This is a genomic window from Arthrobacter sp. SlRoot2-15, assembly GCF_059739345.1.
In genome coordinates, this window is record NZ_AP046058.1 from 1 (window position 1) to 55,489 (window position 55,489).

Sequence of the window (55,489 nt, forward strand, 5' to 3'; positions counted from 1 at the left end):
GGTATGAACGTTTTCAGCAGGGTTCGCCGTGGGGTCTAACGCGGCGCGGATGGCCGGCGAGATCGACCGGCACAGCGGCGTCCCCATCTACGTCCAGCTCCGCGAGATCCTGCGCGCGCACATTGCCAGCTCCTGCCCGCCGGGCTCAGCCCTTCCCTCCGAACGGGACCTCTCCGAACGGTTCGGCCTCGCCCGGATGACGGTGCGCCAGGCGATCGACGCCCTGGTCGGTGAGGAAGTGATTGAACGCGTCGTCGGCCTCGGCACGTTTGTGCGTAAACCGAAACTGGACCTGCAGGTCAAACTCACCTCCTACAGCGAGGAGATGCAGCGCCGCGGCATGGTCCCGGCCGCCAAGGTGCTCAGCTTCGAACAGATCAACGCCAGCGCCTTCCTGGCCCGCGAGCTGCAGCTCGAGGAGGGGACGCCGCTGGTGCGCTTCCGGCGCCTCCTGCTGGCGGACAACGAGCCGATGAGCGTCGACGAGAACTTCATCCCCGCGCACCGTGTGCCGGGCCTGCTCGACGGGGAGCCGCCGACGTCGCTCTACAACGTGCTGAGCGAACGCTACGGGCTGGTGATGGAGTGGGGCGAGGACATGATCGAGGCGACGGCGGCGTCGCCGTCGACGGCCCGGCTGCTCAACGTCGAGGTGGGCTCGCCGCTGCTGAAGATCCAGCGGCACGCCTTCGTCGCCAGGGCCATGGTTGACTACTCGGTCTCCTACTACCGGGCCGACCGGTACAAGCTCTGGGTGCCCCTGCAGCGGCCCGGTGTGCGCCCCACCCGCAACTACGCCACCGGCTACCGCGCCTGACCAGCAACGCCCGGGTCGCTCCGCGCCCATGTTGACCCTCGGGATGGGCGCGGAGTGACCCCGCGTTGCTGTCTGCCGGTGCGCGGGGACACAGAAAGGCCCGGTCCAATTGGACCGGGCCTTTCTGTTGGCTAGCGCCGGAGGCTAGTGGCTGAGGCTCTTCTGCTCCGCAGCCGGGGCAACAGCCTCGTGCTCACCGTGGTGGCCGTGGGCCGCCGCGAGCTCGGCCGGGGTTGCCGGGGCAACCCGGTCCTCGAAGAACCACTTGGAGAGCAGCGCACGGCGCTTCTCTTTACGGTCCACGATGCCGTGGCTGTTCGGCTCCGCCGGGAGCGGCGACGGGGATTCGAAGCCGACCAGCTTGTAGCGCTTGTATTCGTCCAGCGGCGCGTGGACCTCGATGAACTCGCCGTGCGGCAGGCGCACGATGCGGCCGGTTTCGCGGCCGTGGAGAGCGATTTCGCGGTCCTTGCGCTGCAGGGCCAGGGCGACGCGCTTCGTGACGATGAACGCGATGACCGGGCCGATGAAGAACAGTGCGCGCAGCCAGTAGGTGACGTCGTTCAGGGCCACGTGGAAGTGCGTGGCGATGAGGTCGGAACCTGCTGCTGCCCACATCACGCAGTACCAGACGAAGCCGGCCATGCCGATCGCCGTACGGGTCGGCGCGTTGCGGGGACGGTCCAGGACGTGGTGCTCGCGGTCGTCCTTGGTGATCCAGCGTTCGATCCACGGGTAGGTGAACATCACGGTGAACAGGATGCCCGCCGGGACCAGGGCCGGCAGCAGCACGTTGAAGGTGAAGACGTGGCCGAACCAGACCTGCTCGACGTGCCAGTTGCCGAAGGTGCCCGGCATCAGGCGCAGGGCGCCGTCAACAAAGCCGATGTACCAGTCAGGCTGGGTACCTGCGGAGACGGGGGAGGGGTCGTACGGACCGTAGTTCCAGATCGGGTTGATCGTGAAGAAGCCGGCCATCAGGGCGATGACACCGAAGACGATGAAGAAGAAGCCGCCGGCCTTCGCCGCGTAGACCGGGCCGAGGGGGTAGCCGACGACGTTGCCGTCGTTGCGTCCCGGGCCGGGGTACTGGGTGTGCTTGTGCACGACCACCATAAAGAGGTGCACGGCGATCATCAGGAGGATCAGCGCGGGAACCAGCAGGATGTGGAGCATGTACAGGCGGCCGATGATGGCGGTGCCGGGGAATTCTCCGCCGAAGAGGAAGAACGAGATGTACGTGCCGATCACCGGGATGGACTTGATCACGCCGTCGATGATGCGCAGGCCGTTGCCGGAGAGCAGGTCATCGGGGAGCGAGTAGCCGGTGAAGCCGGCGGCCATGGCCAGGATGAGCAGGACGCTGCCCACCACCCAGTTCATTTCGCGGGGCTTGCGGAAGGCGCCGGTGAAGAAAACGCGCAGCATGTGCACGGACACCGAGGCCACGAACAGCAGGGCCGACCAGTGGTGGACCTGGCGCATGAACAGTCCGCCGCGGACATCGAAGGAGATGTTCAGCGAGGAGTTGTAAGCAACCGACATCTCGACGTTCTTCAGCGGCAGGTAGGAACCCTGGTAGTGGGTTTCCGCCATCGACGGGTCGAAGAAGAAGGTCAGGAACGTGCCGGAGAGCAGCAGGATCACGAAGGAGTACAGCGCGACTTCGCCGAACATAAAGGACCAGTGGTCCGGGAAGACCTTGCGGCCGAATTCCCGGAGCATTCCGGAACCGCCCACACGCTGGTCAACAAAATCGGTAATGCGGCCGCCCTTGGTCTTGGCGACAAAGGTGGGGGTGTCAGCTGTTGATGTTGCGCTCATGCTCATCACGCTCCCAGTAGCTAGGTCCGACAGGTTCTTTGAAGTCGCTCGTGGCGTAGAGGTAACCCTCGTCGTCGACGGCGATGGGCAGCTGCGGGAGCGGCCGGCTGGCCGGGCCAAAGATAACCTTGCATTCCTGGGTCAGGTCGAAGGTGGACTGGTGGCACGGGCAGAGCAGGTGGTGGGTCTGCTGCTCGTACAGGGCAACAGGGCAACCAACGTGGGTGCAGATCTTGGAGTACGCAACGATGCCGTTGTAGCTCCAGTCCTCGCGGCCCGGGGAGGGCTTGAGGGATTCCGGGTTGAGGCGCATCAGCAGGACGACGGACTTCGCCTTTTCGTTCAGCTTGCCCTCGTGGAGTTCGTTCAGGCCTTCCGGAATGACGTGGAACGCCGAGCCGATGGTGACGTCCGAGGCCTTGATGGGGGTGCCATCCGGGTCGCGGGTGAGGCGCTTGGTCTTGCCGTCCACTGGGGCCCACATGGTGTGCGCCAGCTTGTTGTCCGGACGCGGACCCAGGTCACCGAAGACGGCCAGGGCCGGCAGCGGAGCCAGCGCGACGGCGCCCAGCAGGGTGTTGCGGATCAGCGGGCGGCGCTTGATGCCGGTCTCCTCGACGATGTCGTCGACGATCCGGACGGCGGCCAGACGGTCTTCTTCGGTGCGGATGGCGTGGCGCTCTTCCGACACTTCGTGGTCCGGCATAAGGGCCTTGGCCCAGTGCACGATGCCGGTGCCGATACCGAGCATGGCAAAGGCGGTGCCGATGCCCAGCAAGGTGTTCTGCAGCCGGATGGTGGCGATCGAGGAGTCAGCTCCAAGATCGATGGCGAAGTACGCCACCAGGAATATCAGGGTGCCAACGACCGAGGCGCCGAACAGGATGGCCACCTGCCGTTCCGCTCGCTTGGCGGCCCTCGGGTCCGTGTCAGCCAGGCGCAAACGATGCGGGGGAATTCCAGGATCCTGGAACTTCTCCACCTCATTCTGACCAGCCGTAGCTACGGTGCCCGAGTGGCTCGGACTGCCGTCACTATGGTTGCCCATAATTCGCCTCATCCTTCTCTCGTCTCGGCCAATGCCGAGTTAGTTTTCAATTCAAACTGCTGAGTGATCAGCAGAAAATTCTTACGGGTGCCGCGGGGCGCCTAGGACGTCCGCGAAGTCAGCCAGATCGTGAAGGCGATGATGACGCCCAGTCCGGCGATCCAAACAAACAGGCCTTCGGAGACCGGGCCGAGTGCGCCCAGGTCATTGCCGCCGGGGGAGCCGTTGGCTTCGATCTGCTTCAGGAAGGTGATGATGTCGCGCTTGCCTTCGGGGGTGACGTTCGCGTCGGAGAAGACGGGCATGTTCTGCGGGCCGGTGACCATGGCCTCGTAGATGTGCTTGCCGGAAACGTCGGCGAGGGCCGGGGCGAACTTGCCCCGGGTCAGCGCGCCGCCGGCGGCAGCAGCGTTGTGGCACATGGCGCAGTTGGTGCGGAACAGCTCGCCGCCCTTGGCGGCGTCGCCCTTCTCGTCGAGCACACCGGCCTCGGGGATCGACGGGCCGGGGCCGAGCGAAGCGACGTAGGCCGCGAGCTGGTGGGTCTGCTCCTCGTTGAACTGGGCGGGCTTCTTGTAAGCCTGCGGGCCGTTCATCTGCATGGGCATACGGCCGGTGCCAACCTGGAAGTCAACGGCGGCAGCGCCGACGCCGACGAGCGACGGTCCGGCCTGCGAGCCACTGGCACCCATGCCGTGGCAGGTGGCGCAGTTGGCGGCGAACAGTTTGCCGCCCTCCTCTGCGTCGCTTGCGCTGAAGCTCGTGGTGTCGGCCTTGGCCTGGTTGACGGTGGTGGCAACGGCGTACAGCCCACCAGTGATGAGGAGGCCCATCAGCAACAGTGCAACTGCTGCCAGTGGGTGACGTCGCTTCTGCGAGAGTGCCTTCACGTGGTGGTTCCTTTATTCGATCCTGCGTTGGCTCCGGGAGCCACTTCTTGAAATTCTATCTCTTGTAGAAAGAGAGACAAGTGGGGCTACTTGAGGACGTAGATGACCAGGAAGAGGCCAATCCACACGACGTCGACGAAGTGCCAGTAGTACGAGGTGACAATCGCGGAGGTTGCCTCGAAGTGCCCAAACTTCTTTGCCGCGAACGAGCGTCCGATGATGAGCAGGAAGGCAATCAGGCCGCCGATAACGTGCAGGCCGTGGAACCCGGTGGTCATGTAGAACGCTGAGCCGTAGGCGTTGGAAGAGAGTGAGACGTGCTCGGAGACGAGCATGGCGTACTCGGTCGCCTGGCCGGCCACGAAGAACGCACCCATGATGAATGTGAGCGTGAACCACTCGTTCATTCCCCAGCGGGTAAAGCTCAGGGGACCGCCGAGCCGGCGCGGCTGGAGCCGTTCGGCGGCGAAGACGCCCATCTGGCAAGTAAAGGAACTGGCCACGAGGACGATCGTGTTTACGAGCGCAAAGGGGAAGTTGAGCTTGGCTGTCTCTTCGGCCCACATCTGTCCGGACGTCGAACGGAGTGTGAAGTACATGGCAAAGAGACCGGCGAAGAACATCAACTCACTGGACAGCCATACAACGGTTCCAACGGAAACCATGTTCGGGCGATTCAGCGTCGGGTGCGCCGGGGTACTGGGGGCATGGGTCGCAGATGTCACATAGACATTATGTCTATAAAAGTCCGTCCTGCCCAACGCAAACCGCGTTTCGGGAGGACTTTTTCTACAAAGCCGCGAAATCGTGCGGAAAAGTTCCCGGCCCCCTTCGCATTGGGCATTGCGGCCCGCGGCTCGATAGCATCAGAACGTGACTTCTCAGGCATCAGCACAGGCGGCAGGCAAGACGTGGCCGCGCCTCATCGGCGCCCTCATCAACGGCAGCAACCTCACGGCCGGGGACACCGAGTGGGCCATGAATTCGATCATGTCCGGCGAAGCGACCCCGGCCCAGGTGGCCGGCTTCCTGGTGGCGCTGCGCGCCAAGGGAGAGACCGTGGAGGAGCTCTCCGGCTTGGTTGAGGCGATGATTGACTCCGCCAATCCGATCGAGATCGCGGGCGAAAAGCTGGACATCGTGGGCACCGGCGGGGACCAGTTGAACACCGTAAACATCTCCACTATGGCGGCCCTCGTCTCGGCCGGGGCAGGCGCCAAGGTGGTCAAGCACGGGGGCCGCGCAGCGTCGTCGACGTCGGGATCCGCGGATGTCCTGGAAGCTCTGGGCGTCCGGCTGGACCTGCCCATTCCGCGGGTAGCCAGGAACGCGGAAGAAGCCGGCATCACGTTCTGCTTTGCCCAGGTGTTCCACCCGTCGATGCGGCACGCCGCCGTCGCCCGCCGTGAGCTGGGCGTCCCGACGGCCTTCAACTTCCTGGGGCCGATGACCAACCCGGCGCACGTCCAGGCGTCCGCCGTCGGCGTCGCGAACGAACGGATGGCGCCGCTGGTGGCCGGGGTGCTCGCGCAGCGCGGCAGCCGCGGACTCGTCTTCCGGGGCGACGACGGGCTGGATGAGCTGACCACCACGGGGCCGTCCCGGATCTGGGAAATCCGCGGTGGGCAGGTGACGGAGGAAGTCTTCGACCCGCGCGAGCTGGGGATCCGGCAGGCGACCGTCGAGGAACTGCGCGGCGGGAACGCTGAGGCCAACGCCGCCGTCGTCCGTTCGGTGCTGGCCGGAGAACCCGGCCCCGCCCGCGACGCCACGCTGCTGAACGCCGCGGCCGGCCTGGTCTCCTTCGACGTGGACGCGACCGCCCCGCTCACCGAACGGATGGCCGCCGCGATGAAGCGGGCCGAGGAATCGGTGGAGTCCGGCGCCGCGGCCGCGGTCCTGGACCGCTGGGTCGCGCTGTCCCGCGACTGACGCGCTTCTTACTGTTCGAAGCCCAGGGCAAACGCCGCGTCGAGGTCGTGCTGTGAGTATGCACGGAACGCGATGTGCGTGGTGGTGTGCACCACCGCAGGGACCTTGGAGAGCTTGTCCGCGATAACGTCGGCGAGCTCCTCATGCTTGGCCACGCGCGCAATCGCGATCAGGTCCCATTCGCCGGTCACCGAATAGACCTCGCTGATGCCGGGAATCGCGGAGATTTTTTCTGCAGTTTCCGGAATGGCGGAAGCGTCAGTCTTGATCAGGACGAAAGCGGTGATCACGTGGGGACCTTTCGGATCTGGTGCGCCGTTGCCGGCGTCATGAGTGGCCCGTGAGGGCAGTGCCGTGTGCTTGCAAGCCTAGTCCATCAGCCCCGCGTGCGGCGTGCCCGGAACCGCCGGGCCGCCGCTGCCAGCAGCCGGTACCCGAGCAGGAAAACCGCCAGGCTGAGCAGTGCCACGATCACAAACGGCAGGACCACGGTCTGCCCGGTGAGCGCCCGGAGCAGCATGCCGACGGCCACCGTTCCGAGCCAGACGGCGACGCCGGCCGGCCACAGTGCGAGCGGCGCGCGCCACAGCCGCAGAGCCAGCCAGGCCGCGGCGGCGCCGGCCAGGAACGGCCACGCGGTCGCCAGGACTCCGGTAATGATCTCGCCGCGCTGGTGGGCGTCCCGTCCGATCGCGGCGAAGAGCAGGATCAGGAGGGCGTCGGCGGCCGCCGCGAGGACCGCTGCGCGGGTGCTCGACGGCGAATGGGGCAGCGGGGGAGTGGTGGCTGGCATGCTTCCAGCCTAGCTTCCGCAAGTCATGGAGCCGGGCAGCATTGCGGACTAGCATGGGGCGCGGAACAGACAAGCAGCTAACCTGAGGAGATGCCCATGACAACGTTGTCCGGTCGACCCAACACCGCCTTGATGGTGATCGATGTGCAAAACGGTGTGGTGGAGGGCGCGCACCGGCGCGACGCCGTGATTGCAAACATCGCGGAACTGGTGGACAAGGCCCGCGACGCCGCGGTGCCGATTGTCTGGGTTCAGCATTCAGACGCCCAGTTGGAACGGGGGAGTGAGGCCTGGGAGTACGTCCCGGAGCTGGCCCGGCAGGAACCGGAGCCGCTGGTGCACAAGTCCTTCGGCGACTCCTTTGAGGACACCGACCTGGAAGAGGTCCTTGCCGCCGCCGGCGTAGGGCGCCTCCTCGTGGCGGGCGCGCAGACGGACGAATGCATCCGGTCCACGATCCACGGCGCGTTCGTGCGTGGCTATGACGTCACCCTCGTTGCCGATGCCCACAGCACTGAGGACCTCTCGGCCTGGGGTGCGCCGCCGCCTGAACTGGTTATTGCGCACACCAACCTCTACTGGGAAAACCAGGCGGCTCCCGGGCGGACCGCGGAGGTCGTCAAGACCTCAGAGGTGGCGTTCGACGGGTAGGAGCAGCGGTGCTAACGCCTCATACGGTCGGGCCGGTGCCGTTGGCCGCCCGCCCGCCGCGGGGAGCCACGCTCATGGCGACCGTCACCGTGTCGCCGTCGCCGAACCGCTCCCGCGTGCGGACGTCCTTCTTGACCGGCAGCACGTATTCACCGTTGCGCGGCAGCAGCGAGGTTTCCCATTCGGTGCCGCCGATGCGTACGGAGACCGGGATGGCGCCCCAGCCGTAGCTGGCCGCCGCGGCCTCGGCCCGGACGTAGTCACCGACGTCCGCGGGCAGCGTCAACCAGTAGAACGGCGCAGGACCACGCCACTCGAACAACTCAGCACTGAAGGTCGTCTCCACGTCACGCAACGCTAGCTGTGGAGCGTCTTGCCTTCAACCATGCGGTCAGCGGCGGTTCGGTCTTTGCCACCGCCGCCGCCCGGGCGATCGACGGGTGGGCTGCGGCGGTGTACCGTCGGGGCATGACGGGGGATCGGAGGCAGCGGCGGGGGAGTAGCGCCGCGGTGTACAGGGCCATGCAGACGCTCCATCTGATGTTTTTCCTGGGCGGCTCCGCCATCGTGATTGCCGGCTCGATCCGCTTTGCCCAAACGGCGGCGACTCTGAGAGCCCACGGGCAAACGATTGACGGGGATGTGCTGCGGGGCCCGTTCATCGGAATCTCGGCCGGCCTGCTCGCCGCCGTCCTTGGCGCCTGCGCTTTCCTGCTGCTCCGCAGGTGGGCGCTGGGCCTGCTGGATCAGCGTCGTGCTCTGGGCTGCACTGTGGTTCCCGGTGGTCGTCAACGTTAGCTCCCTTCTCCCGGGATTTGCCGGGCCCATTCTGGTGACGTTGCTGTGCATCGGCGGTTCGGTCTTTGCCACCGCCGCATATTTCCTCCTGGATCCAGTGAGGTCACGCCCAGCCAGCCCGGAGCGGGACACAACCGTATCGACATTGACCTGACCTTGGTAGGCTCCCCGGCTATGGACATGCTCACGGGCGACCAGATCGCCGAGGCCAAGCTGACCGACTGGCGCAAGTTGGCCCAAGGACTGCATGCCCGGTACCTCGTCGACGACTTCAGCACCGGCGCCCGGTTCGTCATGGCGGTGGGGGAGGCGGGCGATGCGCTCGGACACCACCCACGCGTGTCAATCGGCAATGGGTACGTAGACCTCAAGCTGAGCACGGACGACGCCATTTACCGCGACGCTGCGGGCGCCGAACACGTCGTCGAATGGGTGACCCAGCAGGACGTGGACCTGGCGCGACGGATAACCGAGATCGCCGCCGCCCACAAGGTCGAAGCTGACCCGGCTGCGGTAAGCCACATCGAGTTCGGCCTCGACACGGCGAGTTCCGCGACCATCGCCCCGGTGTGGGCCGTCCTGCTGACCGGGAACGCCGAAGCCCAGGGCCACGGTTCGCCCAGCGACGAAATCCGCGACGCCACGGGACGGGTACCGAACCTGTGGTTCGGGGACGCCCACGGGCACGGGACCTCGAGCCAGCGGTTCCACATCGAGGTCTATGTGGCGCCCGAGGTGGCCGGGCAAAGGATCGCCGCCGCCGTCGCCGCGGGCGGAACAGTCGTTGACGACAGCAACGCGCCATCGCTCACCGTAATCGCCGACCAGGACGGCAACAGGGGGATTCTCTGCGTCGACGTGTCCGCCGCGACGAGGGAGTGAAACGCTCGCAGTAGGGGGTTGGTGTGATCTATCTGAGGGCTCACTCAAAAACGTTACTTGACATAATGTTGATTATCGGCTTTACGCAAGCAGTCCCGGTAGGGCCGGAAACGTCGCCCTGAAACGCGATCATCGTGCGGGTTCCTTAGAACCACAGTCGGAGGCGGAAACGATACTTGTTTCCCAGAACTTCCTCGAGGGCGTCTCGGAGTCGGACGCCCTCCAAGTCAAAATGCTTGCGCAGTTTCTCGCTGCCAAACATTCCTGTTTCTGGATTTGCATGATCGTTGAAGAACTTTGCCCAGGCCCTCAGATCCTCGTTGAGCTGTGCCGGAAGCTCTCGCTCCCAGTGGGGACATCCTTGGGATCCCAAAAGATTGTGGACAGTGGCCACGAATACCCGTAGTCGACGTCGAGAAGAATCTCAGGCCTCGGGTCGTCGTCGCTTTGACTCACACCGACAAGTTCTTGATCTGCGCTGTGATGGCGGACCGGTAGGGATCGTGTGCTGGGCTCAGCGCGGTGGCCGGGTCGGACCAGTTGGCTCCTGGGTACAGCCACACCGGTTTGGTCTGCAATTCGGGTTCTTCCCATTGGTACCGCGGCCAGATATGCGTGTGCAGGAATGGGTCTTTGTTGCCAAGAATTTCGATATTGACCCGAATGAATGCAGGATCCAATTCCGCGCAGGCAATTTCGACAGCTTCGGCCAGAATGTCGACGCTGCTCAAATAGGCCATCCGTTCGGCGCGCGGCAGATCGGTCAGCCGGTCCACGCCGGGCTTGTCTGTGACCAGCACCGAGTAGCCGGGAAGCCACTGGACGTCGCCGATGACCGCGAAACCGCCGTCCAGCCGGGTCATCACGGTGGGATTCTCCCCCGCAATCGCCGAACCCACCCGGTCGGTCTTCCATGACTCCATTGTTGACCTTTCATCAGGATGAATTTGGGCGCCTGCGCACACATGCGCAGTAATCTAAATTTCCTTATTCAATACGGAATATTGTTCAAAACAATACATTACCCATAATTGGTGCTTTTCTTCGCCGCCGGATCATGACGGTCAGGCAGATTGGTAAATCCGGCCCCGGCTGCAGCGAGCCGCCTGCACCGTCACGCCCACACTGACAGTCAGGCTTAGGAGCAGCGCCAGAAAGCCGGCCGCGGCGGCGACGTAATAGCTCGCCGGATCCGGAACCGAATCGACCACCGGTTCCATGTAGAACCACACTGTGGCAGCAGCGCTGATACCCAGTACTGCGATCAGAAAAGTGACGCTCCACGCGACGATCGCGAGAACGAGCATCGCCCGTCCTCCCCCGGGCCCGCCGGCAGGAAAAGTGTTCGGTCCACGGCCTTCACTCCCCCACATAAGCCGCCAGATGTTCCCCGGTCAGCGTGGACCGCGCGGCGACGAGGTCCCCAGGCGTGCCCTCGAAAATGATCCGGCCGCCGTCGTGCCCGGCGCCGGGGCCCAGGTCGATGATCCAGTCGGCGTGCGCCATGACCGCCTGGTGGTGCTCGATGACGATCACCGACTTCCCGGCGTCGACCAACCGGTCCAGCAGCCCGAGCAGGTTCGCGACGTCGGCCAGGTGCAGGCCCGTGGTCGGTTCGTCGAGGACGTAGACGTCCCCCTTCTCGGCCATCTGGGTGGCCAGCTTGAGCCGTTGCCGCTCGCCGCCGGAGAGGGTGGTCAGCGGCTGCCCTAGGCTGAGGTAGCCCAGGCCGACGTCCACCAACCGGTCGAGGATCTTGTGCGCGGCCGGTGTGCGGGCCTCGCCGTCGCCGAAGAACTGCTCAGCCTCGGTCATCGACATCGCCAGGACCTCGGCGATGTTGCGGCCGGCCAGTTTGTACTCCAACACCGACGCCAGGAACCTGCGGCCCTCGCAGTCCTCGCAGGTGGATTCGACGGTGGCCATCACGCCCAGCTCGGTGAAGATGACGCCGGCGCCGTTGCAGGTGGGGCAGGCCCCTTCGGAGTTGGAGCTGAACAGCGCCGGCTTCACGCCGTTGGCTTTCGCGAACGCCTTGCGGATCGGCTCAAGCAGGCCCGTGTACGTGGCCGGGTTGCTGCGCCGTGAACCCTTGATGGCGCCCTGGTCGATCAGCACCACACCGTCCCGGCCGGCCACCGAGCCCTGGATCAGCGAGCTCTTCCCGGATCCGGCCACGCCCGTCAGCACACACAGCACGCCCAGCGGGATATCGACGTCGACGTCCCGGAGGTTGTTGGTCGTCGCACCGCGCACCTCAAGGGCGCCCGACGGCGTGCGCACCGTCTCCTTGACCGCCGCTCGGTCGTCCAGGTGGTGGCCGGTGATGGTGCTGCTGGACCGCAGGCCCGCCACGCTTCCCTCGAAGCAGACACTGCCGCCCGCGCTGCCCGCGCCGGGACCCAGGTCAACAACGTGGTCGGCGATGACAATGGTCTCCGGCTTGTGCTCGACGACGAGCACCGTGTTGCCCTTGTCCCGGAGTTGCAGCAGCAGCTGGTTCATCCGCTCGATGTCGTGGGGGTGCAGGCCAATCGTCGGTTCGTCAAAGACGTAGGTGATGTCGGTCAGGGATGAGCCCAGGTGCCGGATCATCTTGGTGCGCTGCGCCTCTCCCCCGGACAGAGTCCCCGCCGGCCGGTCCAGCGAAAGGTAACCCAGGCCGATCTCGGCGAACGAATCGAGCAGGTGCCGCAGCCCTTTGAGGAGCGGCTCGACTGAGGGCTCGTTGAGCCCGCGGATCCACGCGGCCAGGTCGCTGATCTGCATCTGGCACAGTTCGGCGATGTTCTTTCCCTGAATCTTCGAGGACCGCGCCTCCTTGCTGAGCCTGGTGCCCTCGCACTCGGGGCAGGGCTGGAAGGTGATGGCCCGGTCCACGAAGGCCCGGATGTGGGGCTGCATCGCCTCCACGTCCTTGGAAAGCATTGATTTCTGGATCTTCGGGATCAGGCCCTCATAGGTGAGGTTGATGCCCTCGACCTTGATCTTGGTCGGCTCCTTGTAGAGCAGGTCGTGCATTTCCTTCTTGGTGTACTTCGCGATCGGCTTGTCCATGTCGAAGCCGGCGCCGCTGAAGATGCGCCCGTACCAGCCGTCCATGCTGTAGCCCGGGACCGTCAGGGCACCCCCCGCCAGCGACTTGCTCTCGTCATAGAGCGCCGTGAGGTCGAAGTCGGAGACCGATCCCATTCCCTCGCACCGCGGGCACATTCCGCCAAGGTAGATGGCGTTCTGGACCACGCTCTTCTCCACCCTGCCGCCGGCCTTCTCGGTGCTCATCACGCCGCTGGCCTTCCGGGTGGGGACATTGAAGGAGAAGGCCGTGGGCGGACCCACCTGCGGCGTGCCGAGCCGGCTGAAGAGGATGCGCAGCATGGCGTTGGCGTCGGTGGCGGTGCCGACCGTGGAGCGCGGGTTCGCGCCCATTCGTTCCTGGTCGACGATGATCGCCGTCGTAAGCCCCTCCAGGAGGTCGACGTCGGGACGCGCCAGGTTCGGCATAAAGCCCTGCACAAAGGCGCTGTAGGTTTCGTTGATCATCCGCTGCGACTCGGCCGCGATCGTGGCGAACACCAGCGAGCTCTTCCCCGAGCCGGAAACGCCGGTGAACACCGTCAGCCGGCGCTTCGGAATCTCGATGCTGACGTCCTTGAGGTTGTTTTCCCGCGCTCCCTGCACCCGGATTAGATCGTGGCTGTCGGCGACGTGCAGCGCAGCCGGCTGCGCGTCCGTGCCGGTGCTCGTGGCCGTGCTCATCGTGTCTCCCTCTGTCAGGCGGGCCTTCGCCGCGGTGGCGGCGGCATCGGCTGGCTCAATGGGAACAGCTTAGAACAGTCGGTGGGCTAATCCTCCGGCAGTCCCGCCAGGCGCGGGGACGCCGTCGAAAATCCATTGTCATATCCGGCAGGCTCACTGAGAATGAACCATGACGGTCTACCTGAGGTCCCTGGAAACTGCAGTCCCGCCCACCGTACTGATCCAGTCCGAGGCCCGCGACGTCTTCGCCGCCCAGCCGGGGCTCAGCCGCCTCGGCTCCCGACTGGTCAGCACCTGCTTTGACTCCGCCGCCATCGACACCCGCTACACCGCCGTAGGGGAACTGACCACCGGCAGCCGGGCGGAGGATCCGCAGTTCTTCGACCCCGCCACCGGCCTGCTGCTGAGTCCCAGCACCAAGATCCGGAACGACATCTTCGCCTCCGAGGCGACCAAGCTCTTCATCGAAGCCGCGGAAAAGGCGGTGGACGCCTGCAAGGGCCTAGACCGCGGTGAGATCACGCACCTGGTGACGGTTTCCTGTACCGGCTTCTTCAACCCAGGACCGGACTACAAGATTGTCCGGGCGCTCGGGCTGAACCCTGCGGTCCAGCGCTACCACCTCGGGTTCATGGGCTGCTACGCGGCTTTCCCGGCGCTGCGGGCCGCGAAATCCTTCTGCGACGCGGACCCCGACGCCGTGGTGCTGGTGGTCTGCGCCGAACTCTGTTCCCTCCACGTCCGGACATCCAACGACCCGGACACCATCATGGGATCCGCCCTCTTCGCCGACGGCGCGGCGGCCGCCGTCATCAGCGCCCGCCAGCTGCCGGACCAGCCCGCGCTCATGACCCTGGACCACTTCGAGACGGTCCTGACGCCGGTGGGCGAGGAAGCCATGGCGTGGAACATCGGCGACGAAGGCTTTGAGATGGTCCTGGGCACCTACGTCCCGCACATCATCGACGACCACATCATCGGCGCCCTGGAACCGCTGTTGTCCCGGGATGCGTCCCTGATCGGACTCCCGTACCGCGACATCCGGCACTGGGCCATCCACCCCGGCGGCCGCAGCATCCTGGACAAGGTGCAGTCCCGGCTGGAGCTCAGCGACGAACAGCTGGTGCCGGCACGGGAAACCCTCCGGAACTACGGGAACATGAGCAGCGCCACAGTCCTCTTCGTGATCCGGCACATTCTCGACCTCCCCGCCGCCGACGGCGACTTCAGCGGCGGAACCGCCGGAACGGGCGGTGCCGGCGACGACGACGGTGAACGCATCTGCTCGATGGCGTTCGGACCGGGGCTGACAGTTGAAACGGCACTCTTCACCAAGATCACGGCACCACGGCCGCCGGCGCCCGACGCCGGGCAGGAGCGGCCAGGTGTGCCCCGGGCGGAACAGGCCCTCGCCTGAGTCCCGGAGCCATGGTCCCGCTGCGAACCCGGGCCCTGGACGCCGTCGAGGAGATGGACCGGCCCGACTGTGATCCGATCCGGCTGGAGCGGACCTACGCCCAGTTCGCCCTGGTCAACCGGGCCGTGTCCGGCTGGAGGGGCATCTACCGCCGGGAGCTCCGGCCGCTGCTCTCCAAGGAATCCCTCACTACTCTGCTCGACATCGGCAGCGGCGGCGGCGACGTTCCGATAATGCTCTCGAAGTGGGCGGCCCGGGACGGGCTGCGGCTTCAGATCACGGCGATCGACCCGGACGAGCGCGCCGCCGCGTTCGCCGCGCGCCGGCGGAATCGAGCCGGCGTGACATTCCGGCGCCGGCGGAACACGGCGGAACTGCTCGGCGAAGGTGCGCGCTTCGACGTCGTGGTGTCCAACCATGTGCTGCACCACCTGGCACCGGCGGAACTGGCCGGCTTCCTCGCCGAATCAGCGGCGCTGAGCGCCGGCACGGTCATTCACAACGACCTCCGCCGCAGCGCGGCGGCCTACGCGCTGTTCTGGGCCGCCGCACTGCCGTTCTACGGGTCCTATATCAGGCAGGACGGCCTCACCTCGATCCGGCGCAGCTACACCGGCGCCGAACTGCGCGCCGCCGCTCCCCCGGGCTGGACCGTGCAGCCCCGCTCCCCCTTCCGCAATCTGCTCATCCTGGCTAAGCCACCCGGGCGCCGCGGCGGAGACAGCGCGTGAGCGACGTCGTCATCATCGGCGGTGGCCCGGTGGGCCTCTTTATGGCGGCGCTGCTGCTGCAGCGGGGCCTCACCGTCACGGTGCTCGAACAGCGGACCGGGCCGGAACCGCACTCCCGGGCCATCGGCATCCACCCGCCGGCGCTGGAGGCCCTCGGCCGGATCGGGGTGGACCAGGAACTCGTGCGCCGCGGCGTGCCGATCCGGCGCGGCCTGGCCCTCAGCGGCGGCTCGATCCTGGCCAAAATGTCCTTTGCCGGGGTGTCCGAGCGGTTCCCGTTTGTCCTGTCGCTGCCGCAGAATTCCACCGAGTCCGTCCTCGAGGAACGGGTGCGTGGGCTCGATCCCACGGCTTTGCGCCGCGGCGTACGCGTGACGGGACTGCACGACGACGGCGGCCACGTCACGGTTGCGGCCTGCGCCGCCGGAGAGAACGAGCGGATCGCCGCGTCACTCGTGATCGCCGCCGACGGGGTCCGTTCCGCTTCCCGGGCTGCCCTGGGCGCCCCGCTGCGGCGCCGGGACTACCCGGACCGCTATCTTATGGGCGACTTTGACGACGGCACCGCGTTCGGCCCCGATGCCGCACTCTTCCTGGCCGGCGGCGGCATCGTGGAGTCGTTTCCGCTGCCCGGTCAGCGGCGGCGCTGGGTGGTCCGGCTGGATGCGGACGGTACGGCCGGAGCGGACGACGGCGTGGACGGTGCCAACGCAAATCTCGACGCCGGATGGCTCGCCCGGGAGGTCCGGCGGCGGACCGGCATCGACGTCGACACGGGCAGCAACAGCATGCTCAGCGGCTTCGGCGTCCGCTCCCGACTGGCCCGCCGCATGGTGTACGGCCGCGGCATCCTGGTCGGCGACGCGGCACACGAAATCAGCCCGATCGGGGGCCAGGGAATGAGCCTGGGCTGGCTCGACGCCCTGCTTCTGGCACCCCTGGTGCCGGCCGTCCTGGCCGGAAACCGGACCGGTCTGGCGGCATTCGAACGGAGCCGGATGCGCCAGGCGGCGCGCGCGGTACGGCAGTCGGAGATTAACATGGCGTTGGGCCGGCCGCTGCACGGAGGTCTGCTGGCCGCCCGCAACGCCGCCATTGCGGCCGTGGCCGCGGTCCCGGCCGCGAACCGGCTCGTGGCCCGCCGCTTCACCATGCAGTAGGCGCCGCCGGCGTTGGCGCCACACCCGCTAACGCGGCATGTAGTAGCAGTCGTAGCTCTGCTGGCTGGTGATCCGGCCGTCCCGAACCTCGAACACCGAGGCGGTCCTGGCACGGATTTCATTGCCTCGGTCCCAGTGTGGCAGGTCCATCAGCACGGTCGCGGACCAGTCGGCCTCCACGACCACCCGGCCGCCCGCGCAGGTGCTGCGCCGCACCTCAAAGTGCTGGCCGGAGACGATCTCGCCGCTGTGCTCGGCACCGTCCAGGACCTGGGCACGGGTGCGGGTCGAACCCTCAGGCGCCAGCAGATGGGGCGCCTCGGTCAGGACGTATTCTTCGGCTAGGAACGGAGCAATCGCCTCGGCGCCGCCGCCGGCCTCGATGGCGCGCAACAGGCCCAGCACAACGTCCACGGGTATCGGTGAAGTCATGGACTGAGACTACCCTTCAGGGGGCAGCCGGCCCTCGGGGTCCACGCCGCTGCCCGCCGCCGCGGCACGGCCTAGACTGACCGCATGGTCAGCCTCCCCGCGCAGCTACGGTGGCCCGCCGTCGTGCTGGTCCTGATGGCGGCGGCGTCCTGCAGCACCGGGCCGGGCACAACCGGTCCCGGGGGCGCAACGGCGCCGTCGACGTCCGGGGCCGGGCCGCTGACGGCGGAAATCAGCCAGTTCCGTGACAACTACAGCCGGCAGATTATCGAGATCCAGCTGACCAACACCACCGGCGAGCCGATCACCGTTCTCGCGGCCGGGCTGCGGAGTCAGCTCTTTGCTTCCGCGATTAGCTGGAGCGCGGCGGACGCCGGGACGGAACTGCCGCCGGGCCAGACGAAGAGCCTGCCCGCCCGGCTCCCGGCTGCGTCCTGCCCCGATCAGGCCCCGCAGCCGGACGCCGCAGCAGACCCGCCGGCCGCCGTCGTCGAAGTGCTGCTCGCTCCCGCCGCCGGCGCTCCGGGACGAACGGTCACGACCAAGGCCACCGACCCCTTTGGTGTGCTGCCACGGAACAACAGCGAAATGTGCGTGGCCCAGGCGGCCGCCGAAGTGGCCGAATTCCGGTTCGGTCCCGAGCCGGAACTGTCCCCGGATGCCCGGACCGCCGTGCTGCATCTGGTCATCACCCCGCGTCACCCGGCCGGTGAACCCCCGGACCGGGCACTGACGATCAACAGCATCGGCGGTACCACACTCCTGGAGGAGGACCGCAGCGCGCCGTGGCCCAGCGGGCTGCGGATCGACGCCGCCGGCCCGGTGCGCGAGCTGCGGCTCGGCATCCGTCCGGCCCGGTGCGACCCGCACGCCGTGGCGGAGGACAAGGTGGGCACGCTGATCCCGCTACACGTCACGGTCGCGGGCCGGGAGGGGGTGCTGAAGGTCGACGCGGGTGCGCAACTGCGGGGCCGGATCTACGATTTCGTCACGTCTGCGTGCGGACGCCAGTAGTCTGGTGCCATGTCCGCAGACGCCAGGAACGACGCAAGCTACTCCGCCCCCACCGCCGAAACCAGCGACGAAGCCATCCAGGAGGCAGTCGAGCAGCTCCTGAACGCCGGGGTGCTCCCGCCCATCGTCCAGGTGGGGCACCCGGTCCTCCGCCAGCAGGCCGTTCCGTTCACCGGCCAGCTCGACGACGCCGAGCTTGGCCGGCTGGTCGACCTGATGCGCCGGGTCATGCACAAGGCGCCCGGCGTCGGACTCGCCGCCCCGCAACTGGGAATCCCGCTGCAGTTGGCCGTCCTGGAGGACAGGTTCGACGTCGACCCCGACGTTGCGGAGGCCCGCGGCCGTGAGCCACTGCCGTTCTTCGCCATGCTGAACCCGCGCTACGAGCCACTGGGCACGGCCAAGAAGGCGTTTTACGAGGGTTGCCTGTCCCTGAACGGCCTGCAGGCCGCTGTGCTGCGGCCCGAATCCGTGCGCCTGGACTTCACCGCGTTGGACGGAACAGTGCAGCAGCGGGATTTCACCGGCTGGCAGGCCCGCATTGTGCAACACGAGACCGACCATGTGCACGGCGTCTTGTACCTGGACCGGGCTGAGCTGCGTTCCCTCAGTAACAACGCCGAATATTCCGCCCGCTGGGCCCAGCCGGACATCAGCCACGCCCGGCAGGAACTGGGGTTCCTGCCGGACGACCCCGAAAGCTAGCCGGCGGGAGGTGCCGCGGGTGCCGCGGCCACCGCGCCATCCTGCGGCGCCGGGTTGGCCGCCGTCGGAAGGTGGCGGGACCACCACTGCAGGATCTGGTCGAAGCGCTGCCGGCGGTGGTGCGGGGTTCCGGAGCGGGAAAGTTCATGGTTCTCGCCCGGGAAGACCAGGAACGCGGCCTCCACACCCAGCTGCTTGAGCGCGGTGAAATAGCGCTGGCCCTGTTCCACCGGGCAGCGCAGGTCCTCCTCGCTGTGGATGACCAGGGTGGGCGTTCGGACGTGCTCCACCCGGGCCATCGGGCTTTGCGCTGCCATCTGCTCGGCCGAGCGGCCGGTGTACTCGCCGCCGAAGAACCAGCCGATGTCCGAGGAGCCCGTGAAGCTCACCGGATCCAGGTAGCCGCGCTCCACGATGGCGGCCTTGAAACGGTGGTCGTGGCTGATGGTCCAGGCCGTCAGGTAGCCCCCGTAGGAACCGCCCATGATGCCCAGGGCATCGCCGTCGAGCTCTTCGAACTTTTCCAGTGCCCCGTCCAGGAACGCCAGCACGTCCTGCATGTCCACGGTTCCCATGCGCTCCTTGATGGCGCGGCCGTGGGCCTGTCCGTACCCGGCGGAGCCGCGCGGATTGCACATCAGCACGGCATAACCGGCGGCGGCGTACACCTGGGCCTCGTCGAAGAGCGCCCCGGTGAACTGCGCGAACGGGCCGCCGTGGATGTTGAGCAGCACCGGATGCGGCCCCTCCCCCGCGGGCGCGACGAGCCAGCCGTGCACCGGGTAGCCGTCGGGCGAAGCGAACGTGAGCTCCTGCGGGACCAAGACGCCGGCGTCGGCCCGCAGCGGCGCCGAGAAGTCGGTCAACACCCGGAGCCCGCCTGCGTCGAGGACCGCGACGTCCCCGGCGGTCGCGGCGTCGCTGAAGCTCAGCAGCACCGCTCCGGCGCGTTCGGCCGCGGCCGTGACCACCCGGTCGCCGTCCAGCAGGGTGCTCCGCACCCCCGCGGGGCCGAACTCCAGCAGCTCCATGTTGCCGCGCGCGTTGTTCAGGACGAGGACCCCGTTCGCGCCGGCCGGCTCCAGCCCGCCGGCCAGGTCCATGGTCTCCACGTCGCTGAGCGCGACCGGGTCCCCGCCGCCGGCAGGCATAACGAAGAGCGCCGTGTTGCGGGCCACGAAGTCCTGGCCCGAGGCGCCGAGATCCTGTGCCGTGAAGTAAAGCCACCGGCCGTTCCGGCTCTGGCGGACGGCCGAGACTGACAGCCGGGCCGTACCGGCGAGGGCCACCTCTTCCGGGGCGGCTCCACCGGTTGCCTCAGTTCCGTCCCCAGCGGGCAGCGGCAGCCGGTAGATCCCGCTGACCAGGTCGTTATCGCTGCCCTCGTGCAGGGCGGCGGTGAAGTACACGGCGCCGCCATCGGTGCTGAAGCTGGCGCCGTTGTGGTCGGTCGCTGCCGTGGTCAGCTGGCGTGCCTCCGGAGTTCGCCCGGCCGTTTTGCCGCCGGTCACTTTGCCGCCGTCGGCGGACGCGGCCGCCTTCAGGGCCCGGCCGGCCGGGGCCACGGCGGGTTCCTCGTCCAGGGACGGGACCTCGACGACGAACAGCTGCAGCGGTTTGTCCGCCGTGTAGCCGACGCCGTTCATCCGGTACTGGTAATCCGTGATCAGGCGGGCGTCCTCGCCGCCGGCGGAGACCCCGTCCACCGTGCCGTAGCGGCCGTCCTCGGGCGTCCGGGCGCCGAAGACGATGCTCCGGGAGTCCGGAGACCAGGTGAAGGCGCTCACGCCGAGCGGCGCGTCCGTCACCGTTAGGGGCTCCCCGCCACCGGCCTCGACGACGTGCAGCTGCGGTTTGCCGCCGGGCGCCGCGCGGAGGAACGCCAGTACCTCGCCGTCCGGGGAAAAGTCCGGGGCGGTATCGCGGAAGCCGCGGGTCAGCCGGCGTGGCCGCAATGCCGGATCCACCGGCACGGTCCAGAGCTGGCCCACGTAGGCGTCGGCGTCGAAATCGGGGCGGACCACGGACACAACGGCCCGGGAACCGTCAGGGTGCACGGCCGGCGCCGAAACGGACTTGAGCAGGGGCAGATGTTCGGATTTCACGAGTGCGAGCCTAGCCGCTGCAGCCCGCGACGTGAAATGCCTCACACCGGCGCGGCGCTGCCCGGAGGCCACGGGATGGACCGGGACGGTCCGGGCCTACGATGGACTCTATGCCCGCCGCCTCCCTCGCTGCCCTCGTGTGCCCCGTATGCCGGAGCCCGTTCGCGGCGGGCAGCAGCCAACGCACCCTCGTTTGCCCCGCCGGGCACAGTTTCGACGCCGCCAAACAGGGCTACTTCAACTTCCTGACCGGGAAGGGCACCGTGTTCGAGGCGGACTCCGCGGACATGGTCGCGGCGCGCTTCGACTTCCTCTCGGCCGGGCACTACCGGGGCCTGGCCGACGCCGTCGCCGACCTCGCCGCGCCGTTCCTCGCCGCGCCGTTCCTCGCCGGTGCCGGGGCGACCGTGCTCGACGCCGGCACCGGCACCGGGCACTACCTGCGCGGCCTGCTGGACCGCGTCCCGGCGGCCGCCGTGGGCCTGGACATCTCCAAGTTCGCGCTGCGCCGGGCAGCCCGGCTGAACCCGGAAGCGGTCAACCTCGTCGGCGACGTCTGGCAGCCGCTGCCGCTCGCGGACGACGCCGTCGACGTCGTCACGGTGGTGTTCGCGCCGCGCAACGCGGCCGAATTCGCCCGCGTGCTCCGGCCGGGCGGCCGACTGATCGTGGTCACGCCCAGGCCCGGCCACCTGGCCGAGGTCGCCGGGCAGACCGGCATGCTGGGGATCGAACCCGCCAAGGACGAGCGCCTCGCGGCCTCGCTGGCCGGTGACTTCGCCGCGCGCGGCGGACGAGAGCTGGACCTGGCGTTGAGCCTCTCACCGTCCGATGTGGCCAACCTGGCCCTGATGGGCCCGGCCGGCCACCACCTGGACCGCGGCGCCCTGACCGCCCGCATTGCCGGCCTCCCGCCCCGCACCGCCGTTTCCGCGCGGTTCCGGATCAGCGTCTTCGAACCGCTCAAGTAGGCGGCGACGGACCCGCCAACGTAACGACTTGGCCACGTTCGCCGGCTGATTTCCGCATCCCATGCCGGTCGTTGCCGTCCGGCTTAGGATGGAACCACGCTACGGAGGGCCTGCGCCTGCAGGCGCCCGGACGTATCGGCAAGGGGGAAATGATGTTTGAATGGCTGGCCGAAAACTGGTGGGCGTTGTGGCTCACGATTTTTCTGGTGTTCGCGGTGGTGGAGATGCTCACCCTCGACCTGTTCTTCATCATGCTCGGCGGCGGTGCCCTGGCCGGGCTGATCTCCGCATTCGCTGGCGCCGACCTCTGGCTCCAAATCGTTGTCTTCAGCGTTGTCTCGCTCTTGATGATCGGCTTCGTGCGGCCCGTAGCCCTCAAGCACCTGCGCAGCAGCCCGGCCGACCAGCGCAGCAACATCGAACGCCTGATCGGCGAATCCGCCCTCGTCGTTGAACCCGTAAGCGCCACCGGCGGCCGGGTCAAGATCGGCGGAGACGTCTGGAGCGCCCGCACGGAAACCGGTGAGCTCGCCTCCGGACAGCACGCCGTCGTCAGCGCCATCGACGGGGCCACCGCCGTCGTCGTTCCCGAACCGGGCACGGCCGCGCCGTAACGGCCCCGCCCCGAATGGGGCCCACAAAATCTTCCTGCCGCCGCCACCGGCTGCAGGATCCGCGGCAGCCGGACCGCCGCACAAACAAAACCACATATCTGGGGAAAAGGTGATGTATGGATATCGCAGTCGCAATAGTGCTGCTGGTACTCGTTGCGTTCGTAATAATCGTGCTGGTGCGCTCGGTGCGGATCGTGCCGCAGGCCCGCGCCGGCGTTGTGGAACGCCTTGGCAAGTACCAGCGGACGTTGAACCCGGGCCTGACCATCCTGATCCCTTTCGTTGACCGGCTGCTGCCCCTGCTCGACCTGCGCGAACAGGTGGTCTCCTTCCCGCCGCAGCCGGTGATCACCGAGGACAACCTCGTGGTCTCGATTGACACCGTGGTCTACTTCCAGGTCACCGACGCGCGGGCCGCCACCTACGAGATTGCCAATTACATCCAGGCAGTCGAACAGCTCACGACGACGACGCTGCGTAACGTCGTCGGCGGTCTCAACCTCGAAGAGGCTCTGACCTCGCGCGACCAGATCAACGGCCAACTGCGCGGTGTGCTGGACGAAGCCACCGGCCGCTGGGGCATCCGGGTCTCCCGGGTGGAGCTCAAGGCGATCGACCCGCCCCACTCCATCCAGGATTCGATGGAGAAGCAGATGCGCGCCGAGCGTGACCGCCGCGCCGCGATCCTGACCGCTGAAGGCACCAAGCAGTCCGCCATCCTCACCGCCGAAGGCCAGCGCCAGTCCTCGATCCTGAAGGCCGAGGGTGACGCGCAGGCGGCCATTCTGCGGGCCGACGGCGAGGCGCAGGCCATCCAGAAGGTCTTCGACGCCATCCACAAGGGCAACCCGGACCAGAAGCTGCTGGCCTACCAGTACCTGCAGACGCTCCCGAAGCTCGCCGAAGGCACCTCCAACAAGCTGTGGATCATCCCCAGCGAGGTCGGCGAGGCGCTCAAAGGCATCGGTAACGTCCTGGGCGGCACCAACCCGGACCCGCGCGCGGACGGCAGTTAACGCCTGAGTCACCAGGGAGGCACCCGTTCCGGCGGGTGCCTTTCCCGTCTCACCGGCTTTACCTGCGGCGCCGCACCCGCGTATAGTTGAGTATTTGTCCGGGCGGTTCAGCCTGCCGGAACAATTACGCTTCGCGGCGCGTTATATCTACTGACGATTTCTGCAGTGGGGAACGCCCAACAAATCGCATGCAACAAGTAGTCCGGCGTGGTCCTGGTGGCCCCCGGCTAGCGCAGGGCCCGGCCCTGCGAACCGATCATAAGGGAGAAAAGATGAGCGATCGCAGCCTGCGGGGTATGCGCCTTGGCGCACAGAGCATGGAGACCGAATCCGGCGTGGAACCGGCTCCGCGCCAGCGCGTTGAGTACCGCTGCGAGGACGGCGAGCAGGTGTTTGTGACGTTCTCCTCCGAGGCGGAGATCCCCCCGGTCTGGGTTTCCAAGACCGGCAAGGAAGCCCTGCTGGTCGACGGCGAACGCCCGGTCAACAGCAACGAAAAGGCCGTCCGCACCCACTGGGACATGCTGCTGGAGCGCCGCTCCCTGCCGGAGCTGGAGCAGATCCTCGCAGACAGGCTCACCATCCTGCGTGAACGCCGCGGTGAACGCCGCTCGGCCTAGTCGGCCAGCCACCGAGCAATAAGGCCGGGCCGGCACCTCATTGAGGTGCCGGCCCGGCCTTTTTGTCCCCGGCGCTACTGGCGGCCGAGCTTCCGGCTGAGGGTGTTCCAGCGGGCGGTGAGTCCCCACTTGGTGACATTGATCATGGCTTCGACCACGATGTTGCCGCTCATCTTCGACGCGCCGAGTTCGCGCTCCACGAAGGTGATGGGCCGCTCCACAATGTTCAGGCCCAGCTTGGCGACACGCCAGGCGAGGTCCACCTGGAAGCCGTAGCCCACCGAGTCGACCGAATCCAGATTGAGCTTTTCGAGCGTGCTGCGGCGGAAGGCGCGGAAGCCGCCGGTGACGTCCTTGATCTTGACGCCCAGCATGATCCGCGCGTAGGTGCTGCCGACGCGGGAGATGGCCTGGCGGTACAGCGGCCAGTTCACCACGCTTCCGCCCGGAACCCAGCGCGAACCCATCGCGAGGTCGGCGCCCTGCTCCACGGCCGCGATCAGCTGCGGCAGCTGCTCCGGCTTGTGCGAGCCGTCCGCATCCATCTCAACGAGAATGTCGTAACCGGCGTCGAGGCCCCACTTGAAGCCGGCGATGTACGCCGCGCCGAGACCGGCCTTGCCCTCCCGGTGCAGAACGTGGACCTGGCTATCCTCTGCTGCGATGCGGTCCGCGAGCTGGCCCGTGCCGTCGGGGCTGTTGTCATCGACCACCAGGACGTCGGAGGCTGGCACAGCGGTGCGAAGGCGCCCAATGGTCTTGGGCAACGATTCCAGCTCGTTGTAGGTCGGGATGATCGTGAGGACACGCACAGCGGGGCCTTTCCTTGGAGGGAGCGGTCGAAGGCCGGGACAGCCGGCTTAAGCCGACTGCAGGCACAGCTCCCCATTATAGTCAGTCGTCCGGCCGCCGCCGGGCGCGGACGTTAGCTTCCGAGCGAGCCGGCGGAGAAGAGTTCGACGCCGTCGCGCACAGTCTGCAGGCAGACCGGATCGCTGCCGGTGTCGAGGGCCGGCAGCAGCGGCGTCCGCGCCCGCGGGTCCGTGCTCCAGGACTGGACCCTGCCGTCGGCGACCTGGACCATTAGCTCTTCGACTTCCCAGACCGCGAAGCTCGCCGGGGCGCCCGGCACAAGCTGGCCCGCCATCGGGTTCCGGTACCGCGCGGCCCGCCAGCCCGCCCTGGTGTGCCCCAGGAAAGCGGCCCGTGCGGAGATCCGCTCGTCCGCGTTGTGGTGCTCCAGGCAGGCGCGGACGCTGGACCAGGGCCGCAGCGGCGTAACCGGGCTGTCGCTGCCGAAGCAGACCGGCACACCGGCGGAGTAGAAGGAACCGAAGGGGTTCATGGCCGTGTGCCGGGCGCCGAGCCGCTGGGCGTAGAGTCTCCCCTCCCCGCCCCAGAGTGCGTCGAAGACAGGCTGGGCGCTGACCGTCACCGAGTACTGGGCCAGCCGGGCGATGGCGTCCGCGTCGGCGATTTCGACGTGTTCCAGCCGGTGGCCGGCAGCGCGGACGCGCTGTTCGCCGACGTCGGCGGCGGCGCGGTCCAGGGCCTGAAGCGCGGCGTCGAGCCCGGCGTCGCCGATCACGTGGAAACCGGCCTGGATGCCGAGCACCGAGCACGCCGCAATGTGGGCGGCCGCCTCGTCGACGGAGAGGTACTGGCTGCCCCGCTCCCCCGCCGCGTCGCTGTAGTCGCTGCGCAGGGCGGCGGTGCGTGAACCGATGGAGCCGTCCATGTTCAGGTCCCCGGCCAGGCCAAGTACCGGGACGCCCAGGCTTTCGAGGATGGCCCGCGCATGCTCCGCCGAAGAAGCCAGCTGGCCCCAGTACGGCAGGATCTCCGGCACGGCCTCGCCGGTCCGGCCGCGGGTGTTCCAGCCGGCCGCGAGTTGCAGGTCTTCGATGCTGGTGATGTGCGGGGCCGCCATCTCGGCCAGCGCCACGTAGCCGTTGGCGGCCGCCTCGGCCAGGGCAGCCTGCTGGTAACTGCGCCGGGCGTCGGCCGGGAGTTTCCGGGCGGCGAGCCGGGCGGCCGTGTGGGCGGCCCGTTTGACCTGCCCGTCGGAGGCCCCGTCGGAGGCGCCGTCGAGGCCCTCAAGCCCTGACGCCGCGGCCAGCGACGCGGAGACCAAGGCCGAGTGCACGTCCACCCGGGAGAGGTAGACGGCCCGGCCGCCGGCAGCCCGGTCCAGCTCCTCCCGGGTCGGCAGTGCGGGGTCAGCCCAGAGCGTCTCGTCCCAGCCGTGCCCCAGCACCGGCCCCGCCCCTCCCGAACCGGCGGAGTGGGCGACGGCGTCGAGCAGTTCGGCCGCGGAACGGACTCCGCCGAGCTGCAGCGAATCCAGCGCGATCCCCGTTTCCGTCAGGTGCACGTGCGAGTCCACGAAGCCGGGGGCCAGCAGCCCGCCCTGCAGGTCAATGACCTCCATCGAGGAGTCGGCGATGGACGTGGCCGCCTGTTCGGAACCTACCCAGGCCACCGTGTCGCCGTCGACCAGCATGGCCGTCGCGAAGGGGTCCGCCGCGGTGTAAACGGAGCCGTTGCGGTACAGCGTCACCTTGCGCGGTGGCTGCGGTGCCTTCGGTGCCTCGGACGGTGAAGCGGTCATGGTGCGGATCTCCTTGTTGCAGGTCGCCGGCGGCGGGGCCGGGCAGGGTGAAGAAAAGGCGGCGGGGGCCGCTAGGGAAGGCTCATGCGACGGCCGAGTAGGCGACGACGCCGCGCTTGACCAGCGTGATCGCTTCGGCGCAAAGCCGTGCCACACGCGGTTCGAGTCCGGGGATTTTGGCCAGCTGGTCCAGCAGGTCGATGACCTGCTTGACCCAGCGGACAAAGTCGCCGGCGGCCAGGTCCGTGCCGCTGAGCACCTCCTGGAGGTGGCGGCCCTTGGCCCATTTGAAGATGGGCCAGACCAGCCCCAGTTCGGGCTCCCCGGTGAGGGGCAGTTTGTTGGCTTCCTCGACATCCTCGAGGGCCGACCATTCGCGCACCACGGTGTCGACGGCGGACTCCAGCGAGACGCTCGGCATCTTCGGCCGGAGGCCGCGGTCCTCGCGCTTGGCCTGGTAGACCAGGACGCTGGCCAGCGCCGCGATTTCGGCGGCATCGAGGTCACTGAAGGCGCCCATCCGCAGCGACTGCGAAATGAGCAGGTCCTTTTCACCGTAGATCCGGCGGAGCCGCTGGCCGTCCGGGCTGATCGAGAGGGTCCCCGCGTCCGAGGTTTCGAGGTAGCCGTAGCTGGAGAGCACGCCGCAGACCCGGTCGAAGGTCTTGGCGATGGTGTTGGTTCGGCCCTGGATCTGGCGGATCAGGCCGTCGGTCTCCTGGCGCAGCTTCCACCAGCGCTCGGACCAACGGGCGTGGTCCTCGCGGTCGCTGCAGCCGTGGCAGGGGTGGGCCCGCAGTTCGCGGCGCAGCTCGGCGATTTTCTTCTCCATGTTCGGCAGCGCGGCGGCTCGGCCGAAGTCCTCGTTCCGGTTCGGCGGTGCCGGCGGGCGGCTCTCCCGGATCGCGTTGCGGACCGAGGAGGCGAGGTCGCGCCGGGACTTGGGCACCTTGGCGTTGAAGGACTTGGGGATCCTGACCCGGGTGATCGGCGCGAGCGGGCCTTCGACGTCGTGCAGGCCGATCCGGCGCAGTTGGTTGTCCAGGGTCATCACGGCCGGGCGCGGCTCTCGGGAGTGGTGGTCCGAACTCAGCACCACGGCGAGGCCGGGCGCCCGGCCCGAGGGTACGTCCACGACGTCCCCGGGCAGCAGCCGGCTCAGGGAGTCCTCGGTGAGCGACTTCCGGGCCCGCGAGGTGCCCTTCGCCGCGTTGTTCTCGGCGTCGGAGAGCGCCCGGCGCAGCCGGGCGTACTCGGTGAAGTCGCCAAGGTGGCATTCCATCGACCTGCTGAAGCCGGCGAGGGATTCCTCCCGGCTGCGGACCTGCTTGGCCAGCCCGACGACGGAGCGGTCCGCCTGGAACTGGGCGAAGGAGGACTCGAGGATTTCTCGGGCGCGCGGCCGGCCGAACTGCGCCACGAGGTTGATCGACATGTTGTAGGTGGGCCGGAAGCTGGAGTTCAACGGGTACGTCCGCCGGGACGCGAGGCCGGCCACGGCTGCCGGATCGGTCCCCGGCTGCCAGAGCACGACGGCGTGGCCCTCCACGTCGATCCCGCGCCGGCCCGCCCTGCCGGTGAGCTGGGTGTACTCCCCCGCGGTGATGTTGACGTGCGCCTCGCCGTTAAACTTGTCCAGCTTCTCCAGCACCACACAGCGGGCCGGCATGTTGACGCCCAGCGCGAGGGTTTCAGTGGCGAACACGGCCTTGACCAGGCCGTCTACAAAAAGCTTCTCCACCACTTCTTTGAACGTCGGCAGCATGCCGGCGTGGTGCGCGGCGAGGCCGCGGAGCAGCCCGTCCCGCCAGCTCCAGAAGCCCAGCACGTCCAGGTCGTCGGACGGGATGTCCTGCGCGGCCTCGTCGACGCGCCGGGCGATGACGGCCTGTTCCTGCTCGGTGGTGAGCCACAGCCCGGCGGAAACGCACTGTGCCACCGCGGCGTCACAGCCCGCGCGCGAGAAAATGAAGGTGATGGCCGGCAGCAGGTCCATCCGGTCCAGGCTGGCGATGACCTGCGGGCGGCTTGCCTTCCGGACCGGGCTGCGGGCGCCCTGCGGGGCCTCGGCCCGCTGGCTGCGCTGGTTCCGTTGGCGCTGGTTGCGGCCGCCGTGGCCGAAGCGCCCGCGGAAGTTCATCTGGCTCTCGGCACGCGCCATGGACAGCAGTTCCGGGTTGACCTCGAAGCCGGCCTGTTCGGTGATCACGCTGCCGGCGGTCTCCGCGGTGGCGGACACGGCGGCGACGGCGGCCTCCCCCGCCGGCGCGATCTCGTCGAAGCTGGTGTCGCCGGCAAACAGGTCCACGATCTTGCGCCCCACCATCACGTGCTGCCAGAGCGGGACAGGACGGTGCTCGGAGACGATCACGTCGGTCTGGCCGCGGACCGTGTCCAGCCAGGCACCGAATTCCTCGGCGTTGGAGACTGTGGCGCTCAGCGACGCGACCTGCACCTCGCTGGGGAGGTGGATGATGACCTCTTCCCAGACGGCGCCGCGGAAGCGGTCGGCGAGGTAGTGCACCTCGTCCATCACCACAAAGCCCAGGTCGTCCAAGGTCTCCGAGTCCGCGTAGAGCATGTTGCGGAGCACCTCGGTGGTCATCACCACCACGGGAGCCTCGCCGTTGATGCTGGTGTCACCGGTAAGCAGGCCCACCTGGTCGGCGCCGTACTTCTCCGCGAGCTCGGTGTACTTCTGGTTGCTCAAAGCCTTGATCGGCGTCGTGTAGAAAGCCTTCAGGCCGCGCTGGAGCGCCAAGTAGATGGCGAACTCGCCGACGATGGTCTTGCCGGCCCCGGTCGGGGCCGCGACCAGCACCCCACGGCCTGCCTGAAGCGACAGGCACGCCTCGCGCTGGAACGGATCGAGGTCGAACGCGAGCGAGCGGGTAAAGCCGCCCAGGTAGGTCTTGGCTTCTGCGGCCCGCTCGGCGCTGGCGCGGTAGCGCTCGGACGGCGACTCCGGCCCGGGTAGTGAGGACATGCTTCCAGCCTAGTGCGCCAACGGCTAGAGATTCTCCAGCTCGGAGCTCGGCGTCGCCTGGTCGGCGGTGGCTTCGGTCTCGGCGGCCACCTTGGCGGCACGCTTCTCGCGCCGGCGGTCGTTGAGCAGGCACAGCCCGATCGCTGCGAAGAACAGCACCAGCATGGGCACGGCGAGGTAGAACATGCTCATCGCGTCCGCGCCGGGGGCGGCCATGGCGGAGAAGAGGCAGACCAGGAACACAGTGATCCGCCAGCTCTTGACCAACTGCTGGCCCTTGACGAGCCCGGCCAGGTTCAGCCCGAAGAGCACCACCGGCAGCAGGAATGCGATGCCGAACGCCAGCAACAGCCGCAGCACAAAGGACAGGTACACCTGGGCGCTGATGAAGTTGGAGCCGCCCGAGGGGGTGAAATCGGTCAGCACGCGCACGGCGTTCGGCAGCACCAGCCAGGCCAGCAGGACACCACCGACGAACAACGGTACGGCGGCCGCCACGAAGGAGAGCGCCAGCCGCCGTTCCTTCTTGTGCAGCCCCGGGACGATGAAGGCCCAGAGCTGGTAGAGCCACACCGGGCTCGCGACGATCAGGCCCAGGAAGACGGACACCTGGATCATCAGGTCAAAGGAGCTCGCCACGCCGTCGAAGTTCAGCGACGCCTGCCGGCCCTCGTGCTCGTTCAGGTCGCGGATCGGTTTGATCAGCGCGGCCAGCATGGGCTGGTAGACGAGGAACCCTACGACGGTCCCGAGGACGACGGCGATGGCCGCCTTAAACAGCCGGTTCCGCAGCTCCTTGAGGTGGTCCAGCAGGGCCATCCGGCCCTCGGGGTTCGATCGGCGGCTCATGGTTACTGCCATGTGGTTCTAGGCGCGGGTCGACGGCGGAACGTCGGTTCCCTCGCCGGGGCGGCTTTCGGTGCCGTTGGACCGGGGGTGGTTCACGACTTTGCCTTCGACGGCGTCGGAATCGGCCGCCGCCTCGGGGTTGCCGTCCTTCTTCATTTCACGGACCTCGGATTTGAAAATCCGCATCGACTGCCCCAGGCTGCGGGCCATTCCGGGCAGCTTCGGTGCAGCGAAAAGCACCAGTGCCAGGACGATGATGATAATGAGATGCCAGCCTTCAAGCCTCATGCCGGGTGGTCCTTTCGTTTGAATCCATCGTATGTCTAACGGAGATTGATGTCGCGCAGCGCTTGGGGCTGGCTACGCTCCGCCTTGCGCCGGATCCGGCGCAAGCGCCGGGCTTCCTGCCGGGCAACTTTCGATGCATGGTAATCATGTCGCATCGACGCGGGCGGGGCAAAAACGGCCGAACCGGGCGCGGCCCGCAGGCCGGATCCGGTGCCCTCCCCGTCGCCGTTAGAGCCTACGGCGTCCACATGAACAGCAGCTGAACCGGAGGTAAGCGGCGCGGAGGCGAAGTTGGAGAAGCGGTCCCCCGCCTCCCCGAGCTCCTTGACCGTGGCCATGAACTGCCGGAACAGCCGGACGCCTAGCACGCCGTAGAAGAGCAGTGACAGCGAAATGAGCGCTATCCAGATCACGATCCAGGTCCACCAAGGCATGCTGATCAGTCTAGCTGGCGTGCCGCGTGCTCCTCGTACCCGGCGAGGGCGGCGCCCAGCCACTCCCGGACCGCTGCGGCCAGGGCCGGGGGCTGCAGGATCCGGACGGCCCCGCCGTGCTGGGCAGCGAGCATGGGCAGCCAGTCCGCGCTGCCGAAGCGGATTTCCGCCAGCATGTTCCCGTCCGGAAGCGCCGCGGTCCGCTCGGCGTAGTAGTCGTCAGCGAGCCCGGCACCCTGTCGGGTCAGCTCCAGTACCACCACGGCGTCGTCGTCGTTGGGGGTGAACAGCTTCACCGGAAAGCCGCCGGCCGGGTTGGCGGCCGAGGACGCCGGACGGCCGGTGGGCGCCAGTTCCTGGATCCGGTCCAGCCGGAAGTTCCGCAGGCCGTCCGCGGTGTGGCAGTACGCCTCGAGGTACCAGGTGCTGTCCAGGGAGTAGAGCCGGTGCGGGTCGACGTCGCGCTCGGAGACGGTGTCTCGCTGCGGGGCGAGGTACTTGAGCCGCAGCTGCGCGCCGGTCCGGATCGCCTCGCGCGCCGTTGCCAGGGTGGCGGAATCCGCCGGGGCCACCTCGGGGCCGGAGACGGCCGCGGCCTTGAGGCCCTCCTCGCCCGCGGCGGCCATGAGCTTGAGCGTGACGGATTCGAGGGCGCCGCCTTCGTCGAGACCCGGCAGGCCGTTGAGCGCCTCCAGACCCGTCAGCAGCGCGCAGGCCTCGTCGACGCTGAACCGGACCGGCCGCTTGAGATCCAGGTCCTCGAAGATGTAGACGTGGTCGTCGTCCCACCGGATATCCAGCAGATCGTCCGGGTAGCCCTCCGGCAGGCCCGAGCAGATCAGGATGCGCAGGTCATCTTCGAGTTCCTTGCGGGTGACGCCGAAACGGTCGGCGACCTCGCTGATATGCAGGCCCTGGTTGTGGACCAGGAACGGGACCAGCTGCAGCATCCGCTTGAGCTGGTCCTCAGAGGTGCGCTTCCGGATCCGTTTGGGCTGTTCCGAGCGCGGGAAGTCGACCGGCGGCTCCGGTGCCGCGGCGAAGGCGGCGGCGGCTTCCAGCCTCCTCCGCACGGCCGCGTGCAGCCCGTGCGGGGCGACGACGACGGCCCTCGGGCCGTGGGAGGCGAGTTCTGCGGCGAGGGTTTCCGCGTCCCGGTACGGCACGCTGAGCCGGTCAAAGCCGGAACGCGGCGGGAGTTCGGAGGCCTCGGCGGAGGTTTCCGCGTCCGGTCCGGCGGCGGATTCTGCGCCATCGGCGCCGGTGCCGCCGTCGAAGGACTCGGAGTGCTTGCGCAGCCCCAGCAGCGCACCGGCGGCGACGTCGACGACGGCGTGTCGCACGGGCAGTTCTGGCAGGGCGGCCAGCTGTTCGCGGACGTTGAACGACGGCGGCGGGGTGAAAGTCTCCTCCAGCACGGTGACGGCGGAGGTGAAACGCGAGAGCCGGAAGAACCGCTTGTCGCCGCGCGCGCGGTCGTGGCCCACGAGGTACCACTGGCCGAAGCGGCTGCCCAGGCCCCAGGGCTCGACGGTGCGGGTTTCCTCCTGCCCGGTGCTGCCGGCCAGGTAGCGGAAGCTCACAGGGTGCTGGGCGTGGATGGCCGTGACGAGGTCCTCGAAGGCCTGGCCGGCCGGCCGGATGCGGGGCTGGACCCCGGCGGGAAGTTCGGCGTCCAACAGGCCGCCGGAGGCCTGGAGCTTGCGCACGGCATTCCGGGCTGCTGAGCCGAGGGCGGCCTGTTCCCAGAGCTGCGCGGCCAGAATCAGGACCGTGCATTCCGCAGGGGTGAGGCTGACATCCGGGAGGCGGTTGGATTCCTTGCCGATCCGGTACCGGGTGGTCGCGGGATCGTCCGATCCCCAGCCCGTATCGGTCACCGTCTCCACTTCAAAGCCGAAGTGGCGCAGTTCGCCCTTATCCCGCTCGAACATCCGCCCGAAGGCGGCCTCGGTGCTGGTGCTGTCGTGGTAGACCTTCTCGCGCAGTTCGCTGCGGCGCAGGCCGTACCTGGTGTTGAGCAGCGCGATGAGAAGGTTCAGGAGTCGTTCGGTACGTGAGGCGGACACTCCGCAAGGTTACTAAAGTCCCCGCGCTTAAAAGGCGAAAGCGCGGCAACAGCCGGAAGAACTTTCCGATTGTTACCGCACTTTCGCAGGCGGGCGCTGGGCCGGGCGGGGTGGGCCCTTAGCGGACGGCGACGAGGTCGACGACGAAGATCAGCGCCTCGTTGGGGCCGATCGCTCCGCCGGCGCCCCGGGAGCCGTAGGCCAGCTCGGAGGGGATCTCCAGCCGGCGGCGGCCGCCGACCTTCATGCCCAGCAGGCCCTGGTCCCAGCCCTGGATGACTTGGCCGACGCCGACGCGGAAGTCCAGCGGCGCGCCCCGGCCCCAGGACGCGTCGAACTCTTCGCCGGTGGACCAGGCGACGCCAACGTAGTGAGTGGAAACGGTGTCGCCGGCCTTGGCCTCGGGGCCGTCGCCCTCGATCAGGTCGGTGATGACGAGCTCGGTGGGTACGTCGCCCTCGGGGAAATCAATTTCCGGCTTCTGGCGGTCGAGGTTGCGCTGTCCAAATGACATGGTTGCTCCTTCTGGGTGGCTGAATGGGTGGTGCGGGTCTACTTGACGCCGAGGATGTCGACGACGAACACGAGGTCGCCCTTGGCATCGCCCTGGCCCTGGTCGCCGTAAGCGAGGTCCTTCGGGATGACCAGCAGGACACGGGAGCCGACGGTCTTGCCGGCGAGGCCCTGGGTCCAGCCCTTGATCACGCCGTTGAGCGGGAACGTGGCTTTCTTGCCGCTGTCGAAGCTGGAGTCGAAGACCTTGCCCCCGGCCAGCGCCACACCGACGTAGTTGACGGTGATGGTGTCGGTTTCCTTGACCGCCTGGCCCTTGCCCTTGATCAGGTCCTGGGAGATCAGCGCGGTGGGTGCGGGAACGCCGTCGACGGAGATGACCGGAACGCCCTTGTCGTTTTCCTTCACGGTGGGCAGGCCGGCCGGCGGGGTCACGGCGTCGCCCTCGGGCTTGTCCAGGACCTTGGGTGCGTCCTTGACCGCGAGGATCTTGACCACCAGCAACTGCGAGGGCTGGGCTGCGCCGCCTTCGGCGCTGGCGGCCTTGCCGGGCACTGCCAGGGCCAGGTGGGAGCCGACCTTGGCGCCGACGAAGGCGTTGTAGATGAAGGCGCTGCCGGACTTGAGATCGTCGTTCAGCTCGAGCTTCTCGGGATCCTTGGCGAAGGTGTCCTCGAGGGTTGAGCCGTCCTTGCCGTTGAATGCGACGATCGAGATGTCCGCGACCTGGTTGGCCTTGACGCGGTCGCCGTCGCCTTCCTTGACCACCTTGATGGTGGGGTCCTTGACCTCGAGCGGCTTGGTGAACTCGACGCCGGGGGCCTTCTTCTCACCGTTGTCCGTCAGTTTCAGGGAGTCGAGCTTTGCGGTCTCACCGGCGGACTGGCTGGTGGGCTCGGGGGCGGCTGGTTCGCCGCCGCCACAGGCGGTGAGCAGCAGCAGTCCGGGGATGAGAATTGCTAATAGTCGGCGCACGTAAGAACTTTCGTCGGGGCAGGATGGACGCTTCGCCGGCCGGGTGCCAGCGGCAAAGCATGCGGTAGCCGTGAAACGGCACCTTCCCCAGAATAACGCGGAAAGCTGGGTATCAGCCCATAGAGTCCAGCAGGGCGTCCACCCGGTCGTCCACACTGCGGAACGGATCCTTGCACAGAATGGTCTGGTGGGCGCGGTCGTTGAGCTTCAAATGGACCCAGTCCACGGTGTAGTCGCGGCCCAGTTCCTGGGCCCGGCGGACGAAGTCGCCGCGCAGTTTCGCCCGGGTGGTCTGCGGCGGGGCGTCGACGGCGTCCTTCACCGCGGTGTCGTCCACCACGCGCCGGGCCGCGCCGCGGGACTGGAGCAAATAGAAGAGCCCGCGGCTGCGTGAAATGTCGTGGTAGGTGAGGTCAAGCTGCGCGATCCGGGGCGCGTCCAGCTCGAGGCCGTGCCGTTCCCGGTAGTTGTCCATGAGCTTCTTCTTGATCGCCCAGTCCACCTCGGTGTCGATGGCGCTCGTGTTCTCGCTCTCGATCGCGTCCAGGGTGCGCTCCCACAGGTCCAGGATCAGCGGGACGTGGGCGTTGTGGGCCCCCCGGTCCGCCACGAACTCGGTCACCTTGGCCAGGTATTCGCGCTGGATTTCCAGGGCGGTCAGCTGCCGGCCGTTGGCGAGGCGCACCACCGCGCGCCCGCTCAGATCGTGGGAGATCTCCCGGATGCTGCGGATGGGGTTCTCCATCCGCATGTCCCGCATGATGACACCGGCCTCGATCATCCGGAGGATCAGGTCCACGGTGCCGACCTTGAGCAGGGCCGTGGTCTCGGACATGTTCGAGTCCCCGACGATCACGTGCAGCCGCCGGTAGAACTCGGCGTCGGCGTGCGGCTCGTCGCGGGTGTTGATGATGGGCCGCGAGCGGGTCGTGGCCGAGGAGACGCCCTCCCAGATGTGGTCCGCACGCTGGGAGAACGCGAAGGTGGCCCCATGCGGGGTCTTCAGGATCTTGCCCGCGCCGGCGATCAGTTGGCGGGTCACGAGGAAGGGGATCAGGATTTCGGCCAGCCGGGAGAATTCGCCTCGGCGCGGGATCAGGTAGTTTTCGTGGCTGCCGTAGGAGTTACCGGCCGAGTCGGTGTTGTTCTTGAACAGGTACACCGTGCCGTTGAATCCTTCGGCCGCGAGGCGTTCCTGCGCCTCGTCCACGAGGTCGTCCAGGATCAGCTCGCCGGCCCGGTCATGGGCGATCAGCTGGGCGAGGTCGTCGCATTCGGCGGTGGCGTATTCGGGGTGCGAGCCGACGTCGAGGTACAGCCGGGATCCGTTGGTCAGGAACACGTTGGAGGACCGTCCCCAGCTGACCACCTTGCGGAAGAGGTAGCGGGCCACTTCTTCCGGCGCCAGCGGGCGGGACTCGGGGCTCGAGTAGGAGATTCCGAATTCGGTTTCGATCCCGAAAATGCGCTTGTCCATTTCAGTTCTCCTCAGCCAGCAGTGCCACCACGTCGGCGTCGTCGAGGCGGCGGAACGCCCGCCGGGTGCCCCGGCTGCTTTCCGAGCCGCGGTCCAGCACGGCGACCTCCACGGCCGATGCCGGCAGCGCGTCGGCCTCCTTGTCCGCGACCAGTCCGGCCAGGGCCAGCCGGATCGCCCCGGCGAAGTCGAGCTCTCCGCGCCAGCCGGCGGCGACGGCCTCGGAGACCTTGTCGGCCTGGCCGCCCATCACGATGAACCCCTGCTCGTCCGCGATGGAGCCGTCGAAGGTCAGCCGGTAGAGGTGGTCGGCTTCCGGGCTTGCCCCGACCTCGGCCACGGCCAGTTCCACCTCAAAGGGTTTCTGTTCGGCCGTGAACACCGCGCCGAGGCTTTGCGCGTAGACGCTGGCGAGCCCTCGGGCAGTAACGTCCTCGCGGTCGTAGGAGTAGCCGCGGACGTCCGCGTACCGGACCCCGGCCTGGCGCAGGCTCTCGAACTCGTTGTACTTGCCGACGGCGGCGAAAGCGATCTTGTCGTAGATCTCACCGATTTTATGCAGCGACGGTGAGGGGTTCTCCGCCACGAGGGCAATCCCGTCCCGGCAGCTGATGACCACCACTGACCGTCCCCGGGCTATGCCTTTCCGGGCGAAGTCCGCCCGGTCCTTCATCAGCTGTTCGGGTGAGACATAGAACTGCTGGGTCATCTCAGGCCTCCCGCTGGGCAACGGCCCGTGATTCGATGATGGTCCCGGCCACCGCCGCGAGCTGGCGCTCGGGGACGCGGACGGCGCCGGAGCGGCTGACGGTGTAGACCACGGGCCAGAGCTGCCGGACAGGGTCCGGGCCGCCGGTGGCGGAGTCGTCGTCGGCCGCGTCGTAGAGCGCTTCGACGGCCACCTGGACGGCATCCGCTTCCGGGAGGCCGGGCCGCCAGAGTTTCTTCAACGCCCCGCGGGCGAACATGGAGCCCGAGCCGACGGTGTGGTGTTCCTGCTCCTCGTAGCGGCCGCCGGTGACGTCATAGGAGAACAGGCGGCCGACGCCAGCGGGCCGGTCAAAGCCGGCGAACAGCGGGACGACGGCGAGGCCCTGCATCGCCATCGGCAGGTTGCCGCGGATCATCGCGCCGAGCCGGTTGGCCTTGCCGTCCAGGCTCAGCTGCGTGCCTTCGATTTTTTCGTAGTGCTCCAGCTCAACCTGGAACAGTCGGGTGATGTCCAGGGCGATGCCGGCGGTTCCGGCGATGCCGAGCACGGAGTACTGGTCCGCGGGAAACACCTTCTCGATGTGCCGGCTGGCGATCACGTTGCCCATGGTCGCCCGGCGGTCCCCGGCCATCAGCACTCCCCCGGCGTAGGTCATGGCGACGATCGTGGTGGCGTGCGGGGTCTGCAGCGGCGCGGCGGCCGTTCCGGCCGGGATGCCGTGCTGCAGGGCGTTATACGGCAACAGTTCGGGCCGTGAGCGCTGCAGGTGCTCGGTGAATGAGGACGTCGCGCCGGCTGCTACCTGGTTGGCTGATGTTTCCTGCACTGGTGCACTCCCTCAACGTAGTGGATCAACGACTTCCGGCCCTCAGCCCTGTGTCTCCTCAGTTCCGGTTCCCTCCAGTAGTGCCCCGCCCGGCCGGTGGCCCTACTGGCCGCCCTTCTGGACGAAGGCCCGGACAAACTCCTCGGCGTTGGACTCCAGGACGCCGTCGATTTCGTCCAGGAGGTCATCCACGCCCTGGGTCGCGGCGGAGGCCTGGGCCTCGGGCGCCGCCGGCGGTGCCGGGATCTCCTCCTCGACCTCGGTGTCGCGGGACTGCGGCTGCTGCTGCTCCTGGCCTGCCATCGTTTTCTCCTATCGGTCTTCGCCGTGCGCTGTCGTCGCACTGCGTTGTCCCCCGGAAGTACCCGCGTGCACGGGACGTCCTGTAAGCAATATTGCCACGCCCGGGCCCCGCGCGGGGGCCTTTGCGGTTACGAACCGGGGGTCAGTCCCAGGAGCTCGGCCAGGAACGGCCCTGCCTCGCGGTGCCGGGCAAACAGGCCGCCGGTCAGGGCCTCGGTGCCGCGCAGCGGTTCGCGGGTGGGGACCCGCTGGAGCTTGCCGCGGCCGGGCAGGTCAAAGATCACCGAGTCCCAGCTCGCGCCCACCAGATCCTTGCCGAAACGGCTGACGCAGCGCCCGCGGAAGAAGGCCCGGGTGTCCGACGGCGGCTCCGTCACAGCCCGTGTGATCGCCCCGTCCTCGACGATCCGTTGCATCCGCTCGCGGGCCAGCAGCCTGTAGTAGAGGCCCTTCTCGGGGCGGATGTCCGCCCACTGCAGGTCCACCAGGCCCAGCCGGGCGTCCGACCATTCCAGCCCGTCGCGCTGGCGGTAGCCCTCCAGCAGGGACAGCTTGGCCAGCCATTCCACCGTCGACGCGGCGGCCGCCCGGTCGCTGTCCAGCGCGGTGAGCGTCGAGGACCAGCGCTCAAGCACCTCATGGGTATGGCCGTCGCCGTCGACGGCGTCCGCAACACCGGTGTCCTGCGCCAGTTTCGCGGCCGCCTCGAAGTACATCCACTGCAGGTCCAGCGCGGTGACGCGGCGCCCGTCGAGCAGCCGCAGCGTCGCCGTCAGCGAGGTGTCGTGGCTGACCGCCTGCAGGGCCGCCACCGGCTCGTGAACTTCGATCCGCGGCGCCAGGCCTGCCTCGATCAGGCTCAGGACCATGGCGGTGCTGCCGAACTTGAGGAAATTGGAGCCCTGGCTGAGGTTCGCATCGCCGATGATGACATGCAGCCGCCGGTACTTGTCCGCGGTGGCGTGCGGTTCGTCCCGGGTGTTGATGATCGGGCGGCGGATCGTCGTCTCGAGCCCGACCTCGGTTTCGAAGAAGTCGGCCCGCTGGCTGATCTGGTAGCCGGGCCGGGAGCTGTCCTGGCCCAGCCCCACCCGGCCGGCGCCGCAGATGATCTGGCGGGTGACGAAAAACGGCGTCAGCCCGCGCACGATCTCCCCGAAAGGGACCGAGCGGGGCATCAGGTAGTTCTCGTGCGAACCGTAGGAGACGGACTTGTTGTCCGTGTTGTTCTTGTACAGGTTGATCGGCGGCAGGTCCGGATCCGCGGCCAGCCGGCGGACGGCTGCGAGGGCCACCAGGTCCCCGGCGGCATCCCAGACCACCGCGTCACGCGGACTGGTGACTTCCGGGCTGGAGTATTCCGGGTGGGCGTGGTCCACGTAGAGCCGCGCGCCGTTGCCCAGCACCATGTTCATCAGAAGCGAGCCGGACTCATCCTCGCCGTCGTGGTCCAGCTCGGCGCGGCCGTACGCCAGGGCGATCGCCTCCGCGTCCAGGGCCGGCGGCCGGTCGGTGAGCTGTTCGGGCTCGGCCGCGCTCCGCTCCAGGGTCCAGCCCCGGGCATCGTGAAGAGGCTCCTCGTCGGTGTAGTCCCACCGCGTCTCGGCGCCGCCGGCCGCGCGCTGCCGCGTGACCTGGGCGTAGGCCTGGATGACGCGGGCGGACATCATGGTGGCGTTGGCGCCCGGCGCGGACGGCGCGTGGATGCCGTACTCGGTTTCCGAGCCCATCACGCGCATGGCGCCACCGACGGGCAGGCCTCCGGAAACCGCTGAAGGACCCGCCGTCACAGGTACTGGCCCGTGCTGGGCATCGTCTCGATGGACTTCCCGGGTTCCTGGCCGGCCTTGCCTTGGACGATGGTGCGGATGTAGGTGATGCGTTCGCCCTTTTTGCCGGAAATCCGTGCCCAGTCATCCGGGTTCGTGGTGTTGGGCATGTCCTCGTGCTCACGGAACTCGTCGATGACGGCGCGGAGCAGGTGGTCGATGCGCAAACCCTTCTGGCCGCTGGTGAGCAGGTCCTTGATGGCGGACTTCTTGGCCCGGTCCACCACGTTCTGCACCACGGCGCCGGAGTTGAAGTCCTTGAAGTAGAGCATTTCGGTATCACCGTTGGCGTAGGTCACCTCGAGGTACTCGTTGGACTTCTCGGTGGAGTACATGGCCTCCACGGTGCGCTGGATCATGGCGTCCACCGTGGCCTGGATGTCGCCGTTGTGCTCGGCCAGGTCCTGCTCGTGGAAGGGCAGGTCCGTGGTGATGTACTTGTTGAAGATGTCCGCCGCGGCCTCGGCATCGGGGCGCTGGATCTTGACCTTGACGTCCAGCCGGCCCGGGCGCAGGATGGCCGGATCGATCATGTCTTCCCGGTTGGACGCGCCGATCACGATCACGTTGTCCAGCCGCTCCACGCCGTCGATCTCGCTGAGGAGCTGCGGCACGATGGTCGTCTCGACGTCCGAGGAGATGCCGGTGCCGCGGGTGCGGAACAGCGAGTCCATCTCGTCGAAGAACACCACCACCGGGCTGCCCTCGGACGCCTTCTCCCGGGCGCGGGCGAAGATCAGCCGGATGTGCCGTTCGGTCTCGCCGACGTACTTGTCCAGCAGTTCGGGTCCCTTGATGTTCAGGAAGTAGCTCTTCATGTCCGTCTTGCCGGCGCGCTCGGCGGCCCGGGCGGCCAGCGAGTTGGCCACGGCCTTGGCGATCAGGGTTTTGCCGCAGCCCGGCGGGCCGTAGAGCAGGATGCCCTTGGGTGCCTTGAGTCCGTGCTCCCTGTACAGGTCCGGGTGCAGGAACGGCAGTTCGACGGCGTCGCGGATCTGTTCGATCTGCGGGCCGAGGCCGCCGATGTCCTGGTAGGTGATGTCCGGGACTTCCTCGAGGACCAGGTTTTCCACCTCGGAGCGCGGAATCTTCTCCAGTGCGTAGCCGGTGCGGGTGTCGATCGAAAGGGCGTCGCCCACCCGCAGCTTCTGCGCCAGCAGGGCGCCGGAGAGCCGGATGACGCGCTCCTCGTCGGCGCGGCCCACCACCAGGGCGCGGTCGGAGCCCAGCAGCTCCTTGAGTGTGACCAGGTCGCCGGCCCGCTCGTAGCCGAGCCCGGCGACCACCAGCAGGGCCTCGTTGAGCAGCACTTCCTGGCCGACGGCGAGCTGGTTGATGTTCACCAGCGGGCTGATGCCGACCCGCATTTTGCGGCCGGCGTTGAAGATGTCCACGGATTCTTCGGTGGCGGCCTGCCCGCTGCTGCCCGGGGCGGGGTGCCGCTTCGGGTTCAGCTGCAGGATGGTGCCGAAGCTGTACGGCGGCTGCCCTTCCTGGTCCAGGGCGTTTTTTAGCCGCAGGATCTCCGCTTTGGCCGTCTCCAGCATGCCAACGAGCTTGGAGTTGTTTTGCGTGGCGGCCGCGAGCTGACGGTCGATGTGGCGCAGTTTGTCGCGCAGGATGTTGACCTGGCGCTCGGCGACGGACAGCTCGGCGGCAGCGTAACGGTCGACGTCGGCTGCCGCCGCCGGCTCAGACCCGCCGGCGGCCGCAGCCGCCAGGGCCTCGTCCTGTGCCGGCGTGCGGCCGGTCTCGTTGTTCGGAGTCTCCATCGTGCATCAGCCCCTTCAGTACTTCTGTTAAGACCATAGCCCCAAGACGGCGGGTGCTGCTGAAGACTTCCGAAATGCGGACTAGTTCGTAACCCCGGGGGTGTCCTTGACGTTGGTGCCGGCGATCGCGTCGCGGGCCGCGCGTCGCAGCTTCTTGTCCGAGACGGCCCGTTCGCCGACGGCGCCGGGGGTCCAGGCGTTGACATCCTCGGCGTCGAACTCGGTCTTGGACGGCCGCCGCTTCACGGAGATGCCGGTGACACCGTCGGCCAGCCGGCGGGTAACCAGCAGGAACCCGGTGTGGGCCACCATCCGGTGGTCCGGGCGCACGGCAAGGCCCTCAAGGTGCCAGCCGCGGACCATGGACTCCCAGGCGTCCGGCTCGGTGAAACGCCCGTCCGCGCGGATGGCCTCGGCGGTCCGGGACAGCTGCGTAACAGTCGCGACATAGTTGATCCAGACGCCACCCGGAGCGAGGACGGTGGCGACGGCGTCGAGGCATTCCCAGGGGGCGAGCATGTCCAGGACCACGCGGTCCACGGAGCCGGGCGCCTCGGTCCGGACGACTTCCTCCTGGAAGTCGCCGAGGCTGATCTGCCAGGCCGGGTGGGGGCCGCCGAAAATCGTCTCGACGTTGCCGCGGGCGATGTCGGCGAACTCTTCACGCCGTTCGAAGGAGTGCAGGTAGCCGTTGTCCCCCACCGCGCGCAGCAGCGAGATGGACAGTGCGCCGGAGCCGACGCCGGCCTCGACCACGCGGGCGCCCGGGAAGATGTCCGCCATGGTGACGATCTGGCCGGCGTCCTTGGGGTACACCACGGCCGCGCCGCGCGGCATCGAGAGGACAAAGTCGGAGAGCAGCGGGCGCAGCGTCTGGTACTGCTGGCCGACGTTGTTCACGACGACGGATCCGTCCGGCTTGCCGATGATCTCGTCGTGGTTGAGGAAGCCGCGGTGCGTGTGGAACGCGCCGCCGGCCTCGAGGCTGATGGTGTTCATGCGGCCGCGTTCGTCGGTGAGCTGCACCCGCTCCCCCTCGCGGAACGGCCCGCGGCGCCGGTTGGCCCCCACAGGGGCAGTAGCTGTTTCCGTGGCCGGCGCCAGCGGGCTCTCGACGGCGGTGCGCTCCCCGCTGGGGGTGGCATTGGCGGCAGTGTCGCTGCTCATGGAATGTTTCCTCGCTCCTGTAAAGCTTTGGTGGCCGCGGCTGTGGCGGCTGGCACCGGCCCGTGGTTCTTGGGCCGGATAATTCACGACCGGCAGGTAACTCTACCGGTTCCCTTCCTGATTGCGGCCCTCGCCCACGGCCGGGGTGCCCACCGTGCCCCGTGGCTGCTTGCCGGTGAGGGCATTGAGCACAGTCAGTTGCCGCAGCAGTCCCGTGACGGTGCCGGCGTCGTCGACCACCGCGTAGTCCGATCCCTCCAGCTGCGCCAGGTACGCCAGCAGTTCGGCGCCCCGGTCGGTTTCCTTCACGTAGGCGCCGGCAGTGAGCGGGTACGCGACAGCGGTAGCAGGTGTGGCGGCGGCCAGCGACGCGGGTACGTCCGCGGCGGCGGTTTCGTCAACGACGGCGGCGGGCCGCGCATCGGCACCGTAGAGCACGACGGCGGGCGCCCCGGCCGGCGAGTGCCGCAGCACGTCCGCGACGGTGGCGGTGTCCGGCAGGCCAATAGCCGGCTCAGCGAGGGCGGCGGCGTCGACCAGGTGCAGCCTGCTGCGGTAGCGGGCCTGCTGGATCGAGGCGGTGGCGCCGAGCCAGAGGAAGCTGCCCACCAGGACGGTGATGAGTATCAGGGAGGTGTCCGGGCGGTTGCCGCTGAGCAGCGGCAACGCCACGAACCAGACCGCGAGTCCAATCACGATGATCCTGCCCGCCCAGCCGGCCGCGATGGTTCCCTTCTCGTGGCTGCCGGTGGCCTTCCAGACCGCGGATTCCACCAGCCGGCCCCCATCCAGGGGCAGGCCTGGCAGCACATTGAAGATGCCGATCAGCAGGTTGGCCCACACGAAGATGTTCGCCAAGGGGTCCGCGAGGCCCGGAAGCGGGCCGGGGGCGACCACAAGCCAGCCCGCGCCGGCCAGGACGAGGTTCGCGGCCGGGCCGGCCATGGCCACCAGCACGGACTTCCCGGGCGAGGCGGTGAAGTTCTCAAACTGGGTGTGGCCGCCCCAGAGGTTCAGGACAATTTTGCTGGTCGGCCAGCGGTACATCCGGGCCGTCAGGGCGTGCGCCAGCTCGTGGACCAGCACCGAGAGCAGCAGCAGCACGGCGTACGCGAACGCGGCGAGGTAGGCGGTGGCCCCGGTTCCCGGGAAGTTATGAGCCAGGACCGGGCCGTAGGCGATCACGGTGAATGCCGCGATGACGAACCATGAGTAAGCCAGGATGACGGGGATGCCGGCGATCCGGCCGAGCGGAATGCCGCCGCGCAGGGAGAACGGCCGCTCCTCGGCGTTTCCCGGCGGTTTCTGCGGCGACGGCTCAGTCAAGCTGGCCACCGCTGCCCGCGCGCTCCAGCGCGACATCGCCGGCTGCGGCTTCATGCCGCAGCGTGACGAGTTCCTCGAGGTCGGCGACGGTGCGCCCGGCCAGGGTGTCCCAAATGGTGCGGCGCGGATCGTGCGGGAGCGGAACGATGTGCGGAATGGCCACCGTGACGACGCCGGAGGCCACGGCCGCGGCAACTCCGGGAACGGAATCCTCCAGGGCCACGCAGTGCTCGTGGTCCAGTTCGGGATCCTCTTGCTGCAGGAGTTCAACGGCCTTCAGGTACGCCTCGGGGTGCGGCTTGCCCTGCGTGACGGTGTCTCCGGTGACGAGGAATTCAAAATACGGTTTGGGCAGGCTGGCAATGATCTCGCGGGCCAGGGGCGCCTCGGACATGGTAACCAGGGCGCAACGGATGCCGGCCGTGTGCAGTTCGTCGAGCAGCTCTCGCGCTCCTGGCCGCCACGGGACCGACTCCCGGACCAGGCTGACGACATGCCCGGTGAGGGTGTCTATGATTTCGCGCTCTTCGAGTTCCACACCGGCTTCCTGCAGGATGCCGGCCGAGAACACCAACGACTGGCCCACGAGCAGCATGGCCTTCTCGTGCGACCATTCTCCGCCGTGGGCCGCGACCAGGGCGTGCTCAGCCTCGATCCAGTAAGGTTCGGTGTCCACGATCGTGCCGTCCATGTCCCATAACGCGGCTTTGAGCAGGGGCTGGGAGGCTGGGGATCGCATGCCCTCCAGTCTACGGTGTAGCCCCGGCCCGGTGCCCGGGGCTACGCCGTCGGCGAATTTCCGCGGACTTGCAGTGCCCGCCTGCCTGCGCTCCCCCGCAAGTTGGACGTAGGGTGAACACATGAATAGCTTCGAGCCAGACACCACCGAAACGGGCGTCACGCCCGAGCCGGAGCGGCTGCTGCTGCCCGTACCCGAGGGCCAGCGCATCACGGTGATGCTCGCGGCGTTTGAAGGATGGAACGACGCCGGCGAAGCCGCAAGTGATGCGCTGCGCTACCTGAACAAGCTCTGGGGCGGCAAAAAGGTCGGCTCTATCGACGCGGACGAATACTACGACTTCCAGTTCACCCGCCCGACGATCCGGCGCACCGCCTCCGGGGAACGGAAGATCAAGTGGCCGTCCACCCGGATCTTCAAGGCCAGCGTCCCGGGCTCCAACGTCGACGTTATCTTCGTCCAGGGCAATGAGCCCTCGTACAAGTGGCGCGCCTATACGGCCGAGCTGCTGGTGCACGCCGAGGCGCTGAAGGTGGACTACGTCATCCTGGTCGGCGCCCTGCTGGCGGATGTGCCGCACAGCCGGCCCATCCCGGTCAGCGCCTCGACCGACGACGCCGCATTGCGTGAGCGGATGGATCTGGAGGCCTCCCAGTACGAGGGCCCCGTCGGGATCGTCGGCGTGCTCGCCGAGGTAGCACTGCTGGCCGGACTGCCCACGGTCTCCCTCTGGGCCGCGGTGCCGCACTATGTGGCCCAGGCGCCCTCGCCGAAGGCGCAACTGGCCCTGCTGCACCGGATCGAGGAACTGCTGCAGGTCCCGCTGGACACGCAGGAGCTGGTCGAGGACGCCGACGCCTGGGAGCGCGGCGTCGACGAACTAGCCACCGAGGACCCGGAGATCGCGGCCTATGTCCGCCAGCTCGAAGAGGCCAAGGACACCGCGGACCTGCCGGAGGCCAGCGGCGAGTCGATTGCGCGGGAATTTGAGCGCTACCTCAAGCGCCGCGGCAAGGAAAAACCCTAAGGACGCGCAGGGCCCCTGGCGCTACGCAAAAGCGCTGGCGACACCAGAATTCGGGTGTCGCCAGCGCTTTTTCGCTTCGCCGGCCTTTAGCGCGCGGCGCGCCGCGCGCCGCGCCTAGAGTTCGACGCCGAGTAAGGCGTTGACGGCGTCGGCCACCAGTGCCGCATCAGCGGCGGAACCCGTGGCGGCACCCGACGGGCCTTCGGAACCGGACGCCTGCGCGGCGGCGGCCCAGGCATCCACGGCGGAGAGGGCACGCGGGGCGTCCAGGTCGTCAGAGAGCGCGGCCCGGAGTTCCTCGATGAGCGGACCGGCGGAACCAGCCGGAGCAATGGCCACGGCGGCCCGCCAACTGGCGAGCCGGTCCTTGGCCTGGGCAAAGCCGTCCTCGGTCCAGGACCAGTCACTGCGGTAGTGGTGGGCCAGGATCGCGAGCCGGATGGCGCCCGGCTCCTCGCCGGCGGCCCGCAGCTTGGACACCAGCACGAGGTTGCCCTTGGACTTGCTCATCTTTTCGCCGTCGAGTCCCACCATCCCGGCGTGCGCGAAGTGCTTGGCCAACGGCACCCCGGCCAGGGAGTAGGCATGGCCGGCGCCCATTTCGTGGTGCGGGAAAACGAGGTCGGATCCGCCGCCCTGCACCGTGAACGGCGCGGGCAGGTATTTCTGGGCGATGACAGTGCACTCGATGTGCCAGCCGGGACGCCCCTCCCCCAGTTCGCCGCCGGGCCAGCTCGGCTCGCCCTCGCGGGCCACCCGCCACAGCAGCGGGTCCAGGGCCTGGCGTTTCCCGGCGCGGCCGGGGTCGCCGCCGCGTTCGGCGAACAGCTCCAGCATTTCGGCGTCACCCAGACCGGAAATGGATCCCAGCGTCCAGGCATCGCGCGCCTCCGCGGAGTGCTTCCCGGCCGCTTCGACGTCGTAGTAGACATCGCCGTCGGGCTCCCCGGCGGTGCCGGCCACCCGGTAGGCCAGTCCGCGCCGCACGAGGGACTCGATGGCCGGAACGATCAGCGGGATGGCTTCGACGGCGCCCACATAGTTGTCCGGGGCTAGGACGTTCAGGGCTGCCATGTCGGTCTGGAACAGTTCGATCTGGCTGGCGGCGAGTTCACGCCAGTCCACGCCGGTCGCCGTCGCGCGCTCCAGCAGGGGGTCGTCGACGTCGGTGACGTTCTGGACGTAGGCAACCTGCTGGCGGCCGTCGCGCCACGCACGGTTGAGCAGGTCGAAGGCGACGTAGCTGGCGGCGTGGCCCATGTGCGTGGCGTCGTACGGGGTGATGCCGCATACGTACATGGACTGCTCCCCCGTCGCTTCAAGGGTGACGAGGCCACCCTTGGCGGTATCGAAAAGTCGCAGCGCGGGCATGCTGCCCGGCAGCTGGGGAACGGGGCGGGAAGTCCAGGATTTCACAATCCAAGCCTAGTGCTAGGCGCTGATGACATTGAAACCGAGCAGCAAGTACAGCGCGAGGCCCAGACCTATCCGGTACCAGACGAATAGCCGGTAACTGCGGGTGGAAACGTACTTGAGGAACCACCCGATGATGACGTAGCCCACCACGAAGGCGATCACGGTGGCAAGGCCTGTTTCGGGCAGCCCGTACGGGCCGGTGATGCCCTCTTTCGTGACCACCTTGTACAGCTGGTACAGGCCGCTGCCGAAGACCGCCGGGATGGCCAGCAGGAAGGAATAGCGGGCAGCGGCTTCGCGGGTGTAGCCCATCAGCAGGCCCGCGGTGATGGTGCCACCGGAACGCGAGACGCCGGGGATCAAGGCCATCGCCTGCGCGAGGCCGTAGAAAATGCCGTGCTTGTAGGTGAGCTGGGTCAGGTCACGTTCCTGGCGGCCGACGGCGTCCGCTACGGCCAGGATCATGCCGAACACGATCAGCGTGGTGGCGACGATCCAGAGGTTGCGGAGCACCGATTCGATCTGGTCCTGGAACAGCAGGCCCAGGACGATGATCGGAAGGCTGCCCAGGATCACGAGCCAGCCCATCCGGGCGTCCGGGTCCTGCCGGGACACCCGCCCGGCGAGCGAGCCGAACCAGGCCTTCACGATCCGCACGATGTCGCGCCAGAAGTAGACGATCACCGCGGTCTCGGTACCCAGCTGGGTGATGGCGGTAAAGGCCGCCCCAGGGTCGGCGGCATCCGGCAGGAACGCCCCCACAATCCGCAGGTGGGCGCTCGAGGAAATCGGGAGGAATTCTGTCAGGCCCTGCACCAGGCCCAGAAAGGCTGCTTCTAACCAGTTCACGTTTATAGACCCTACGTTATGAACGTTCAGGAGCATCGTAAGCTTGCAGGCATGCAGCAGCGTTATGTCGGCAACAGTGGGTTGCGTGTCTCGTCCCTCTCCCTTGGCACCATGTCGTGGGCCGGTGAGACCGATGAGCAGGATGCCTCAGGCCTGCTGCGCACCTTTGTCGACGGGGGCGGCACGCTGATCGACACCGCGGCGTCCTACGCCGGTGGCCGCGCCGAGGCGATGCTCGGCAGCATGCTGGGTGACGTCGTCGCGCGCTCCGAAGTAGTGATTTCCACCAAAGCCGGGCTGACGACGTCCGGCGGTCGCCACAGCGTCGACACCTCCCGCAACGGAATGCTGTCCGGCCTGGACGCCAGCCTGGCACGGCTCGGCACCGACTACGTTGACCTCTGGTTCGCCCAGGCCTGGGATCCCAATGTGCCGTTGGAGGAAACCCTTTCCGCCCTGGAATTCGCCGTGCGCTCCGGCCGGGCACGCTACGCGGGCGTCTCCAACTTCACCGGCTGGCAGACCGCCAAGGCCGCCGCCGTGGCCGGGTTCCCGCTGGTCGCCTGCCAGTCCGAGTACTCACTGCTGCAGCGCAAGCCCGAGGCCGAGTTGATTCCCGCCATTGAAGACGCCGGGCTCGGCCTGATGGCCTGGGGTCCGCTGGGCCGCGGCGTGCTGACCGGCAAGTACCGTGGCCATATTCCTGTCGACTCCCGCGCCGCGCATCAGAAACTGGCAGGCTACGTTGAGCCGTACCTCGAAGGAACCGCCTCCAGCGTCGTTGAGGCGGTGGCCATGGCGGCCAAGGGTCTGGGCCGGACCGCCCTGGACGTATCGCTGAGCTGGCTGCTTTCCCAGCACGGGGTGGCCACCGCGGTGGTGGGACCCCGGACTGCCGTCCAGCTCAAGGAGATCCTGGACTCCTCGCTGGCGCCGCTGCCGCCGGAGATTGCCGTCGCCCTGGAGGACGTCTCCGCCGGAGCTTAGGGGCCTCCCGGGAGGCTGCCGGCACGATTGATCCCCGGCTCTCTCCCCCTGCGTTCACGGTCGTATCCCAGCGGCAGGTGGCACCATTGGGAGATGACTCCTGCGAACGGCTTTTCCGGATTCTTTCGGCGTCCCCAGCCCATCAAGCCCAAGGCCGGGCAGGAATCTGTGTGGGACTACCCGCGGCCGCCGCGCGTCGAGCACCGGTCCGATCGGGTGGTCGTGCGGCTTGGCGGGCAGGTGATTGCCGACACCACCGACTCGGTCCGTGTCCTGGAGACTAGCCATCCCCCTGTCTACTACCTGCCCTTCGAAGCATTCCCTGCCGGGGTCCTTGTCCCGGCCCAGGGCACCAGCTTCTGCGAATTCAAGGGAGAGGCACACTACTTAGACGTTGTTGCTGGTGGTGTTGTTGTCCCCCGGGGCGGCTGGACCTACCCGGAACCCACACGTGGATTCGAGGCGCTCAGCACCCGGGTGGCCCTCTACCCGGCCCATATGGACTCCTGCGCGGTCGACGGGGAACGGGTCACCTCGCAGGAGGGTGACTTCTACGGCGGCTGGATCACCTCGCAGATCGTCGGCCCGTTCAAGGGCGGCCCGGGCACAGCCGGATGGTGAACGACTCCGACGCGGCGACCCGACCAGCCTTCACGATCTGAAGTAGTGGTTGCGTCTCGGTTGCTGGTGGGGGTCGAGGTGGGGTGGCGGGATGAACCATGGGATGCCGTCGCGGGGCTGGATGGTCCATTGTTCCTTGTGGATCAGGTGGTGATGGTGTGAACAGAGGAGTGTTCCATTGTCGGTGCTCGTGGAGCCTTCGCGGGACCAGTAGGTGATGTGGTGGGCTTCGCACCAGGGGGCGGGGATGGTGCAGCCGGGGAACGCGCAGCCCTGGTCGCGGGCGGTGATGGCTTTGCGGATGTGGGGCGGGAAGACGCGGGTGGTGCGGCCGATGTCCAGGACGCGGCCCTTGGATCCGAGGAGGACGGGGATGATGTCGGCGTCGCAGGCGATTTTGCGGATGGTCGCGGCGGTGACGGGCCCGGTGAACGCCATGGTCCCGGTGCCGGTGAAACCGAATGGGCCGGCGCCGGTGCCGGTGCGAGGGTTGAGTCCGCTGGCGTCTCCAGTCCGGCCGGACTTTCCGGAGTGCACGGCCTCTCCCAGCTTCCAAGCTTCCCCGGTGTCGGTCAGGCGGTGGAGGCGTTCGAGGAGGTCGCGGTAGTCGATGGTGACCATGACCTGGGGCCGGAAGCCTCCCGTCGCGGGCAGCCCGCCGGAGGCCATGGCGACCTTGCAGCCGCCGACGAGCCCGTCGAGGTGTTTCTGCGGCCGCGACCGCCGGTCCAGCTGGTTCGGAACAAAGGCATCCGCCGTCTCACTGCCATCCGCGCCTGTCCCGCCACCCGCTCCGTCGGCGTCACTGCCGTCCGCTCCGTGACCGGTGCGGGGGTTGGTGGCGGTGTTCATCACGGTCAGCAGGTGCTCGAACTGTTCGGTGGTGGCGAAGATTTCCAGGTGCTGCAGCCCGTGGCGGGGTTTGCGGATGAAGGCGCCCTGGAGCTGGCGGAGGACTTCCTCGCTCGGTTCGGCGCCGTCCTGGTCGATCGCGTCCACCCAGCGGCGGGTGATCCGGGTCAGGAAGTCCGGGTCGTGCTCGATTGCGGTGCGCGTCAGGGCATGTTCCATCCGGGCGGCCGTCTCCGCGTCGCAGTGCGGCCGGACCCGGCCCAGGGCGAGGGTGATGATGGTCGCGGAGCGGGACGGGACGGTCCCGGCGGCCACGGCCGCGCCGAGTTCCTCGCGCAGAGGCGGCAGCGGCTGGCCGGTGATCCCGGTGCGGGGCAGTACGTCCTGGGCCAGGGTGAGCCGGCGGTGGGCCTCGGTGGCGCTGATCTGCAACCGGTCACGGAGGAACTCGGAGGTTTTGCGGTAGCCGTCGTCGAGTGCCGGGGCGCCGTCGGCGGCGGCTTCCTTACGGGTGCGTTCCACCGCCCCGGCGGCAACGAGCTGCAGGTATTCGGCGGCCCGGGAGATCTCCTCGACCCGGCCGGCGAACTCCGCCGCCTCGCCAAAGTCCATCAGGGCCGCGTCCGCGACCGCCGTCGCGGCGAATCCGCGTAGCTGGCCGAGAACGCTATCCAACGGCGGAACCCGTCGCCCCTCATCGCCCGGCCTGCCGGCCGGATGAACGATGAGAGCTGCACCGATTCCCATGACTCAATCCTGCCGGGGACCTACGACAATAAGGGCTGGCGCTCCACAGCCCGGAACGCGATCGGCGTGGGCGGCCGGGACACGGGGGAAATCATCCGGCCTGCCAGCCGGACGGGCGATGAGCGCTGCACCGATTCCCATGGATCTATTCAAGCGGTTAGGTCAGACACTATTGGCCGCTCCGACGGTACGTCGCGTCGTGGCCTGCTGCGGGCTTTAGAGTGCAATGGACTTGAGTGGCGATTCAGGAGGATGACGGTGCGGGCGGTTCTGTTGGGAGGAACGGGAGCCATTGGAGGAATGACGGCTTTGCGGCTCGCTAAAGCTGGCTGGAACGTGGACGTGACCGGCCGCAGTAGTTCACGTATGCCCGTCGAGCTCGTCGACGCAGGGGTACGCTTCCACCCGCTCGAGCGAAGCGATACCAAGAGAACCAAGGAGCTGGTGGGCGACGGCGCCGATCTCCTGGTCGACCTCGTCGCCTACACGGCAGCGGATGTTCAGGCCATCCTTCCCGCCATGGCCTCCGTGACATGCCCGGTGCTGGTGTCGAGCCGCGCGGTCTACACCGACGCCGCGGGCAGGCATGTCAACGGCGACGAGCCTCCTGAGTTTAACGGGCCCATCCCCGAGGATGCTCCCACGCTTCCGCCCGCCGGGGATGACATGAACCCTTACAGTCGTGAAGGCTACGCGCCTTGCAAGGTTGCCGCCGAGCGTACGGCACTCGACTCGGGCTTGCCGGTGACCGTCATCCGCCCCTCGAAGATTCACGGTCCGTGGGCCCGGCAGGCCCGCACCCAAAGCATCGTTGAGCACATGCTCCGCGGAGAGTCAGCAATTGAGCTGGCCAGCCCGGATACCGTCGACCATCTCAGCGCCGCCGCCAATGCCGCCGCCCTCATCGAGATTCTGGTAACGCAGCCGGGGCCCCGCGTTCTCAACGCCGCCGACCCGGACACGCCTGCAGCACTCCACATTGTGCAGGCCATTGCCGCACACCTCGGATGGAACGGCGACATTGATCTGATCCCTAACACGGTGAACCGAGGGAACCATCCGTGGCGGACGCCCATGACCCTCGACACCACCGCGTCCCGGGAGCTGGGCTACCAGCCGGTCGGTACTGCCCTCGAGTTGCTCGCCGATGAAGTGACCTGGGTTCAGACCCAGATCAGCGCCGGGCGGCCCTAGTCCTGGATCAGTTCGAGGTCTTCCTCGTCGTCGACGTCTTCGTTTTCCTCGTCGTCATCTTCTTCGTCAATGACCTCAAGGGGCGTCACTTCGCCATACGCTTCGTAGAGGGAGTCGTCGTAGACTTCAAAGGCATCGGCGACGGCGAAAAACGCCGCTTCGACCGCGGGATCCCCGTCTCCCCGCCGCGCCGCTGCAGCGGCCAGATGCTCCTCGAGGGCGGCGGTCAGGGACTGAAGCGCGACACGCGGATCGATGCTCATGACTTCACGTTAGCCCGAAAAAGACGAAAATGGAGAGCAATGAAGGAACATTTTCTGAGCAGCTCGGTCCGTCGGGAGCGGGACTATGCGCGTCAGTACGAGTACCTCGTGCTGACGGTCAGCCCTGAGGATTCCCTGCCGGAGGCGCGCCGCCTCCTCGCCGCCCATTCCGAGTACGGCAAGTGGGAACTTGAGCGTAGCGTCCTCTACGTCGGCGGCGGACGCCGCTTCTGGTTGCGCCGGAAAGTGATCCAGGTCCAGCGGACCGTCTAGGGCCCCCGCGGACCGTCCAGGGCCGTCCCAGCCTCGCTGCGCTTAGCCCTCCAGCGGGCCCAGCCAGGCGTTGGCCACCGTATTGTGCGCCGATTCGTCGTCGGAGGGGTGGAACATCCCGGCCAGGACATCCCGGTAGAGCCGCTCGAGCTCGGACCCGCGGAAGTAGCTTGAACCGCCGGAAACCCTGATCGCCAGGTCGACGACGGTTCGTGCCGTTTCGGTGGCGCGTACCTTGACCCCGACGAGTTTCGGGAACCACTGCCCGCCGTGATCGGTGAGGGCATCGACGGCGGCCGCCACCGCGGCGAGCTGCGGATACAGCCCATCCATCGCCATGGCAGCTTCGGCGACCTTCCAGCGGATATCCGGCTCCTGTGCGTAGCTGCGGCCGCCATTCTTGAACGAGGTGCGGCGCTTGACCGCTTCCACCCCCAGATGCAGCGCGCGTTCCCCGATCCCCGTGTACACCGCCGCCAGCAGCGTCTCGAAGCACGCGAAGATGGCGAAGATCAGCGGATCAGCGTTCGGGCCGACGGGGAGCTTTCGGAAGATTCGTTCCGGCGGCACCACGGCGCCTTCCAGAACCGTGGTGTTGGACTGGCTGGCCCGCATGCCCAGGGTGTCCCAGTCGGAGAGGATCTGGTAGCCGGGCGTCTCCCGGTCGATGAAGCCGTGGACCAGTTCGCCTTCGCCGCCGCGCGCAGTGGCGTCCTTGCCGAAAATGCCGAGCCGGGTCCAGGCCGGCGAGAGGCTCGTGAAGATCTTCCGCCCGGTGAATCCGTAGCTTCCGTCCGGCAACGGAGTGGCCTCGGTCCGTGAGTCGAAGAGCACGGAGTCGTTGCCGGCCTCGGAGTTGCCGAACGCAAAGATCTCACCCTGCGCGGCCTCCTTTAGCACGAAGTCCAGCGAGGAATCACCCCGGGCTGCCAGCACGTGCGCGACGCCGGTCCAGACCAGGTGCATGTTGATCGCCAGGGCGGTGGCCGGCGCTGCGGTGGCCAGCCTCCGCTGCAGTTGCGCCGCCCCGGCGAGACCGAGGCCCAGGCCGCCGTCGGACGCCGGGACGAAGATCTTCAGGTACCCGGCGTCGGCGAGGTCCCGGAGGTCCTCCGTGAAGAAAGCATTGTCCCGGTCATAACCGGCCGCGCGGGCGCGGATCCGTTCCAGCAGTCCTTCGGGCAGGATGTCTCCGGGTGTCATCTCTGTGGGAGCCATTCTTAGTACGTTCCGCTCAGTAGTTGGTCAGCAAGGTGTTCAGCACCCGGGAGCCGAACTTCAGCGAGTCGGCCGGGACCCGTTCGTCGACGCCGTGGAACATGCCGGTGAAGTCCAGGTCGTCCGGAAGCATCAGCGGTGCGAAGCCGTAACCGGTGATGCCCAGCCGGCTCAAGGCCTTGTTGTCAGTGCCGCCGGAGAGCGTGTACGGAAGGACCTTGGCGCCGGGATCCTCGGAGTGCAGCGCGTCGATCATGGAGTCCACCAGGTTGCCGGCGAACGGGACTTCGAGCGAGACGTCCTGGTGGACGTAGCTGACGTCCACGCCGGTGCCGGCAAGTTCGCGGACGATCTCGAGGACCTGTTCCTGCTGGCCGGGCAGCGTCCGGCAGTCCACCAGGGCCTCGGCCGACTCCGGGATGACGTTGTGCTTATAGCCGCCCTTAAGCAGGGTGGGGTTGGTGGTGTTCTGCAGCGTAGCGCCGACAAACCGCGCCACCGTGCCGAGTTCCTTGAGGATCTTCTCCGGGTCGTCCGGGTCGAATTCGACGCCGGTGAGTTCCGTTACGCCGTCCAGGAATTGCCGCGTCGTGGGGGTCAGTTCCACCGGCCACCGGTATTCTCCGATCCGCGAGACGGCGCTGGCGAGCCGGGTGACGGCATTGTCCGTGTTGATCTGGGAGCCGTGGCCGGCGCGGCCGTGGGCGACCAGCCGCAGCCAGGACAGACCCTTCTCCGCGGTCTGCAGCAGGTAGGTGCGCTGGCCGCCGATAGTGGCGGAGAAACCGCCGACTTCGGAGATCGCTTCGGTGGCGCCCTCAAACAATTCGGGACGGTGTTCGACGGCGTAGCCGGCGCCGTACTTGCCGCCCGCCTCCTCATCCGCAAAGAACGCGAAGATCAGGTCGCGCTTGGGTTTGCGGCCGGTCCGGGCGAAATCCCGCAGCACGGAAAGGATCATGGCGTCCATGTCCTTCATGTCCACGG

Annotated in this window: 55 protein-coding genes (1 of these 55 cut by a window edge); 19 read left to right on the plus strand and 36 right to left on the minus strand. The window is 67.8% G+C overall.

The window, feature by feature from the left end:
- The first annotated feature begins 49 nt into the window (after positions 1-49).
- Positions 50-817, plus strand: coding sequence for a GntR family transcriptional regulator (locus AC6I9V_RS00005; RefSeq protein ID WP_349414299.1), 768 nt, complete (start codon positions 50-52; stop codon positions 815-817).
- A 144-nt stretch (positions 818-961) separates the two neighbouring features.
- Here the strand turns inward: AC6I9V_RS00005 and qcrB are convergent, their stop codons facing one another.
- From qcrB to ctaE, 4 genes are all read right to left on the minus strand, one after another.
- Complete coding sequence (gene qcrB / locus AC6I9V_RS00010; RefSeq protein ID WP_497897872.1) at positions 962-2,641, minus strand: cytochrome bc1 complex cytochrome b subunit; 1,680 nt, start codon at positions 2,639-2,641, stop codon at positions 962-964.
- Positions 2,619-3,689 carry a cytochrome bc1 complex Rieske iron-sulfur subunit gene (gene qcrA / locus AC6I9V_RS00015; RefSeq protein ID WP_349414254.1) on the minus strand — a complete coding sequence of 357 codons (1,071 nt, stop codon included), beginning with the start codon at positions 3,687-3,689 and terminating at the stop codon, positions 2,619-2,621. The genes qcrB and qcrA overlap by 23 nt, the downstream gene beginning before the upstream one ends.
- Before the next feature lie 101 nt (positions 3,690-3,790).
- Complete coding sequence (gene qcrC / locus AC6I9V_RS00020; protein WP_146337530.1) at positions 3,791-4,579, minus strand: cytochrome bc1 complex diheme cytochrome c subunit; 789 nt, start codon at positions 4,577-4,579, stop codon at positions 3,791-3,793.
- An 86-nt stretch (positions 4,580-4,665) separates the two neighbouring features.
- Positions 4,666-5,340, minus strand: coding sequence for an aa3-type cytochrome oxidase subunit III (ctaE, locus tag AC6I9V_RS00025; RefSeq protein ID WP_217500973.1), 675 nt, complete (start codon positions 5,338-5,340; stop codon positions 4,666-4,668).
- Between the two features lie 112 nt (positions 5,341-5,452).
- On the opposite strand from ctaE, the gene trpD reads away from it, so the two are divergent.
- Complete coding sequence (trpD, locus tag AC6I9V_RS00030) at positions 5,453-6,511, plus strand: anthranilate phosphoribosyltransferase (RefSeq protein WP_497897873.1); 1,059 nt, start codon at positions 5,453-5,455, stop codon at positions 6,509-6,511.
- A gap of 8 nt (positions 6,512-6,519) precedes the next feature.
- Here the strand turns inward: trpD and AC6I9V_RS00035 are convergent, their stop codons facing one another.
- The gene (locus AC6I9V_RS00035) at positions 6,520-6,801 is read right to left on the minus strand and encodes an Lrp/AsnC family transcriptional regulator (RefSeq protein ID WP_146337532.1); all 282 of its coding nucleotides are present in this window, start codon (positions 6,799-6,801) and stop codon (positions 6,520-6,522) included.
- An 86-nt stretch (positions 6,802-6,887) separates the two neighbouring features.
- Positions 6,888-7,304: a DUF3054 domain-containing protein gene (locus AC6I9V_RS00040; RefSeq protein WP_497897874.1), complete on the minus strand. Its 417-nt coding sequence runs from the start codon at positions 7,302-7,304 to the stop codon at positions 6,888-6,890.
- A 96-nt stretch (positions 7,305-7,400) separates the two neighbouring features.
- Here AC6I9V_RS00040 and AC6I9V_RS00045 point away from each other — a divergent pair, with 96 nt between their 5' ends.
- Complete coding sequence (locus AC6I9V_RS00045) at positions 7,401-7,955, plus strand: cysteine hydrolase family protein (protein ID WP_497897875.1); 555 nt, start codon at positions 7,401-7,403, stop codon at positions 7,953-7,955.
- A 19-nt stretch (positions 7,956-7,974) separates the two neighbouring features.
- Here AC6I9V_RS00045 and AC6I9V_RS00050 read toward each other — a convergent pair whose 3' ends face one another.
- Positions 7,975-8,301: a DUF1905 domain-containing protein gene (locus AC6I9V_RS00050; RefSeq protein ID WP_497897876.1), complete on the minus strand. Its 327-nt coding sequence runs from the start codon at positions 8,299-8,301 to the stop codon at positions 7,975-7,977.
- 17 nt (positions 8,302-8,318) lie between these two features.
- Here AC6I9V_RS00050 and AC6I9V_RS00055 point away from each other — a divergent pair, with 17 nt between their 5' ends.
- Together AC6I9V_RS00055 and AC6I9V_RS00060 are read left to right on the plus strand one after the other, a co-directional pair.
- On the plus strand, positions 8,319-8,753 hold the full coding sequence (locus AC6I9V_RS00055) for a hypothetical protein (RefSeq protein ID WP_497897877.1): 435 nt from the start codon (positions 8,319-8,321) through the stop codon (positions 8,751-8,753).
- A gap of 174 nt (positions 8,754-8,927) precedes the next feature.
- Positions 8,928-9,635: a 4a-hydroxytetrahydrobiopterin dehydratase gene (locus tag AC6I9V_RS00060; protein ID WP_497897878.1), complete on the plus strand. Its 708-nt coding sequence runs from the start codon at positions 8,928-8,930 to the stop codon at positions 9,633-9,635.
- Positions 9,636-10,087: 452 nt separating this feature from the next.
- Here the strand turns inward: AC6I9V_RS00060 and AC6I9V_RS00065 are convergent, their stop codons facing one another.
- The 3 genes from AC6I9V_RS00065 to AC6I9V_RS00075 form a co-directional block, all read right to left on the minus strand.
- Entirely contained in the window at positions 10,088-10,558 is a 471-nt protein-coding gene (locus AC6I9V_RS00065; protein WP_497897879.1) for an HIT family protein, read from the minus strand.
- 141 nt (positions 10,559-10,699) lie between these two features.
- Positions 10,700-10,942, minus strand: a complete 243-nt coding sequence (locus AC6I9V_RS00070) for a hypothetical protein (RefSeq protein ID WP_497897880.1) — start codon at positions 10,940-10,942, stop codon at positions 10,700-10,702.
- Between the two features lie 52 nt (positions 10,943-10,994).
- Positions 10,995-13,394 (minus strand): ATP-binding cassette domain-containing protein, encoded by a 2,400-nt coding sequence (locus tag AC6I9V_RS00075; RefSeq protein ID WP_497897881.1) that lies wholly within the window; start codon positions 13,392-13,394, stop codon positions 10,995-10,997.
- A 169-nt stretch (positions 13,395-13,563) separates the two neighbouring features.
- Between AC6I9V_RS00075 and AC6I9V_RS00080 the strand changes: the two genes are divergently transcribed.
- From AC6I9V_RS00080 to AC6I9V_RS00090, 3 genes are read left to right on the plus strand one after another with little or no spacing between them, the layout of a single operon-like run.
- Positions 13,564-14,811 carry a type III polyketide synthase gene (locus AC6I9V_RS00080; protein WP_497897882.1) on the plus strand — a complete coding sequence of 416 codons (1,248 nt, stop codon included), beginning with the start codon at positions 13,564-13,566 and terminating at the stop codon, positions 14,809-14,811.
- Positions 14,812-14,822: 11 nt separating this feature from the next.
- A complete protein-coding gene (locus tag AC6I9V_RS00085) occupies positions 14,823-15,542 on the plus strand; it encodes a methyltransferase domain-containing protein (RefSeq protein WP_497897883.1) in 720 nt (239 codons plus the stop codon).
- Positions 15,539-16,702 carry an FAD-dependent oxidoreductase gene (locus AC6I9V_RS00090; RefSeq protein WP_497897884.1) on the plus strand — a complete coding sequence of 388 codons (1,164 nt, stop codon included), beginning with the start codon at positions 15,539-15,541 and terminating at the stop codon, positions 16,700-16,702. The genes AC6I9V_RS00085 and AC6I9V_RS00090 overlap by 4 nt, the downstream gene beginning before the upstream one ends.
- Before the next feature lie 27 nt (positions 16,703-16,729).
- Here the strand turns inward: AC6I9V_RS00090 and AC6I9V_RS00095 are convergent, their stop codons facing one another.
- The gene (locus AC6I9V_RS00095) at positions 16,730-17,134 is read right to left on the minus strand and encodes a nuclear transport factor 2 family protein (protein WP_497897885.1); all 405 of its coding nucleotides are present in this window, start codon (positions 17,132-17,134) and stop codon (positions 16,730-16,732) included.
- An 84-nt stretch (positions 17,135-17,218) separates the two neighbouring features.
- On the opposite strand from AC6I9V_RS00095, the gene AC6I9V_RS00100 reads away from it, so the two are divergent.
- Positions 17,219-18,148: a hypothetical protein gene (locus tag AC6I9V_RS00100; protein WP_497897886.1), complete on the plus strand. Its 930-nt coding sequence runs from the start codon at positions 17,219-17,221 to the stop codon at positions 18,146-18,148.
- Between the two features lie 9 nt (positions 18,149-18,157).
- Positions 18,158-18,853 carry a peptide deformylase gene (locus AC6I9V_RS00105; protein WP_497897887.1) on the plus strand — a complete coding sequence of 232 codons (696 nt, stop codon included), beginning with the start codon at positions 18,158-18,160 and terminating at the stop codon, positions 18,851-18,853.
- Here the strand turns inward: AC6I9V_RS00105 and AC6I9V_RS00110 are convergent.
- Positions 18,850-20,958: a S9 family peptidase gene (locus AC6I9V_RS00110; RefSeq protein ID WP_497897888.1), complete on the minus strand. Its 2,109-nt coding sequence runs from the start codon at positions 20,956-20,958 to the stop codon at positions 18,850-18,852. The genes AC6I9V_RS00105 and AC6I9V_RS00110 overlap by 4 nt on opposite strands.
- A gap of 110 nt (positions 20,959-21,068) precedes the next feature.
- On the opposite strand from AC6I9V_RS00110, the gene AC6I9V_RS00115 reads away from it, so the two are divergent.
- The 4 genes from AC6I9V_RS00115 (at position 21,069) to AC6I9V_RS00130 (ending at position 24,179) form a co-directional block, all read left to right on the plus strand.
- Positions 21,069-21,929 carry a methyltransferase domain-containing protein gene (locus tag AC6I9V_RS00115; protein ID WP_497897889.1) on the plus strand — a complete coding sequence of 287 codons (861 nt, stop codon included), beginning with the start codon at positions 21,069-21,071 and terminating at the stop codon, positions 21,927-21,929.
- A gap of 152 nt (positions 21,930-22,081) precedes the next feature.
- Positions 22,082-22,543 (plus strand): NfeD family protein, encoded by a 462-nt coding sequence (locus tag AC6I9V_RS00120; protein WP_497897890.1) that lies wholly within the window; start codon positions 22,082-22,084, stop codon positions 22,541-22,543.
- A gap of 116 nt (positions 22,544-22,659) precedes the next feature.
- A complete protein-coding gene (locus tag AC6I9V_RS00125) occupies positions 22,660-23,559 on the plus strand; it encodes an SPFH domain-containing protein (RefSeq protein WP_146337544.1) in 900 nt (299 codons plus the stop codon).
- Positions 23,560-23,831: 272 nt separating this feature from the next.
- Positions 23,832-24,179, plus strand: coding sequence for an RNA polymerase-binding protein RbpA (locus tag AC6I9V_RS00130; RefSeq protein ID WP_497897891.1), 348 nt, complete (start codon positions 23,832-23,834; stop codon positions 24,177-24,179).
- 74 nt (positions 24,180-24,253) lie between these two features.
- Here the strand turns inward: AC6I9V_RS00130 and AC6I9V_RS00135 are convergent, their stop codons facing one another.
- The 18 genes from AC6I9V_RS00135 to AC6I9V_RS00220 form a co-directional block, all read right to left on the minus strand.
- Entirely contained in the window at positions 24,254-24,991 is a 738-nt protein-coding gene (locus AC6I9V_RS00135; RefSeq protein ID WP_497897892.1) for a polyprenol monophosphomannose synthase, read from the minus strand.
- A 113-nt stretch (positions 24,992-25,104) separates the two neighbouring features.
- Positions 25,105-26,790 carry an amidohydrolase gene (locus AC6I9V_RS00140; RefSeq protein ID WP_497897893.1) on the minus strand — a complete coding sequence of 562 codons (1,686 nt, stop codon included), beginning with the start codon at positions 26,788-26,790 and terminating at the stop codon, positions 25,105-25,107.
- 82 nt (positions 26,791-26,872) lie between these two features.
- Positions 26,873-29,776, minus strand: a complete 2,904-nt coding sequence (locus AC6I9V_RS00145) for a DEAD/DEAH box helicase (RefSeq protein ID WP_497897894.1) — start codon at positions 29,774-29,776, stop codon at positions 26,873-26,875.
- 24 nt (positions 29,777-29,800) lie between these two features.
- Positions 29,801-30,595: a twin-arginine translocase subunit TatC gene (gene tatC / locus AC6I9V_RS00150; RefSeq protein WP_349414302.1), complete on the minus strand. Its 795-nt coding sequence runs from the start codon at positions 30,593-30,595 to the stop codon at positions 29,801-29,803.
- Positions 30,596-30,643: 48 nt separating this feature from the next.
- Positions 30,644-30,913: a Sec-independent protein translocase subunit TatA gene (gene tatA, locus AC6I9V_RS00155; RefSeq protein WP_497897895.1), complete on the minus strand. Its 270-nt coding sequence runs from the start codon at positions 30,911-30,913 to the stop codon at positions 30,644-30,646.
- A 35-nt stretch (positions 30,914-30,948) separates the two neighbouring features.
- Positions 30,949-31,347 carry a hypothetical protein gene (locus AC6I9V_RS00160; RefSeq protein ID WP_497897896.1) on the minus strand — a complete coding sequence of 133 codons (399 nt, stop codon included), beginning with the start codon at positions 31,345-31,347 and terminating at the stop codon, positions 30,949-30,951.
- Positions 31,348-31,352: 5 nt separating this feature from the next.
- Positions 31,353-33,416: a helix-turn-helix transcriptional regulator gene (locus AC6I9V_RS00165; RefSeq protein ID WP_497897897.1), complete on the minus strand. Its 2,064-nt coding sequence runs from the start codon at positions 33,414-33,416 to the stop codon at positions 31,353-31,355.
- Between the two features lie 118 nt (positions 33,417-33,534).
- Positions 33,535-33,930, minus strand: a complete 396-nt coding sequence (locus AC6I9V_RS00170) for an FKBP-type peptidyl-prolyl cis-trans isomerase (RefSeq protein WP_497897898.1) — start codon at positions 33,928-33,930, stop codon at positions 33,535-33,537.
- Positions 33,931-33,968: 38 nt separating this feature from the next.
- Positions 33,969-34,904 (minus strand): FKBP-type peptidyl-prolyl cis-trans isomerase, encoded by a 936-nt coding sequence (locus AC6I9V_RS00175; RefSeq protein WP_497897899.1) that lies wholly within the window; start codon positions 34,902-34,904, stop codon positions 33,969-33,971.
- Between the two features lie 112 nt (positions 34,905-35,016).
- Positions 35,017-36,381 carry a Pup--protein ligase gene (gene pafA / locus AC6I9V_RS00180; RefSeq protein ID WP_146337554.1) on the minus strand — a complete coding sequence of 455 codons (1,365 nt, stop codon included), beginning with the start codon at positions 36,379-36,381 and terminating at the stop codon, positions 35,017-35,019.
- Position 36,382: 1 nt separating this feature from the next.
- Entirely contained in the window at positions 36,383-37,090 is a 708-nt protein-coding gene (gene prcA, locus AC6I9V_RS00185) for a proteasome subunit alpha (protein ID WP_349414286.1), read from the minus strand.
- A 1-nt stretch (position 37,091) separates the two neighbouring features.
- Positions 37,092-37,919, minus strand: coding sequence for a proteasome subunit beta (gene prcB, locus AC6I9V_RS00190; protein WP_497897900.1), 828 nt, complete (start codon positions 37,917-37,919; stop codon positions 37,092-37,094).
- Between the two features lie 102 nt (positions 37,920-38,021).
- A complete protein-coding gene (locus AC6I9V_RS00195) occupies positions 38,022-38,222 on the minus strand; it encodes a ubiquitin-like protein Pup (protein WP_497897901.1) in 201 nt (66 codons plus the stop codon).
- Positions 38,223-38,350: 128 nt separating this feature from the next.
- Entirely contained in the window at positions 38,351-39,961 is a 1,611-nt protein-coding gene (gene dop / locus AC6I9V_RS00200; RefSeq protein ID WP_497897902.1) for a depupylase/deamidase Dop, read from the minus strand.
- Positions 39,962-40,008: 47 nt separating this feature from the next.
- Positions 40,009-41,823: a proteasome ATPase gene (arc, locus tag AC6I9V_RS00205; RefSeq protein ID WP_497897903.1), complete on the minus strand. Its 1,815-nt coding sequence runs from the start codon at positions 41,821-41,823 to the stop codon at positions 40,009-40,011.
- Between the two features lie 81 nt (positions 41,824-41,904).
- Positions 41,905-42,990 (minus strand): tRNA (adenine-N1)-methyltransferase, encoded by a 1,086-nt coding sequence (locus AC6I9V_RS00210; RefSeq protein ID WP_497897904.1) that lies wholly within the window; start codon positions 42,988-42,990, stop codon positions 41,905-41,907.
- A 102-nt stretch (positions 42,991-43,092) separates the two neighbouring features.
- Positions 43,093-44,316, minus strand: coding sequence for a site-2 protease family protein (locus tag AC6I9V_RS00215; RefSeq protein WP_497897905.1), 1,224 nt, complete (start codon positions 44,314-44,316; stop codon positions 43,093-43,095).
- Positions 44,309-45,055, minus strand: coding sequence for an HAD family hydrolase (locus AC6I9V_RS00220; RefSeq protein WP_497897906.1), 747 nt, complete (start codon positions 45,053-45,055; stop codon positions 44,309-44,311). Before AC6I9V_RS00220 ends, AC6I9V_RS00215 begins: the two co-directional genes overlap by 8 nt.
- 121 nt (positions 45,056-45,176) lie before the next feature.
- Between AC6I9V_RS00220 and AC6I9V_RS00225 the strand changes: the two genes are divergently transcribed.
- Positions 45,177-46,082 (plus strand): PAC2 family protein, encoded by a 906-nt coding sequence (locus AC6I9V_RS00225; RefSeq protein WP_497897907.1) that lies wholly within the window; start codon positions 45,177-45,179, stop codon positions 46,080-46,082.
- Between the two features lie 114 nt (positions 46,083-46,196).
- Here the strand turns inward: AC6I9V_RS00225 and mshC are convergent, their stop codons facing one another.
- Both mshC and AC6I9V_RS00235 read right to left on the minus strand, forming a co-directional pair.
- Positions 46,197-47,498, minus strand: coding sequence for a cysteine--1-D-myo-inosityl 2-amino-2-deoxy-alpha-D-glucopyranoside ligase (gene mshC, locus AC6I9V_RS00230; RefSeq protein WP_497897908.1), 1,302 nt, complete (start codon positions 47,496-47,498; stop codon positions 46,197-46,199).
- A 15-nt stretch (positions 47,499-47,513) separates the two neighbouring features.
- The gene (locus tag AC6I9V_RS00235) at positions 47,514-48,347 is read right to left on the minus strand and encodes an undecaprenyl-diphosphate phosphatase (protein WP_349414295.1); all 834 of its coding nucleotides are present in this window, start codon (positions 48,345-48,347) and stop codon (positions 47,514-47,516) included.
- A 51-nt stretch (positions 48,348-48,398) separates the two neighbouring features.
- Here AC6I9V_RS00235 and AC6I9V_RS00240 point away from each other — a divergent pair, with 51 nt between their 5' ends.
- Positions 48,399-49,334 (plus strand): aldo/keto reductase, encoded by a 936-nt coding sequence (locus tag AC6I9V_RS00240; RefSeq protein WP_497897909.1) that lies wholly within the window; start codon positions 48,399-48,401, stop codon positions 49,332-49,334.
- Between the two features lie 93 nt (positions 49,335-49,427).
- Positions 49,428-49,955: a DUF427 domain-containing protein gene (locus tag AC6I9V_RS00245; protein ID WP_497897910.1), complete on the plus strand. Its 528-nt coding sequence runs from the start codon at positions 49,428-49,430 to the stop codon at positions 49,953-49,955.
- A 30-nt stretch (positions 49,956-49,985) separates the two neighbouring features.
- Here AC6I9V_RS00245 and AC6I9V_RS00250 read toward each other — a convergent pair whose 3' ends face one another.
- The gene (locus tag AC6I9V_RS00250; RefSeq protein WP_497897911.1) at positions 49,986-51,554 is read right to left on the minus strand and encodes an HNH endonuclease signature motif containing protein; all 1,569 of its coding nucleotides are present in this window, start codon (positions 51,552-51,554) and stop codon (positions 49,986-49,988) included.
- A gap of 252 nt (positions 51,555-51,806) precedes the next feature.
- Here AC6I9V_RS00250 and AC6I9V_RS00255 point away from each other — a divergent pair, with 252 nt between their 5' ends.
- Positions 51,807-52,748 carry an NAD-dependent epimerase/dehydratase family protein gene (locus tag AC6I9V_RS00255; RefSeq protein ID WP_497897912.1) on the plus strand — a complete coding sequence of 314 codons (942 nt, stop codon included), beginning with the start codon at positions 51,807-51,809 and terminating at the stop codon, positions 52,746-52,748.
- Here the strand turns inward: AC6I9V_RS00255 and AC6I9V_RS00260 are convergent.
- Positions 52,745-53,011: a hypothetical protein gene (locus tag AC6I9V_RS00260; RefSeq protein WP_146337568.1), complete on the minus strand. Its 267-nt coding sequence runs from the start codon at positions 53,009-53,011 to the stop codon at positions 52,745-52,747. The two genes, AC6I9V_RS00255 and AC6I9V_RS00260, sit on opposite strands and share 4 nt — an antisense overlap.
- Positions 53,012-53,050: 39 nt before the next feature.
- Between AC6I9V_RS00260 and AC6I9V_RS00265 the strand changes: the two genes are divergently transcribed.
- Positions 53,051-53,284 carry a DUF5703 family protein gene (locus tag AC6I9V_RS00265; protein ID WP_138769332.1) on the plus strand — a complete coding sequence of 78 codons (234 nt, stop codon included), beginning with the start codon at positions 53,051-53,053 and terminating at the stop codon, positions 53,282-53,284.
- 42 nt (positions 53,285-53,326) lie between these two features.
- Here AC6I9V_RS00265 and AC6I9V_RS00270 read toward each other — a convergent pair whose 3' ends face one another.
- Both AC6I9V_RS00270 and AC6I9V_RS00275 read right to left on the minus strand, forming a co-directional pair.
- Positions 53,327-54,487, minus strand: coding sequence for an acyl-CoA dehydrogenase family protein (locus AC6I9V_RS00270; RefSeq protein ID WP_497900214.1), 1,161 nt, complete (start codon positions 54,485-54,487; stop codon positions 53,327-53,329).
- Positions 54,488-54,518: 31 nt separating this feature from the next.
- Positions 54,519-55,489: the 3' portion of a M20/M25/M40 family metallo-hydrolase gene (locus AC6I9V_RS00275; protein WP_497897913.1), read on the minus strand. 334 nt of this gene lie beyond the right edge of the window; only the last 971 of its 1,305 coding nucleotides appear in the window; its start codon lies off the right edge, out of view — the gene reads right to left on this strand; its stop codon occupies positions 54,519-54,521.

Coding starts and splice junctions, on each gene's coding strand:
- AC6I9V_RS00005 (WP_349414299.1), top strand. CDS start 50: ATGGCCGGCGAGATCGACCGGCACAGCGGCGTCCCCATCTACGTCCAG.
- qcrB (WP_497897872.1), bottom strand. CDS start 2,641: ATGAGCGCAACATCAACAGCTGACACCCCCACCTTTGTCGCCAAGACC.
- qcrA (WP_349414254.1), bottom strand. CDS start 3,689: ATGGGCAACCATAGTGACGGCAGTCCGAGCCACTCGGGCACCGTAGCT.
- AC6I9V_RS00040 (WP_497897874.1), bottom strand. CDS start 7,304: ATGCCAGCCACCACTCCCCCGCTGCCCCATTCGCCGTCGAGCACCCGC.
- AC6I9V_RS00045 (WP_497897875.1), top strand. CDS start 7,401: ATGACAACGTTGTCCGGTCGACCCAACACCGCCTTGATGGTGATCGAT.
- AC6I9V_RS00060 (WP_497897878.1), top strand. CDS start 8,928: ATGGACATGCTCACGGGCGACCAGATCGCCGAGGCCAAGCTGACCGAC.
- AC6I9V_RS00065 (WP_497897879.1), bottom strand. CDS start 10,558: ATGGAGTCATGGAAGACCGACCGGGTGGGTTCGGCGATTGCGGGGGAG.
- AC6I9V_RS00070 (WP_497897880.1), bottom strand. CDS start 10,942: ATGCTCGTTCTCGCGATCGTCGCGTGGAGCGTCACTTTTCTGATCGCA.
- AC6I9V_RS00075 (WP_497897881.1), bottom strand. CDS start 13,394: ATGAGCACGGCCACGAGCACCGGCACGGACGCGCAGCCGGCTGCGCTG.
- AC6I9V_RS00080 (WP_497897882.1), top strand. CDS start 13,564: ATGACGGTCTACCTGAGGTCCCTGGAAACTGCAGTCCCGCCCACCGTA.
- AC6I9V_RS00085 (WP_497897883.1), top strand. CDS start 14,823: ATGGTCCCGCTGCGAACCCGGGCCCTGGACGCCGTCGAGGAGATGGAC.
- AC6I9V_RS00095 (WP_497897885.1), bottom strand. CDS start 17,134: ATGACTTCACCGATACCCGTGGACGTTGTGCTGGGCCTGTTGCGCGCC.
- AC6I9V_RS00100 (WP_497897886.1), top strand. CDS start 17,219: ATGGTCAGCCTCCCCGCGCAGCTACGGTGGCCCGCCGTCGTGCTGGTC.
- AC6I9V_RS00105 (WP_497897887.1), top strand. CDS start 18,158: ATGTCCGCAGACGCCAGGAACGACGCAAGCTACTCCGCCCCCACCGCC.
- AC6I9V_RS00115 (WP_497897889.1), top strand. CDS start 21,069: ATGCCCGCCGCCTCCCTCGCTGCCCTCGTGTGCCCCGTATGCCGGAGC.
- AC6I9V_RS00120 (WP_497897890.1), top strand. CDS start 22,082: ATGTTTGAATGGCTGGCCGAAAACTGGTGGGCGTTGTGGCTCACGATT.
- AC6I9V_RS00125 (WP_146337544.1), top strand. CDS start 22,660: ATGGATATCGCAGTCGCAATAGTGCTGCTGGTACTCGTTGCGTTCGTA.
- AC6I9V_RS00130 (WP_497897891.1), top strand. CDS start 23,832: ATGAGCGATCGCAGCCTGCGGGGTATGCGCCTTGGCGCACAGAGCATG.
- AC6I9V_RS00140 (WP_497897893.1), bottom strand. CDS start 26,790: ATGACCGCTTCACCGTCCGAGGCACCGAAGGCACCGCAGCCACCGCGC.
- AC6I9V_RS00145 (WP_497897894.1), bottom strand. CDS start 29,776: ATGTCCTCACTACCCGGGCCGGAGTCGCCGTCCGAGCGCTACCGCGCC.
- tatC (WP_349414302.1), bottom strand. CDS start 30,595: ATGGCCCTGCTGGACCACCTCAAGGAGCTGCGGAACCGGCTGTTTAAG.
- tatA (WP_497897895.1), bottom strand. CDS start 30,913: ATGAGGCTTGAAGGCTGGCATCTCATTATCATCATCGTCCTGGCACTG.
- AC6I9V_RS00160 (WP_497897896.1), bottom strand. CDS start 31,347: ATGCCTTGGTGGACCTGGATCGTGATCTGGATAGCGCTCATTTCGCTG.
- AC6I9V_RS00170 (WP_497897898.1), bottom strand. CDS start 33,930: ATGTCATTTGGACAGCGCAACCTCGACCGCCAGAAGCCGGAAATTGAT.
- pafA (WP_146337554.1), bottom strand. CDS start 36,381: ATGGACAAGCGCATTTTCGGGATCGAAACCGAATTCGGAATCTCCTAC.
- prcA (WP_349414286.1), bottom strand. CDS start 37,090: ATGACCCAGCAGTTCTATGTCTCACCCGAACAGCTGATGAAGGACCGG.
- AC6I9V_RS00195 (WP_497897901.1), bottom strand. CDS start 38,222: ATGGCAGGCCAGGAGCAGCAGCAGCCGCAGTCCCGCGACACCGAGGTC.
- dop (WP_497897902.1), bottom strand. CDS start 39,961: ATGCGCGTGATGGGCTCGGAAACCGAGTACGGCATCCACGCGCCGTCC.
- arc (WP_497897903.1), bottom strand. CDS start 41,823: ATGGAGACTCCGAACAACGAGACCGGCCGCACGCCGGCACAGGACGAG.
- AC6I9V_RS00210 (WP_497897904.1), bottom strand. CDS start 42,990: ATGAGCAGCGACACTGCCGCCAATGCCACCCCCAGCGGGGAGCGCACC.
- AC6I9V_RS00220 (WP_497897906.1), bottom strand. CDS start 45,055: ATGCGATCCCCAGCCTCCCAGCCCCTGCTCAAAGCCGCGTTATGGGAC.
- AC6I9V_RS00225 (WP_497897907.1), top strand. CDS start 45,177: ATGAATAGCTTCGAGCCAGACACCACCGAAACGGGCGTCACGCCCGAG.
- AC6I9V_RS00240 (WP_497897909.1), top strand. CDS start 48,399: ATGCAGCAGCGTTATGTCGGCAACAGTGGGTTGCGTGTCTCGTCCCTC.
- AC6I9V_RS00245 (WP_497897910.1), top strand. CDS start 49,428: ATGACTCCTGCGAACGGCTTTTCCGGATTCTTTCGGCGTCCCCAGCCC.
- AC6I9V_RS00250 (WP_497897911.1), bottom strand. CDS start 51,554: ATGGGAATCGGTGCAGCTCTCATCGTTCATCCGGCCGGCAGGCCGGGC.
- AC6I9V_RS00255 (WP_497897912.1), top strand. CDS start 51,807: ATGACGGTGCGGGCGGTTCTGTTGGGAGGAACGGGAGCCATTGGAGGA.
- AC6I9V_RS00260 (WP_146337568.1), bottom strand. CDS start 53,011: ATGAGCATCGATCCGCGTGTCGCGCTTCAGTCCCTGACCGCCGCCCTC.
- AC6I9V_RS00265 (WP_138769332.1), top strand. CDS start 53,051: ATGAAGGAACATTTTCTGAGCAGCTCGGTCCGTCGGGAGCGGGACTAT.
- AC6I9V_RS00270 (WP_497900214.1), bottom strand. CDS start 54,487: ATGACACCCGGAGACATCCTGCCCGAAGGACTGCTGGAACGGATCCGC.